The organism is Pseudomonas sp. NPDC087639 (assembly GCF_044743385.1).
Classification (GTDB): domain Bacteria; phylum Pseudomonadota; class Gammaproteobacteria; order Pseudomonadales; family Pseudomonadaceae; genus Aquipseudomonas.
Genome location: NZ_JBIUWI010000011.1, coordinates 10,712 through 68,382 on the forward strand (window position 1 = coordinate 10,712; position 57,671 = coordinate 68,382).

General features: G+C 56.3%; 49 protein-coding genes and 1 pseudogene (1 of these 50 cut by a window edge). 28 read left to right on the top strand and 22 right to left on the bottom strand.

Annotation, left to right across the window (positions count from 1 at the left end; translation table 11 throughout):
- Positions 1-379 (top strand): anti-anti-sigma factor (locus ACIOVB_RS07270; RefSeq protein WP_401266209.1); only part of this gene is annotated, 379 nt, incomplete at its 5' end.
- A gap of 199 nt (positions 380-578) precedes the next feature.
- On the opposite strand, the gene tal is transcribed toward ACIOVB_RS07270, so the two are convergent.
- A complete protein-coding gene (tal, locus tag ACIOVB_RS07275) occupies positions 579-1,505 on the bottom strand; it encodes a transaldolase (protein WP_201237474.1) in 927 nt (308 codons plus the stop codon).
- Positions 1,506-1,707: 202 nt separating this feature from the next.
- Positions 1,708-2,670, bottom strand: coding sequence for a glycosyl hydrolase family 5 (locus tag ACIOVB_RS07280; protein WP_401266212.1), 963 nt, complete (start codon positions 2,668-2,670; stop codon positions 1,708-1,710).
- A 289-nt stretch (positions 2,671-2,959) separates the two neighbouring features.
- Here ACIOVB_RS07280 and ACIOVB_RS07285 point away from each other — a divergent pair, with 289 nt between their 5' ends.
- The 8 genes from ACIOVB_RS07285 (at position 2,960) to ACIOVB_RS07320 (ending at position 12,544) form a co-directional block, all read left to right on the top strand.
- Positions 2,960-3,400, top strand: coding sequence for a low molecular weight protein-tyrosine-phosphatase (locus ACIOVB_RS07285; RefSeq protein WP_187677546.1), 441 nt, complete (start codon positions 2,960-2,962; stop codon positions 3,398-3,400).
- A gap of 39 nt (positions 3,401-3,439) precedes the next feature.
- A complete protein-coding gene (locus tag ACIOVB_RS07290; RefSeq protein WP_401266215.1) occupies positions 3,440-5,668 on the top strand; it encodes a polysaccharide biosynthesis tyrosine autokinase in 2,229 nt (742 codons plus the stop codon).
- A gap of 38 nt (positions 5,669-5,706) precedes the next feature.
- On the top strand, positions 5,707-6,789 hold the full coding sequence (locus ACIOVB_RS07295) for a glycosyltransferase (RefSeq protein WP_187677548.1): 1,083 nt from the start codon (positions 5,707-5,709) through the stop codon (positions 6,787-6,789).
- A 15-nt stretch (positions 6,790-6,804) separates the two neighbouring features.
- Positions 6,805-7,917, top strand: coding sequence for a polysaccharide pyruvyl transferase family protein (locus ACIOVB_RS07300; protein WP_401266219.1), 1,113 nt, complete (start codon positions 6,805-6,807; stop codon positions 7,915-7,917).
- Positions 7,914-9,146 (top strand): polysaccharide biosynthesis C-terminal domain-containing protein, encoded by a 1,233-nt coding sequence (locus ACIOVB_RS07305; protein ID WP_401266221.1) that lies wholly within the window; start codon positions 7,914-7,916, stop codon positions 9,144-9,146. The genes ACIOVB_RS07300 and ACIOVB_RS07305 overlap by 4 nt, the downstream gene beginning before the upstream one ends.
- Entirely contained in the window at positions 9,137-10,240 is a 1,104-nt protein-coding gene (locus ACIOVB_RS07310) for a hypothetical protein (protein WP_187677551.1), read from the top strand. Before ACIOVB_RS07305 ends, ACIOVB_RS07310 begins: the two co-directional genes overlap by 10 nt.
- A 12-nt stretch (positions 10,241-10,252) precedes the next feature.
- On the top strand, positions 10,253-11,290 hold the full coding sequence (locus ACIOVB_RS07315) for an acyltransferase family protein (RefSeq protein ID WP_401266224.1): 1,038 nt from the start codon (positions 10,253-10,255) through the stop codon (positions 11,288-11,290).
- 117 nt (positions 11,291-11,407) lie between these two features.
- Complete coding sequence (locus ACIOVB_RS07320) at positions 11,408-12,544, top strand: SGNH/GDSL hydrolase family protein (RefSeq protein ID WP_401266226.1); 1,137 nt, start codon at positions 11,408-11,410, stop codon at positions 12,542-12,544.
- A 41-nt stretch (positions 12,545-12,585) separates the two neighbouring features.
- Here ACIOVB_RS07320 and ACIOVB_RS07325 read toward each other — a convergent pair whose 3' ends face one another.
- Positions 12,586-12,990, bottom strand: coding sequence for a mannose-1-phosphate guanylyltransferase (locus ACIOVB_RS07325; RefSeq protein WP_401266229.1), 405 nt, complete (start codon positions 12,988-12,990; stop codon positions 12,586-12,588).
- A 47-nt stretch (positions 12,991-13,037) separates the two neighbouring features.
- Positions 13,038-13,871, bottom strand: coding sequence for a UTP--glucose-1-phosphate uridylyltransferase GalU (gene galU, locus ACIOVB_RS07330; RefSeq protein ID WP_187677555.1), 834 nt, complete (start codon positions 13,869-13,871; stop codon positions 13,038-13,040).
- Between the two features lie 391 nt (positions 13,872-14,262).
- On the opposite strand from galU, the gene galE reads away from it, so the two are divergent.
- From galE to ACIOVB_RS07360, 6 genes are all read left to right on the top strand, one after another.
- A complete protein-coding gene (gene galE / locus ACIOVB_RS07335; RefSeq protein ID WP_401266232.1) occupies positions 14,263-15,279 on the top strand; it encodes a UDP-glucose 4-epimerase GalE in 1,017 nt (338 codons plus the stop codon).
- Between the two features lie 231 nt (positions 15,280-15,510).
- Complete coding sequence (locus ACIOVB_RS07340; RefSeq protein ID WP_016775457.1) at positions 15,511-15,747, top strand: hypothetical protein; 237 nt, start codon at positions 15,511-15,513, stop codon at positions 15,745-15,747.
- Positions 15,748-15,889: 142 nt separating this feature from the next.
- Positions 15,890-16,951: a polysaccharide biosynthesis/export family protein gene (locus ACIOVB_RS07345; RefSeq protein WP_401266234.1), complete on the top strand. Its 1,062-nt coding sequence runs from the start codon at positions 15,890-15,892 to the stop codon at positions 16,949-16,951.
- Between the two features lie 11 nt (positions 16,952-16,962).
- On the top strand, positions 16,963-17,628 hold the full coding sequence (locus ACIOVB_RS07350; RefSeq protein ID WP_401266236.1) for a YjbF family lipoprotein: 666 nt from the start codon (positions 16,963-16,965) through the stop codon (positions 17,626-17,628).
- Positions 17,625-18,386 carry a capsule biosynthesis GfcC family protein gene (locus ACIOVB_RS07355; protein ID WP_401266238.1) on the top strand — a complete coding sequence of 254 codons (762 nt, stop codon included), beginning with the start codon at positions 17,625-17,627 and terminating at the stop codon, positions 18,384-18,386. Before ACIOVB_RS07350 ends, ACIOVB_RS07355 begins: the two co-directional genes overlap by 4 nt.
- Positions 18,383-20,461 carry a YjbH domain-containing protein gene (locus ACIOVB_RS07360; RefSeq protein WP_187677560.1) on the top strand — a complete coding sequence of 693 codons (2,079 nt, stop codon included), beginning with the start codon at positions 18,383-18,385 and terminating at the stop codon, positions 20,459-20,461. The genes ACIOVB_RS07355 and ACIOVB_RS07360 overlap by 4 nt, the downstream gene beginning before the upstream one ends.
- A 467-nt stretch (positions 20,462-20,928) precedes the next feature.
- Here ACIOVB_RS07360 and ACIOVB_RS07365 read toward each other — a convergent pair whose 3' ends face one another.
- From ACIOVB_RS07365 to ACIOVB_RS07375, 3 genes are all read right to left on the bottom strand, one after another.
- Complete coding sequence (locus ACIOVB_RS07365) at positions 20,929-22,323, bottom strand: undecaprenyl-phosphate glucose phosphotransferase (RefSeq protein ID WP_401266241.1); 1,395 nt, start codon at positions 22,321-22,323, stop codon at positions 20,929-20,931.
- A 388-nt stretch (positions 22,324-22,711) separates the two neighbouring features.
- A complete protein-coding gene (locus ACIOVB_RS07370) occupies positions 22,712-23,371 on the bottom strand; it encodes a helix-turn-helix domain-containing protein (RefSeq protein ID WP_401266243.1) in 660 nt (219 codons plus the stop codon).
- A gap of 271 nt (positions 23,372-23,642) precedes the next feature.
- Positions 23,643-24,383: a winged helix-turn-helix domain-containing protein gene (locus ACIOVB_RS07375; RefSeq protein ID WP_401266245.1), complete on the bottom strand. Its 741-nt coding sequence runs from the start codon at positions 24,381-24,383 to the stop codon at positions 23,643-23,645.
- A 506-nt stretch (positions 24,384-24,889) separates the two neighbouring features.
- Here ACIOVB_RS07375 and ACIOVB_RS07380 point away from each other — a divergent pair.
- Positions 24,890-25,723 (top strand): undecaprenyl-diphosphate phosphatase, encoded by an 834-nt coding sequence (locus ACIOVB_RS07380; RefSeq protein ID WP_187677564.1) that lies wholly within the window; start codon positions 24,890-24,892, stop codon positions 25,721-25,723.
- Here ACIOVB_RS07380 and ACIOVB_RS07385 read toward each other — a convergent pair whose 3' ends face one another.
- The 7 genes from ACIOVB_RS07385 to ACIOVB_RS07415 all read right to left on the bottom strand — a co-directional run bounded on the left by ACIOVB_RS07385 (position 25,724) and on the right by ACIOVB_RS07415 (position 30,724).
- Positions 25,724-26,104, bottom strand: a complete 381-nt coding sequence (locus tag ACIOVB_RS07385) for a DUF2388 domain-containing protein (protein WP_401266248.1) — start codon at positions 26,102-26,104, stop codon at positions 25,724-25,726.
- Between the two features lie 75 nt (positions 26,105-26,179).
- Entirely contained in the window at positions 26,180-27,166 is a 987-nt protein-coding gene (gene dusA, locus ACIOVB_RS07390; protein WP_401266250.1) for a tRNA dihydrouridine(20/20a) synthase DusA, read from the bottom strand.
- Between the two features lie 149 nt (positions 27,167-27,315).
- The gene (locus ACIOVB_RS07395; protein ID WP_401266252.1) at positions 27,316-28,347 is read right to left on the bottom strand and encodes a DUF4062 domain-containing protein; all 1,032 of its coding nucleotides are present in this window, start codon (positions 28,345-28,347) and stop codon (positions 27,316-27,318) included.
- A 106-nt stretch (positions 28,348-28,453) separates the two neighbouring features.
- Positions 28,454-28,777, bottom strand: coding sequence for a hypothetical protein (locus ACIOVB_RS07400; RefSeq protein WP_401266254.1), 324 nt, complete (start codon positions 28,775-28,777; stop codon positions 28,454-28,456).
- Between the two features lie 252 nt (positions 28,778-29,029).
- Positions 29,030-29,401, bottom strand: a complete 372-nt coding sequence (locus ACIOVB_RS07405; RefSeq protein WP_401266257.1) for a hypothetical protein — start codon at positions 29,399-29,401, stop codon at positions 29,030-29,032.
- Positions 29,386-30,168, bottom strand: coding sequence for a hypothetical protein (locus ACIOVB_RS07410; RefSeq protein WP_401266259.1), 783 nt, complete (start codon positions 30,166-30,168; stop codon positions 29,386-29,388). Before ACIOVB_RS07410 ends, ACIOVB_RS07405 begins: the two co-directional genes overlap by 16 nt.
- A 10-nt stretch (positions 30,169-30,178) precedes the next feature.
- Complete coding sequence (locus tag ACIOVB_RS07415; RefSeq protein ID WP_401266260.1) at positions 30,179-30,724, bottom strand: PAAR domain-containing protein; 546 nt, start codon at positions 30,722-30,724, stop codon at positions 30,179-30,181.
- Positions 30,725-31,188: 464 nt separating this feature from the next.
- On the opposite strand from ACIOVB_RS07415, the gene ACIOVB_RS07420 reads away from it, so the two are divergent.
- The 4 genes and pseudogenes from ACIOVB_RS07420 to ACIOVB_RS07435 all read left to right on the top strand — a co-directional run bounded on the left by ACIOVB_RS07420 (position 31,189) and on the right by ACIOVB_RS07435 (position 34,856).
- The gene (locus ACIOVB_RS07420) at positions 31,189-31,551 is read left to right on the top strand and encodes a DUF6124 family protein (RefSeq protein ID WP_401266262.1); all 363 of its coding nucleotides are present in this window, start codon (positions 31,189-31,191) and stop codon (positions 31,549-31,551) included.
- A gap of 455 nt (positions 31,552-32,006) precedes the next feature.
- Positions 32,007-33,083: pseudogene (locus ACIOVB_RS07425) on the top strand (methyl-accepting chemotaxis protein); the annotation flags it as partial.
- A gap of 78 nt (positions 33,084-33,161) precedes the next feature.
- On the top strand, positions 33,162-33,941 hold the full coding sequence (locus tag ACIOVB_RS07430) for a methyl-accepting chemotaxis protein (protein WP_401266345.1): 780 nt from the start codon (positions 33,162-33,164) through the stop codon (positions 33,939-33,941).
- Between the two features lie 135 nt (positions 33,942-34,076).
- Positions 34,077-34,856: an EAL domain-containing protein gene (locus ACIOVB_RS07435; RefSeq protein WP_187677668.1), complete on the top strand. Its 780-nt coding sequence runs from the start codon at positions 34,077-34,079 to the stop codon at positions 34,854-34,856.
- 6 nt (positions 34,857-34,862) lie between these two features.
- On the opposite strand, the gene pseH is transcribed toward ACIOVB_RS07435, so the two are convergent.
- The gene (gene pseH, locus ACIOVB_RS07440; RefSeq protein WP_187677570.1) at positions 34,863-35,414 is read right to left on the bottom strand and encodes a UDP-4-amino-4,6-dideoxy-N-acetyl-beta-L-altrosamine N-acetyltransferase; all 552 of its coding nucleotides are present in this window, start codon (positions 35,412-35,414) and stop codon (positions 34,863-34,865) included.
- A gap of 415 nt (positions 35,415-35,829) precedes the next feature.
- On the opposite strand from pseH, the gene ACIOVB_RS07445 reads away from it, so the two are divergent.
- Positions 35,830-37,806, top strand: coding sequence for an acyltransferase family protein (locus ACIOVB_RS07445; RefSeq protein ID WP_401266264.1), 1,977 nt, complete (start codon positions 35,830-35,832; stop codon positions 37,804-37,806).
- A 135-nt stretch (positions 37,807-37,941) separates the two neighbouring features.
- On the opposite strand, the gene ACIOVB_RS07450 is transcribed toward ACIOVB_RS07445, so the two are convergent.
- The 4 genes from ACIOVB_RS07450 to ACIOVB_RS07465 form a co-directional block, all read right to left on the bottom strand.
- A complete protein-coding gene (locus ACIOVB_RS07450) occupies positions 37,942-38,727 on the bottom strand; it encodes a transporter substrate-binding domain-containing protein (protein ID WP_401266266.1) in 786 nt (261 codons plus the stop codon).
- A gap of 90 nt (positions 38,728-38,817) precedes the next feature.
- Positions 38,818-39,867, bottom strand: a complete 1,050-nt coding sequence (locus tag ACIOVB_RS07455) for an acyltransferase family protein (protein WP_401266268.1) — start codon at positions 39,865-39,867, stop codon at positions 38,818-38,820.
- Positions 39,868-40,021: 154 nt separating this feature from the next.
- Positions 40,022-41,968 (bottom strand): acyltransferase family protein, encoded by a 1,947-nt coding sequence (locus ACIOVB_RS07460; protein ID WP_401266270.1) that lies wholly within the window; start codon positions 41,966-41,968, stop codon positions 40,022-40,024.
- A gap of 169 nt (positions 41,969-42,137) precedes the next feature.
- The gene (locus ACIOVB_RS07465; protein ID WP_401266273.1) at positions 42,138-42,620 is read right to left on the bottom strand and encodes a hypothetical protein; all 483 of its coding nucleotides are present in this window, start codon (positions 42,618-42,620) and stop codon (positions 42,138-42,140) included.
- 165 nt (positions 42,621-42,785) lie between these two features.
- Here ACIOVB_RS07465 and ACIOVB_RS07470 point away from each other — a divergent pair, with 165 nt between their 5' ends.
- Both ACIOVB_RS07470 and ACIOVB_RS07475 read left to right on the top strand, forming a co-directional pair.
- A complete protein-coding gene (locus tag ACIOVB_RS07470) occupies positions 42,786-43,451 on the top strand; it encodes a ribonuclease T2 (RefSeq protein WP_401266276.1) in 666 nt (221 codons plus the stop codon).
- Positions 43,452-43,828: 377 nt separating this feature from the next.
- Positions 43,829-45,397, top strand: a complete 1,569-nt coding sequence (locus ACIOVB_RS07475) for a sensor domain-containing diguanylate cyclase (protein ID WP_401266279.1) — start codon at positions 43,829-43,831, stop codon at positions 45,395-45,397.
- 113 nt (positions 45,398-45,510) lie between these two features.
- Here ACIOVB_RS07475 and ACIOVB_RS07480 read toward each other — a convergent pair whose 3' ends face one another.
- Positions 45,511-45,810, bottom strand: coding sequence for a hypothetical protein (locus tag ACIOVB_RS07480; RefSeq protein WP_401266282.1), 300 nt, complete (start codon positions 45,808-45,810; stop codon positions 45,511-45,513).
- 177 nt (positions 45,811-45,987) lie between these two features.
- Here ACIOVB_RS07480 and ACIOVB_RS07485 point away from each other — a divergent pair, with 177 nt between their 5' ends.
- A complete protein-coding gene (locus ACIOVB_RS07485; protein WP_401266284.1) occupies positions 45,988-46,428 on the top strand; it encodes a carboxymuconolactone decarboxylase family protein in 441 nt (146 codons plus the stop codon).
- Positions 46,429-46,442: 14 nt separating this feature from the next.
- Here ACIOVB_RS07485 and ACIOVB_RS07490 read toward each other — a convergent pair whose 3' ends face one another.
- Both ACIOVB_RS07490 and ACIOVB_RS07495 read right to left on the bottom strand, forming a co-directional pair.
- The gene (locus ACIOVB_RS07490) at positions 46,443-48,035 is read right to left on the bottom strand and encodes a DHA2 family efflux MFS transporter permease subunit (RefSeq protein ID WP_401266287.1); all 1,593 of its coding nucleotides are present in this window, start codon (positions 48,033-48,035) and stop codon (positions 46,443-46,445) included.
- A complete protein-coding gene (locus tag ACIOVB_RS07495; protein WP_401266290.1) occupies positions 48,032-49,150 on the bottom strand; it encodes an HlyD family secretion protein in 1,119 nt (372 codons plus the stop codon). The genes ACIOVB_RS07490 and ACIOVB_RS07495 overlap by 4 nt, the downstream gene beginning before the upstream one ends.
- 278 nt (positions 49,151-49,428) lie before the next feature.
- On the opposite strand from ACIOVB_RS07495, the gene ACIOVB_RS07500 reads away from it, so the two are divergent.
- From ACIOVB_RS07500 to ACIOVB_RS07515, 4 genes are all read left to right on the top strand, one after another.
- Complete coding sequence (locus tag ACIOVB_RS07500) at positions 49,429-51,156, top strand: ShlB/FhaC/HecB family hemolysin secretion/activation protein (protein ID WP_401266292.1); 1,728 nt, start codon at positions 49,429-49,431, stop codon at positions 51,154-51,156.
- A 112-nt stretch (positions 51,157-51,268) separates the two neighbouring features.
- Positions 51,269-55,735 carry a hemagglutinin repeat-containing protein gene (locus tag ACIOVB_RS07505; RefSeq protein ID WP_401266295.1) on the top strand — a complete coding sequence of 1,489 codons (4,467 nt, stop codon included), beginning with the start codon at positions 51,269-51,271 and terminating at the stop codon, positions 55,733-55,735.
- A gap of 417 nt (positions 55,736-56,152) precedes the next feature.
- Positions 56,153-57,097: a hypothetical protein gene (locus ACIOVB_RS07510; RefSeq protein WP_401266298.1), complete on the top strand. Its 945-nt coding sequence runs from the start codon at positions 56,153-56,155 to the stop codon at positions 57,095-57,097.
- Positions 57,066-57,671: the 5' portion of a trypsin-like serine peptidase gene (locus tag ACIOVB_RS07515; protein WP_401266299.1), read on the top strand. It continues 501 nt past the right edge of the window; 606 of the gene's 1,107 nt are visible here — the first part of the coding sequence; its start codon is at positions 57,066-57,068; its stop codon lies beyond the right edge, outside the window. Before ACIOVB_RS07510 ends, ACIOVB_RS07515 begins: the two co-directional genes overlap by 32 nt.

The window sequence follows — 57,671 nt, forward strand, 5'->3', positions numbered from 1 at the left end:
CGCCACCCGCGTCCCCGCGCAGCACTTCACCGCGCTCGTGCCCGCAGTGACCGAAACCCGCAGCATCGACAGCACCACATTGGGCCTGTTGGCCAAATTGTCGATCCTGTCGCGGCAGAAGGTCGGCCTGCTGCCGACCGTCGTCACCACCCACGATGACATCACCCGTCTGCTGCAATCGATGGGTTTCGAGCAGGTGTTCAACATCGTCAACCACCCAGTGCCATGCCCGGAGTGCCTGGACGACCTGCCGGATCAGGATCAGTCGGAAGAGGTTGTGCGGATCAAGGTGCTGGAAGCGCACAAGATCCTCATGGGGTTGAACGATTCCAATCGTGAAGCCTTCCATGATCTGGTGAATGCCCTCGAGCGGCACTGATCCTCTGAAGTGATGTTGTCTGGGCCGGCCTCTTCGCGAGCAGGCTCGCTCCCACACTGATGCGGCGTCGATCACACATCCCCCTGTGGGAGCGAGCCTGCTCGCGAAAGCGGCCGCAAGATCACCAAGAATTTCCCAGCAGCCACAAAAAAGGGCGAACCTATCAAGGTTCGCCCTTTTTGCATTCCAGCGACTCAGATCACAGCTTGGCTTGCAGCAATGCCTCAAGCTTTTCCTGATCACGGGCAAACTGACGGATGCCTTCAGCCAGTTTCTCGGTGGCCATCGCGTCTTCGTTGGACAACCAGCGGAACTGCGCTTCGTTCAGGCTCAGACGCGCTTCACCGGCATGACCCGGCGCCAGTTTGCGCTCCAGCTTGCCGGTGTCTGCCGCCAGCTTGTCGATCAGGTCCGGGCTGATGGTCAGGCGGTCGCAGCCGGCCAGTTGTTCAATCTGGTTCAGGTTACGGAAGCTCGCACCCATCACCACGGTCTTGTAGTCATTGGCCTTGTAGTAGTTGTAGATGCGCGTAACCGACTGCACGCCCGGATCATCGGCACCGGTGTAGTCGTTGCCGTTGGCCTTTTTGTACCAGTCGTAGATGCGGCCCACGAACGGCGAGATCAGGAACACGCCAGCATCGGCGCACGCAGCAGCTTGTGCGAAGGAGAACAGCAGGGTCAGGTTGGTCTGAATGCCTTCCTTCTCCAGCACTTCGGCCGCGCGGATACCTTCCCAGGTCGAGGCGATCTTGATCAGTACGCGGTCGCGGCCAATGCCGGCCTTGTCATACAACTCGATCAGACGGTGCGCGCGTTTCAGCACGGCGTCTTTATCGAACGACAGGCGCGCATCCACTTCAGTGGAGATACGGCCTGGAATCACTTTGAGGATTTCCTGACCCACCGCGACGCCAAAACGGTCGCTGGCCAGGCCCACATCGCCCTTGCAGTCGCTGACGCAGGCATTCAGCAGCTCGGCGTAAGCAGGAATGGCCGCTGCCTTGAGCAGCAGGGAAGGGTTGGTGGTGGCGTCGACCGGCTTGACCCGGGCAATCGCTTCGAAGTCGCCGGTGTCGGCAACCACGGTGGTCATTTGTTTGAGTTGTTCCAGCTTGGAAGTCATGTGTGTGCTCTGTCCTGTGGGTTTGACGACATTACCCGAGCGCTGACAGCCACTCAAGGGCGGGTGCGTGTATCGACGGCCCATGCGGCAACAACCTGAAAACGATTGTTTGAAAGGTAGGGCGCGGTATCGATGAATACGATGCCAAAACCGCTCACAGGTTCAACGCAACTGACCTGCGTACAGATCAGTCGCGCATGGCCTACTGCGCGTTCAATTGAGTGGCGGCGGCCATTTTTGCCGGTTTCGGTTGCCCGCCCGAGGTCAGCAGGCCGAAGTTTTTCTCGCGATCGTTACTGCCCGAGTCACTGTTCTTCCATTCGTATATCGATGTCAGCGGGATGTTGAGTCTTTTTACATCGACGATGAATGCGCTGATTTTGTTGGCTTGTCCGTCATTGCCACCGTTGGAGGTGAGCGCCGAGATGCCCCATTCACTGATGACGCCGGGCAGGTGGAAGTTCTGCTGGATGAAGGCCTGCGCATTGCTGATCTGCGTGGCGGTCATGCCGTAGGGGTGATAGGAGATCGCGTTCAGGCATTTCGGGTATTCACTGACGATGCGGCTCAGCGCCACGGTTGAGGCAGAGCCTGCCGTCGGTGGCCGGGCGAAACCGTAGCCGACCCGTGGCGTCGATTGCGGTTTGTCCTGCAGCGACTTGCACACCGCGCTCATGAACGGCACGAACGTCGTGTCGAAATTACGAGTCGGCCAATAGGTTTCAAGGTCCGGCTCATTCCAGATTTCAATCGCCGCCAATTGAGCGCTGTAGGTTGTCTCCAGACCGGTCAGCACGTTGGCGAAGGATTCGCCAGCCGTTGCCAGTTCAGCGCTATTGCCTGACGCCGAGGTCAGCGGCTTGATGGCGCGCACGGTCAGCAAAACTGGCAGGCCAGCGGATTTGGCCGTTGCAAAGGCATCACTCACCTGCTTCTGATAGGCCTTGGCGCTCAGGCTATCGCTCCACACGCCGAAGCGCACAAAGCTGAATCCTGCTTCTTTGATGTGTGCGGCATCTTCGGCGGTGAAGTTCTGGATCTTCACCTGAACACCGATGGTTCTGGCGGGGAGGTTGGGGAACAGTTCACTGGCGTGAACCTGCGTCGCGGCACTGAGCGCCAGTAACACTGAAGCGCTGAGCCGTTTGAGATGGGCTGATTTCATGTCGGTTCTCCCGATGGGAATGACAACGGCGAATAGTTATCTTGTTACATGAGTTACGAAACTAACAACGACGCTTAGTGCGCGAATGTTATTAATTGTCAGGAAGTCATTATCCGAAAATCACAGTTATTTTTAGTCCGGTAATTCTGGTTGGGGCGCTTTTGGGCCTGTGGTACTTAATACGCTGTAGTAACAGGGCGAATCTATTTCTGAGTGCATGAAGATCTAGTGGGTTCATTAAAGTTCGCTCTAGATGTTGGCAGTTTGATATTACACAGGAAAGTAAACCTTGTTCAAAAAGATCCTTGTCGTCTGCGTGGGCAATATATGCCGAAGTCCGACAGCAGAACTTCTGCTGCGTAACGCGCTGGCGCCTTCAACGATCTCGGTGACCTCCGCAGGCCTCGCCGCACGTGTCGGCGAAGGCGTTGAAGCCTCGGCGCGGCAGGTGCTGGAGGATCACGGGCACAGTGCCCAGGGGTTTCAGGCGCGGCAACTGACAGCCGACATCGTCAATGAATCAGACCTGATTCTGGTCATGGAAAAACAACACGTAAATCAAGTATTGAAAATTGCCTCTCACGCGAGAGGCAAAGTGTTTTTGCTCGGCAAGTGGCAGAGCGAGCGCGAAATACAAGATCCCTATCGTCAAGGCAAGGCCGCTTTTATTCATGCCCATGCATTGATTGAAGATGCTGTCAGCTCATGGGCACAACGTCTCGCACGTTGATGAATATTCTTCAGATCAGTGAATGGTAAGAACAGACTTATGCAGTTACCGTCAGTAATCGCCAGCCGTGATAACGATCAAGACAGTATTGATCTGCTCGGCATATTCGGCAGTTTGATTGACCAGAAGTGGTTGATCGGCGCGTTCACCGGCGCCTTCATGGCCGCCGGTGTTGCCTATGCAGTGTTGGCCACGCCCGTGTACCTGGCGAACGCGCTGGTGCAGGTCGAACCGAAAAAGAACGACATGCTCGGGTTTTCCGACCTCAACAGCATGCTCGGTGGGCAATCGCCGTCGGTGACCGAAATCGGCATCATCAAGTCCCGCGCAGTGATCGGCAAAACCGTCGATGACCTGCGTCTGGATATTGATGTCACTCCCAACCGGTTCCCGGTTATTGGCGGTTTTCTCGCCCGCCGTTATCGCGGCGAAACCGAGTTAAGCGTCGCGCCGCCGCGTTTCGGCTTCAATAGCTACGCGTGGGGCGGTGAGCGTGTGGACATCGCCCGGCTCAACCTGCCGAAAGAGCTGTTGGGCAAGAAGCTTACGCTGATCGCCGGTGAGCAAAATCACTTTCAGTTGTTCGATGAGAACGACAATTTGCTGGTCGACGGCGTCACCGGCGAAGCCTTCGCTCAAGACGGCGTTGAAGGCTTGATCGCGCAGCTATCGGCCAACCCCGGCACGCGTTTCGAAGTGGTGCGTAATCCACGGATCGTGACCATCCAGAGCTACCAGGATGCGTTGGATATCACTGAACAGGGCAAAGAGTCGGGAATTATTCGTCTGGCGCTGGCCAGCTCCGATGCGCCCGAGGCGGTGAAGATCCTCAACAAGATTGCTGCACTCTACGTTGAACAGAACGTGCGACGCACCTCAGCTGAAGCGGCACAAAGCCTGGCTTTTCTGCAAAGCCAGTTACCGCAGGTCAAACGCGATCTGGCCAAGGCCAGCGATGCGCTCAACGCCTACCAGACTCACGGCAAAACCGTGAACATCTCCCTGGAAACCCAATCGGTGCTCGGTCAGTCCGTGGCGCTCGAAACGCGAATTTCCGAGCTGAAAATGCAGCAGGCGGAGATGGATCGCAAGTTCACCAAACAGCATCCGGCCTATCGCGCGTTGATGAGCCAGATCGGTGAATTGACCCAACTACAGAAGTCACTGGAAGGCAAGGTTCAGGACTTGCCGGCCACGCAACAGGAATTGCTCAATCTGACCCGCGATGTTGAAGTTGCCTCGCAGATCTACACGCAACTGTTGAACAAATCCCAAGAGCTGGACATCGTCCGGGCTGGCGCTGTCGGCAACGTACGTTTGGTGGATGCGGCGGATGTCGACCTGACCAGTCCGGTCAAACCGAAAAAACCTTTGATCGTGCTCATCGCCACGTTCCTCGGCGCCTTCCTCGGCGTGGCGCTGGTGCTGCTGCGCAAATCCCTGAGCCGTGGTCTGGAAGGGCCAGAGGCCATCGAGCAACTCGGCCTGCCGGTCTATGCGTCGATTCCCTATAGCGCACTGCAACAGGAAGAGGACGGGAAAAAAGGTCGCGCTCGCGACGGCGCCGACAAACCGGCGTACCTGTTGGCATTGCGCAACCCGACGGATCTGTCCATCGAATCGATCCGCAGCCTGCGCACCTGTCTGCACTTCGCCGGCCTGGACTCGACCAACAACCGCATCATGATTTCCGGGCCGAGCCCGCAGGTCGGCAAGACCTTCGTGTCCTCCAACCTTGCCGCCGTCATGGCGCAGAGCGGCCAGCGTGTGGTGCTGATCGATGCCGACATGCGCAAAGGGCATCTGCACAAGACCCTGAACGTACCGATCGAAAATGGTCTGTCGGACCTACTGGTCAAACGCTGCAGCGTCGAACAGGCGATCAATAAAATCGAAGGCGCCGACCTGCACTTCATCAGTCGTGGCCAGGTACCGCCCAATCCTTCCGAGCTGTTGATGCACGCCAATTTTCGCGAGCTGCTGGCGCAACTCAGCGACATGTACGACGTGGTGATCATCGATACACCGCCGCTGCTGGCCGTGACCGACGCGGCGATTGTCGGCCGTGATGCGGGCATCAGCCTGATCGTCACGCGCTTCGGGGTGAACCCGGCCAAAGAGATCGAGTTGACCATTCGCCGCTTTGCCCAGAACGGCATCGAGCTCAAAGGCGCGGTATTCAACGGCGTCGAGAAGCGCGCGTCCAGCTATTACGGCAACGGCGGCTACGGCTATTACAACTACGAATACGCGTCCGACAAGTCCTGAGTTTCAGCGGTTGTCCTTACTTTTGAAGTGGGTGAATTGTGAAGAAAATACTGCACGTGGCTGAAACGATAAAAGGTGGCGTCGCGACGGTGATCCGCACGATTTCAACGTCCCCCGAAGACGACGCTGCCAACTATCAGCTGGTCTATCTGGTCCCGCAGGATCAGGAAAAAGAACTGCACGGCATCGCACCGCAGCAGATACGTACTTTCGCCCGTACCGGGCGCAATGTGCCGTCGCTGCTACGTTTCGCCTGGCGTCTGGCCCAGGTGATGCTCAAGGAGAAACCGGACGTGGTGCATTTGCACAGCACCTTTTCCGGGGTAATCGGTCGTTGCGTGTGTGTGCTGTTGCGACCGTGGCGCAAGCCGAAAATCGTCTACTGCCCACACGCCTTTTCGTTCCTGATGGAAAGCTCGCCGACCAAGCAGAAAGTCTATGCGTGGATCGAGCGCGTGTTGCAGAAGGTCACCGACGTGATCATTTGCGTCAGCCAGTACGAACTGGATAAAGCCGCACGGTTTGGCATTGATCGCAAGCGCATGAAGCTGATCTACAACGGCATTCATCACCGCGACGATGCGGCGAAAACCCACAATCCCGAGCCTATTCACCTGCTGTTTGTTGGCCGTCTCGACTACCAGAAAGGCTTCGACGTGTTGCTCAAGGCTTACGCCAAGGTGCAGCGCAACGATCTGAAACTGACGGTGGTGGGTAGCGCTGTCAACGAGGATGCGGTCGAGTGCCCACCCATGGACTCGGTTGAATACTTGCCGTGGGTTACGCCGAGCGAAGTGCACGCGCTGTATCAAAAAGCCGATGCGCTGATCGTCCCGAGCCGTTGGGAAGGCTTTGCCATGGTGCCGCTGGAAGGCATGGCCATGGGGCTGCCGGTGATTGCCAGCAATTGCACGTCGTTACCCGAGTTGGTCACTGACGAAGTGTCCGGTTACGTCTTTCCCTCAGGTGACCATCAGGCACTCGCCGACGTGCTTTCGAAAATCCAGAAGCCACGGTTACTCGACCTCGGCAACGAAGGTCGCAGCATCGTCCGCGAGCGTTTCAGCGCTGCGTTGATGATTCGCCAGACCTACGATCTGTATCGCGCTCCCTCTTATTAAGTAGAACTCAAGCTTATGAACGTAACGATTTTGCATGGCTACAGTGCGTCCAACTCCGGTGACGGCCTGCTCGTCGATCTGGCCATTGCCCTGGTGCAGCGCAACTTTGGTGAGGACACCGCGATCAGCGTCGTGGCGTCCGATCCCGAGTCCTTCAGCTATTTGCCGCACCCGCGTTTTGACGCGCCGGTGATGGCGGCCAAAGGTTTGGGCCGGGTCAAGCAAGCCGTGTTTCTCAATCAGTCCTACGCGGGGCTTGCCGATCTGTTGAAGAAAACCGATCTGATCGTCGGCGTCGGTGGCGGCTACATGCGCTCGAAAAGCGCTTTTGAACACATCAAACTGAAACTGGGCCACGCCAAGCAACTGGAAACCGCGATCCTCAGCAAAGTGCCTTCGGTGTACCTGCCGCAGAGCATCGGCCCGTTCCACGGCGAGAGCAGCAAGATCGTCGAGCATTACGCCAGCGCCGATGCGGTGTTCGTGCGCGACAATCGCTCTTCGGCGATCTTCGATGCCTGTGAAAACGTCTACCGCGCGCCGGATCTGGCGGTGCAGTCATTGGCGAGCAAAATCCTTCTGCAACCCAAGTTCACCCGCTGCGCCTCATCGCCGGCAACGGTCTGTGTGGTGCTGCGCAAGCCGCCAGAGTGGAGCAAGGAAAAGAAAGTCGCCTACGTTGCCAACCTGAAGTTGCTGCTGCAGCGCCTGAAGAACAAAAGCAAAGTCGTCTGCGCCGTACAAAGCGCTGTGCGTGGCAACGATGACGGTGCGTTCTATCGCGAACTGGGCATCACCGAAGACCTGCTGTCGTTGAAGGCCACCATTGCTAAATATCAACCGGACCTGGTGATCTCCGTGCGCCTGCACGGGGCCATCGAGTCCTTGCTCTCCGGCGTGCCGGCGTACCACATCAGCTACGAGCGCAAAGGCTTTGGCGCCTATCAGGACATGGGTGTCGAGGACTGGGTCATCAACGGCGGCGACATCGATGTCGACACCATCATCAACACGGTTTACGCACCGAATGCACTGTCGAATTTCGGCAAGCGCCTGACCGATACCTGCCGCGAGATCGAGGCGAAAACCGTGGCCATGGACGACATCATCAAAGGGATCGTTCGATGATATTTCGGCTACTGCTTCGCGGCGGTGCGTTGGGCGCGAAGTTTTTGCTGGTGCTGGCCATCACCCATTTCCTCGGTTATGAGGCCCTGGGTTTTTACGGCGTGGTGGTCGCGGCGTCGTTGATCGCGTCGAAGTTCTACAGCGTCGGTTTCAGTTCCGAGATCAATCGGTTGATCAGTGTTGGCGGCAGTTCGCGCCGGGTTGTCGACAAGGTTCTGCTGCTGTACCTGGCGGTGGGGCTGGTGTTGTCGCTGGTGACCGTGGGGATTTATTCACTGTTCCAGCAGGTTGATGCGCCGATCGCGCTGATCGCTTGTGTGACGCTGGTGTTGCTCACCGAGCACCTGTCGTTCGAAATCAACTCGTTCGTGTTTTCCGCACAGAAAGCCACGGCGGGTGCGTTGCTGTTTTTCATCAAGACCGGCCTGTGGGCGTTGTTGGCCGTGGGCGGGATGATGCTCGGCTGGGTGTCGGGCGTCGCCAGTGTGTTGTGGCTGTGGGTCGCCGCCAACGTGCTGGTGATCATCGCGGGTTACTTGATTGTGGTGAGAGTTCATCACGGGCGAGAAGCCGGGACGCTGGCTACGGGCGCCGTGTGGAAGGCCGGGTTGCCGTTCTATCTCGGCACCGGGTTGATAGCGTTGAGTCAGTACGCCGAGCGCTTTCTGATCATCGACCTTGAACCCTACGCCAGCCTCGGTAAATACGTGTATGCGTGGTCGGCAGCCAACACCTTGCAGGCGTTGTCTTACGCGGTGGTGGCGGTGGTCGGGATTCCGGTGCTGGCCAAGCGTTTTCAGGCGGATCAACAGGCGTTCACGGTCAAGCAACTGTTCGTGAACAAGTGGGTTGCACGTTCGCTGGTGGTCTCCGCTGCCGTGGCGGTGGCGATTTATCTGTTCTTCAACATCGTGCTCGATTATGTCGCCACCAGCGTGCCGCGTCCGGATAACGCGCTGCTTGCCGTGCTGATTTTCTCCTTCGCCCTGCGTGCGATTGGCGACATCGTCTGGGGCGGGTTGATCGCTTCGAAAAACAGTCGGGTATCACTCGCCAGTGCGGCGATCTGCTTGCTGGTTTCGGTGCCGGTCAGTTACGTGCTGATCAAGCACTATTCGATCTATGGCGCGGCCTGGGGCAACGTCTTCGCGATCATTGTGCAACTCGGCGTGATTGCTCTGTTGACCCGCGTGACCGGCACGAAAAAGGCTGCCGTGTCATGGGCCTGAAGCTGCCGTGCATCGAGTTTCGTGGCAAGAAACTTGATTCGTACGTCTCGTTCCTGATCCTCTTCACCGGGTTGTTTCTGTCGGTGGCCATGCCACTGCTGATTCCCCGTGATCCCGGCCCGGATGCCATGACGTTGTGGTCGTCTTACGCCCGCGCCGACAACTGCAATTTCTGGAACCCGTTCTCGCCGGATCGCTCGTCCTACGAGTGCTCGGCATTCCTGCTGCGGCCCACCGGGATCAACCTGACCAATGCCTGGGCCTACGGCATGTTCTGCAACTTTTTCCTCACGGCGATTCCGGTGGTGGTGTTCCGGCGCATGCCGCTGGCGATCTTCGGCACCCTGTGTCTGTGGGGCATCGTGCGCTCGTTTTTCCTGGAAAACCTGACCAAGGAAATCATTGTGTCGGTGGCGGTGTTGAGCATTTTGCTCAGCTCGTTGACACGCAAATATCGCGGCGGATTTTTCCTCTCGGCGGTGATCTACGGCGTACTGATCCGGCCGTACTGGATTCTGTTTTCGCTGTCCTGGGTCGGCGTCTGCGTGATGAAGAAGTACGTGTCGCGTTTCACCTTCTTCCTGATGCTGTTCCTGTTTTACCTGGCGGTGGCCATGGCGATCCAGGTGGCGCTCGGGTTTCCGGTGTCGTCGATTCGCGCCAGCAACAACGAGTTGCGCACGGCGGGGGAGGAGGGCTCGAAGTCGTTGATCGTGTCCTGGCTCAGCGGCAGTGACTTCGTCTCGCAAGCGCTGGACTCGATGATCATCTTCTTCCGGCTGTCGTTCCCGGTGGAGCTGATTCTGCTATCGGGGCCGGGCCAGGTGATCTTTGTGGCGTTGATGATCATGACCGCGCTGTTGCTGTTCAAAGTCATCACCTCGACCGATTACAAAGGCGCGCCGATCCAGACCAAACCCAAGGAACTGATCGCGATTCCGCTGGCGTTTTTGCTGGTGCAAGGCTTGTTCGAGCCGGACTTCGGCTCTTTCGCCCGGCACTTCTCGATGGTGGTGCCGGTGCTGTTTGTCGGCCTGGGATTGATGCTGCGCGCGAACAAACCGGTGCAGGTTGAATCAAGAATTCTGAATTGAGGCAGGTGCTTTATGTCGAGCAAGAAAAAGTCCCTGGAGATCGAAACCCTGCGTGGCCTGGCGTGCCTGCTGCTGGTGCTCTATCACGTCATCGGCCCGTTGGGCGGTGGTTTGAAGATTGATCTGGGCTCGCCGTTCCGGGTGCTCGCCGACTCGATGGTGTACGTGCGCATGCCGCTGTTCACCTTCATTTCCGGCTACATCTATTCCATCTACAAAATCCGCGGTAATGACTTTTCGACGTTCTTTTCCGGCAAGGTGCGGCGGTTGATCGTGCCGCTGTTTTGCGTGGGCGTGCCGTTCTCGGTGTTGCAAGCTGTAGGGCCGGGGGTGAACAAGGATGTCGGCGTGATGGATGCGTTGTTGTCGTTCTGGGTGCCGATCAATCACTTCTGGTTCTTGCAGGCGGTGTTCATCATTTTCATGTTCGTCGGCCTGTTGGAGTGGCGCGGTCTGCTGCGCTCGGCGACCCGCTTGTATCTGCTGTTCGCGTTTGCCGCCGTGGTATTTCTGCTGCCGCCGTTCAAGTTCGACGCGTTCGGCATCAACGGCGCAATCTACCTGCTGCCGTTTTTCGTGGCGGGGATGATTGGCCAGGAAAACGTCAGCCAGTTGAAGCAGACGTTCAAGGTGATCGGCCCGTTGGTGTTTGTGTTGATCTCGCTGACGCTGTTGTATGTGGCGGCGGTGGATCGCGAGTTGATTGTTGATCGCCGCAGTCTGATCGGTCTGACCGTGGGCTGCGTGTCCTGCTTCGCGCTGCTGTCCAGTGACATGCGCTCGAAGTGGCTGACCTGGCTGGGCGGTTATTCCTATGCGATTTTCCTGTTCCATGTCTTGTTCGCGGCCACGTCGCGGTTTGTACTGGGGCGCCTGGGCGTGAAGGATGAGAGCCTGCTGGTGTTCGGTGGTGTGGCGTGCGGTTTGCTCGGGCCGGTGGTGTTGTCGATGATTTTCAGTCGGTTCAACTTTACGTCCGTGCTGTTTTTGGGGGAGCGTGCGGCGAGTAAAAAACCGCCGGCGACCATCACTCCGGTGGTGCAGGCCTGAGAATGCTAAAAGCTTCGCGAGCAGGCTCGCTCCCACACTGGATCTGTGTCTACACACGATCACTGTGGGAGCAAGCCTGCTCGCGAAGGGGCCACTACGGACTAAAGGAAATTTTGCATGTTGGTAGTTGATGACACCCGGCCAGTTGCGGCCGCGGTGGTTGAGGTGGGCGATGCGCGCGAGCGCTTTGCCCAGTGGCGCGAAGGCAAGGCCGGCAAGGTTTTGTCCGTCTCGGTAATCGGCGACAGCTACAGCGCCGGGCAGGATTTCTATCTGAACAAACTGGTGCAGCGTGTGGCCGGCGAGGTGGGTTTTGCCGGCCCCGGTTACGTCGGCTTCAACCATGGCGCGGCACTGGGCGGCACCCATTTCAAATACACCCGCAGCAGCGAAAAGTACTTTGGTGGTGGCTGGGATGTGTCCAGCCTCGGCCAGGCCAGCCCCGACAGCCGCACGGTGACGGGGCGTCCCGGCGCCTGGTTGCAGATCGATGCCAACCCGACACCCAGGATCAGCACGGCGGTCACTCAGGCGAAATTGCTCTATCTGGGCAATGGCGAGTCCAGTGAACTGCGCTATCGCTGGACGCCATCGGAAGACTGGAAGCCGTTGACGCTGGCCGGTTCCGGCGTTCAGGAAGTGCCATTGCCGGGCACGCCGACAGCGGCGGATTGGGCGTTCAAACTGGAAGTGGTGAAAGGTGCGCCGACGCTGTTCGGCGTGTGGATGAGCAATGATCAGAACGGTGTGCGGGTGTCGAAACTCGCGGCGTCCGGCGCGGCATCTGCTGACTTTTATCACAAGGATCCGCACTGGCAGACGCAGTGGAAAGCCGCCGTGTCGAAGATTCCCGCCGACGTTTACCTGATCATGCTCGGTGGCAACGATCAGGGTTTCGGGGTGAAACCCGAGGCGTATCTGCAGAACGTTCAGGGGCTGGTGGGGATGATCCGCGAGATCCAGCCGAAGGCGAGCATCAACCTGATCATGCGGCAGGACACCACGCGCTCCAGTGCGTATCCGATGTCGGCGTATGCGCAGGTTCTGCAGCCTTGGGCACACGAGCAGCATCTGGGTTACGCCAACCTGCAATGCGCCTTTGGCCCCGACGTCAAACGCTATGCTGCCGAGATGATTGGTCCGGACAAGATTCATCCGGTGCCGGCCACAGGCGGAAAGGTGATTGCCGATTATTTCTATGGCTGGATCGTGGGTGGCCACACAGGCAATTGCAGCGAAACACCTACCCGTTGATCGTTCCCACGCAGAGCGTGGGAACGATCAGGCCGCGTCAACTATTCGAAGGCCTCGACCTGATCGAGCAATTCCGTGAGCTTCTGCGGCATCAACCGCGTATCACAACGGGTTTCCACGTTGATGATGATCGCCGGGTCGTTACAGCAAATGCGCACGCGAAAGCGCCAGTCGCTAAAAATCACTTTCAGGCCATCGCGGTCGTCGATTTCCAGCGCCTGTTCGCCGTAAAGCATTTTCAGATGGGCGAGCAGGGGATAGGGATCGGCCATCGTCCGGCGAATATCGCCGGACGATGGAAACATGCCGATGCGCTCCACCAACAGGATGGTGCCCAGCCAGGACTCGTTGGCGCTGGGCAACGGCTGATGGCGTGACAGCCAACTCACCACCCCGAGGTTGCCCACCTCGCGTTCAATCTCTACGGAATGTTGTGCAATGTTCATGGTGACCTGCCTGAAGTGAAGAGTGGGCGTCGAGTGTCGGAGCCGTCTCAGCGGCCCTTGAGGTACACGTTTTCGTAGCAGAAGTTGGTCGCTTGCAGATAACCCTCGGCATCGCCGCAGTCGAAGCGCAGGCCCTTGAACTTGTAGGCCAGCACGCAACCGTTCTGCGCCTGTTTCATCAGCGCGTCGGTGATCTGGATTTCGCCGCCCTTGCCCGGCTGGGTATCGGCGATCAGGTCGAAAATGTCCGGGGTCAGGATGTAGCGGCCGATGATCGCAAGGTTCGACGGGGCGTCCTGTGGCGCCGGTTTTTCCACCATGTTGTTGACCCGGTAGATGCCGTCGGAAATCAGCTCGCCAGCGATCACACCGTACTTGTGCGTTTGATCAGCCGGGACTTCCTGGATGGCGACGATCGAGCAGCGGAATTTCTTGTACAGCTGGATCATCTGCGCGAGGACACCGTCGCCTTCCAGGTTCAGGCACAGGTCGTCGGCCAGTACTACGGCGAAGGGTTCGTCGCCGATCAATGGGCGACCGCTGAGAATGGCGTGGCCCAGGCCTTTCATTTCTACCTGACGGGTGTAGGAGAACGTGCAGGTGTCGATCAGCTCACGGGTGCCGGCGAGAAACTTCTCTTTCTCGGTGCCGCGAATCTGGTGTTCCAGTTCATAGCTGATGTCGAAATGGTCTTCCAGCGCACGCTTGCCCCGGCCTGTGACGATTGCCATGTGTTGCAGGCCGGCGTCCCGAGCTTCTTCAACGGCGTACTCGATCAACGGTTTGTTGACGATCGGCAGCATCTCTTTCGGCATTGCTTTGGTGGCCGGCAAGAAACGCGTGCCGTAGCCGGCAGCGGGGAACAAACATTTACGAATCATAAAAGTATCCTGGACAGTCATGGAACACAGCCAACGGGTGCATGCACTAACGAAGGAGTGCAAGTTTCAATAGTTATTGAACGAATGCTTTAATACCTGAGTCAGGTTGTTAATGGCAAATAGCGGAGGCGGTAAAACACGACAATGTTATGCGATGTCGGTTAGAGCGTTATTAGTTATTTTTAGTCGGTATCTGTTGATAGTGATGAGTGCACTTGCAGTGCTAATAAGTACCGGGCAATACAGTGTGACCTGCAAAAATAAATATTGCCAGTCATTGAACTAGTTTTGTTTTCGGTTGTTGTCGCCTTGTTTGTGTGGATTGCGACACATCTCCACAACAAGAGGCTTGACACGCTACTTGGCACTTATCCAATTACGGACCCGCGCTATGAACATTCTGGTAACCGGTGGCGCCGGCTATATCGGCTCGCACACCACACTTGCTTTGCTTGAAGCAGGTTATGAAGTTGTCGTGCTGGATAATCTCTGCAACAGCAGCGACGCGGCATTGCATGCGGTGGAAGCCATCTGTGGCAAGAGTGCGCTGATGATTCGCGGTGATGTCTGTGACCGGGCGCTGCTCGACCGGATTTTCCAGGAGCATGCCATTGGAGCGGTGCTGCATTTCGCCGGGCTCAAAGCCGTCGGCGAGAGTGTGCGCAAGCCGCTGGCCTACTACGAAACCAACGTCAGCGGCAGCATCACGCTGTGTCAGGCGATGGCAGCGGCGGGGGTGTTCCGGCTGGTGTTCAGCTCCTCGGCGACGGTGTATGGCGAGCCTGAGCAAATGCCGATCCGCGAGGATTTCCCGACCGGCAATCCGACCAATCCCTACGGCCAATCCAAACTGATTGTCGAAAACGTCCTGCGCGACCTGAGCCAGTCGGAGCCGCGCTGGAGCATCGCCTTGCTGCGGTACTTCAACCCGATCGGCGCGCATCACAGCGGTCAGATGGGCGAAGACCCGAACGGCATCCCCAATAATCTGGTGCCTTATATCAGCCAGGTCGCGGTGGGCAGCCTGCAAGAACTGTCGATCTTCGGCAACGATTACCCGACCGTCGACGGCACCGGCGTGCGTGACTACATCCACGTTGTGGATCTGGCGGACGGCCACCTCAAGGCTTTGCAGTCGATCACTGACCGCACCGGCATTCACACCTGGAACCTCGGCACCGGCGATGGCTACAGCGTATTGCAAGTACTGCGCGCCTTCGAGCAGGCTTGCGGGCAGCCCGTGCCGTATCGAATGATGCCGCGTCGTTCGGGGGATATTGCCGAGAGTTGGGCTGACGCTTCCAAAGCAGAGCAAGAGTTGGGCTGGAAAGCCACGCGTAGTTTGCAGGACATGGTCACCGATACTTGGCGCTGGCAATCGAACCATCCCAAGGGTTATCTCGGCTGATGTCGTTTTGATGCGAAATGTTAGTTTCGGTCAGGTGTTAGATATCGTCGGGAAAATACGCTGGAAATGCCTTTTGCAAGTCCGTAGATATAAACCTGCCGTTCGACTTTTATCAGTTGGGTAAGACTGTGAAAGAACAACGGATCTTGTTCGCATTTTTCGCGGACTTGAACTCTACCACCTCTAACACCAGTCGGTTTTTAACAGATTGAATGTTAGAAAGGAGTTGATATGAAAAAAGTGATGGCAGTTGCCCTGTTGACGATGTTGAGCAACTGGGCTGCCGCAGCTGAAGCACCGCTGACGGCGGTGACCAATGTAGGTGGCAGTGTGGCGGCTTCTCAAGCGCCTGCAGCCAGTACTGCAATGGTTGCCAGTGCAGTAGCGGCGTCCAACAGCGGTGGCAGTGCCAACGGCGGTACCACCGGCACCACAGGTACCACCGGTACAACCGGCACGCATAACTAACAGAAGTTTTGTTAGTGCAGTACAGGGTCGCCCGACGCAAGTCGGGTGACTTCTTTTTAGATTCGCCCTTGAATAGCGTAGTGCCATTATGACTCGTAGTTTTTCTCTTTTGATGTTGGCAAGTTTCGCTTTACAAGGTTGCATGTTTTCCCCGGGCCAATACCTGAGTACCAGTGACATCACCCGCCAAGGGGCCAGTGAAAGCAGCCGGGTCGAGCTGATCCCGATCACCCCCAAGCTGATTTCCACCACCCGCGCCACGTACAAGCGTGAGCCAGTGCCGGCGGAGCTGTTGGCGACCCCGGCCGAGTACCGCATCGGCAACAATGATGTCTTGTACATCACGGTCTGGGATCACCCTGAGCTGACAGCCCCGTCCGGCGCGCAACAACAGATCGATGCCAACGGTCGACTGGTGCGCTCCGACGGCACGCTGTATTACCCGTTCATCAAGGAGGTCCAGGCCGCCGGCCGGACCATCCAGCAACTGCGCGCTGACATCGAACAACGGCTGTCGGCGTTCATCGCCGAACCGCAGGTGGATGTCGCGGTGCTGCGTTTCGCCAGTCAGAAAGTCGTGGTCACCGGCGCGGTGGCCAAGGGCGGCCCGCAAGCGATTTCGACCAATCCGCTGAGCGTGGTCGAAGCCCTCGGTTCCGCCGGTATCGATACCAACAATGCTGACTTGTCGGGCCTGACGCTGACGCGCAACGGCCGGGTTTATCCGCTGAATCTCGACTCGCTCAATCAGCAGGATTCCGAGTTGCAGGGCGTCTACCTCAAGGGGGGCGACCAGCTGTATCTGCCGTACAACGACAACAAGCGCATTTACGTCATGGGCGAGGTCAACCAGCCGCGCGCATTGAGCTTCAAGACCGCCACCATGAACCTGTCGGATGTGCTCGGCTCGGTCGGCGGCTTGAGCCAGACCACCTCCAACGGCAACGCGGTGTACGTCATCCGTGGCGTGGAAAACCTCGACGTCGAGCCGGCGAAGATCTACCAGTTGAACGCCGAATCGCCGACCGCCATGGCCCTCGCCACGCACTTCGAAGTCCGTCCCCAGGACGTGGTCTACGTCGGGCCTGCCAACGTGACGCGCTGGAACCGCTTCATCAGCCAATTGGTGCCGTCGGCGTCGATTGTCGGGACCGGGGCTTCCGCTGCGAAGAACTGGAGCGAATACAGTAACAACAGCAAATAAGGCCGCCGACTGTGAACACGTTGAAAGTTGGCGTCTGCCTGAGTGCGGCCCTGTTGTTGTGTGGCTGCAACCCGCTGATGAGCGCTTCGTTGAACAACCTCAAGTCGGCGGTGATCGGGCCGGACGAGGTGGACGTGACCGCGGCCCAGGTGGCCGAGGTCAACTATCCGCAAATCAAACTGACCACGCCGTCCGGCTCCGGGGTGTTGGCGCTGGTGCGCGAGCGTGAAGACCTGCAGTTCTGGGTCGCCTCCGGCAAACAAGTGTTGCTGCTGCGTGATGGCCTCGCCGTGCGCAGTATCGGTCTGGGCCTGGAAGGTGATCTGGACGGCACGCGTCTGGCGGATAACTCACCGTTCAAGCAAGGCCTGCATCAAGTCGCCGATGGTTACACCACTCGGCGCTGGATCGATCTCTACAAGGGCCAGGAAGTCGGGGTGATCGTCAACAGTCGCTTCTCCCGCAAGTCCATGGACACCCTGACCATTCTCAACAAGGACTACAGCGTGCTGCGTGTCGATGAGCAGATTGACGCCCCGGCCATTGGCCTGAGTGCGACCAATCGATATTGGGTCGATCCCGTCGACGGTTTCATTGTGCAGAGCGAGCAACAGCTGACGTCGCAGTTGCGCGTGAAGATCGTGCAACTGACGCCCGCGCGCAGGCATGTCCCGTGAAGCGCTTCAGAACACTATCGGCGTGTTTGCTGTTGCTCACCAGCGTCAGCCAGGCCGCAGTCACCGTCAGCGGTGACGTCGCCAACCCCGGGCCGGTCAAGCTACCGGCGGGCGGGCGCCTGCTCGACGTGATCAACGAGGCTGTACCGAATGCCGAAGGTTATTGGCTGGCGGGTGTTTTGTTGCGGCAGTCATTGCTGGAAGAACAGGCGCGGCTCAAGGCTGGCGTGCTGTTCGATCTGGACGTGTTGCAGCGCATGGCGTTGCTCTTCGACAAACCGAGCCGTGCAGCGCTGGCACTGCGTTTGACCGAGCAAGTGCGGCAGATGCAGGTGACGGGGCGGCAGGTTGCCGATCTCGATCCGGTCGCGGTGGAAGTCGGTTTCGCGCGCAACATTCGTCTCGACGATGGCGATCGCCTGATCTACCCCAAACGCGTCGATGAGGTCGAAGTACTCGGTGCTGTCGCCGAGACCTGCCATTTGCCTTATCAGCCGCTGCTTGAAGCGCGTGAATACCTTGAAGGCTGCACGCCGCTGGACGATGCCGAGGCCGATTACCTGTGGCTGATCCAGCCCAATGGCGTGGTTCGGCGCGTCGGCATCGCACACTGGAATCGCGAGAGCGGGCACTTCCCCGTAGCCGGCAGCAAGATTCTGGTGCCGGTAAAAAATGATGATCTTGATCCGCCTGTCCCTGAGCTGAATCAGCAGTTGGCCGAATTGATTGCCACGCAGCTGGCCGAGGTGGTTCGTTGAATTTACGTTTTGCAGCTGTGTTGTTATTGCCGTGTGGTCTGGCGTATGCCGAGCCGCGCATCACTCAAAATGACTTCGGTGGCACCGGCCTGTTGCAGACACCGACCGCACGCATGGCGCCGGCCGGCGAACTGAGCGTCAACGCCAACCGCACCGAGCCTTACAGCCGCTACAGCGTGTCGCTGCAACCGCTGGACTGGCTCGAAGGTTCCTTTCGTTACACCGCGATCACCAACCGGCCGTACGGCTCCGAGGCCCTCAGCGGCAGCCAAAGCTATAAGGATAAGGCGGTCGACGCCAAAGTCCGGCTGTGGCAGGAGAGCCACTGGCTGCCCGATGTAGCCCTGGGCTTCCGAGATATCGGTGGTACGGGTTTGTTCTCCAGTGAATTCTTTGTCGCCAACAAGCGCTTCGACAATTTTGATTTCAGCGCCGGCATTGCCTGGGGTTATCTGGGCAATCGCGGCGACATCGACAACCCGTTGGGCTATGCCAGCGATCGCTTCGATACCCGGCCCGCCCTCGAAGGCACCGGTGACGTCAACTCGGGTTCGTACTTTCGCGGCAAGCCTTCGTTTTTCGGTGGCGTGAGTTACCAGACGCCCTGGGATCGGCTCAGCCTGAAACTCGAATACGAAGGCAACGACTACAAGCACGAGCCGAAGGACAACATCATCAACCAGGACTCGCCGATCAACTTCGGCGCGGTGTTCAAAGTGGCGGACTCCGTCGATGTCAGCGCAGCGTGGGAGCGCGGCAATACGGCGATGTTCGGCATCACGTTCCACACCAATTTCGCCACCCGCAAGGCACCCGCCAAGACCTACGACCCAACCCCCGAACCGTTGCCGGCGAAGATGCCGACCACGTCGATGGAGCAGGTCGACTGGGCCAACGTCTCCCAGCGTTTGCAGCAGAACGCCGGCTACAAGGTCGAGCGCATCACCCAGCGTGATTCCGAGTTGATCGTGTATGGCGAGCAGCAGCGTTACTTCCATTCGTCCAAAGCTGTCGGCCGTGCGAGCCGGATTCTGGATAACAGCGTCAACGACGACATTAACTGGTTCACCATGGTCAACAAGCGCTACGACTTGCCACTGGAAGAAACCAGCGTGCCGCGTCAGACCTTCCGCGAAGTGATCAACAACGAGGAACCGCTGCTGTCGCTGCACCGCACCACCGAGATCAATCCGGCGATGCCGCACAACGAGAAAACCCTCTACACCGAAGCGCCGCAGCACTTCAGTTATGGCGTCGGCCTGGGCTTCAAACAGAACGTCGGCGGCCCGGATGGCTTTCTCTATCAATTGAGTGCCGACGCGGACGCCGAATATCGCTTCAACCGCAACACCTGGTGGAGCGGCTTGCTCAGCGCCAACCTGATCAACAACTTCGACAAGTTCACCTACGATGCACCCAGCGGCTTGCCGCGCGTGCGTACGGATTTGCGTCAGTACCTGACCGAATCCGAGGTGACCATGCCGATGTTCCAGCTCAGCCATACCGAGCAACTGGATAAAGACTGGTACGGCATGGTTTATGGCGGTTATCTGGAGTCGATGTTTGCCGGGGTAGGGGGCGAGGTGCTGTTTCGTCCGACCGGTGAGCGCTGGTCGGTGGGCGCGGATCTGAATTACGTGCGTCAGCGTGAGTTTGATCAGGGCTTTGGTCTGCGTGATTACTCTGTGGTCACCGGGCACATCACTGGCTACACGGATTTGCCTTACGACACGCTCGCGGCCATTAGCGTCGGCCGGTATCTGGCCGGTGACTGGGGCGGCACGCTGGATATTTCCCGCGAGTTCTCCAACGGCGTGCGCTTCGGCGCCTGGGCCACCATCACCACAGCCAGCAGTGCCGAGTACGGGGAAGGTAGCTTCGACAAAGGTCTCTATCTGTCGATCCCGTTCGACGAGATGATGAGCATGTCGACCATGCGCCGCGCCAACCTGGTGTGGGCGCCACTGACCCGTGACGGTGGTGCGCGGCTCAATCGCGGTTACCAACTGCACTCGATGACCGATAGCCGCGATGACGACATGTTCTACCGCAACTTCGAGAAGATCACCGAGTAACGGCTGATCGATCGACGCTCAACCCAGTGCTATCTCTGTAGGCGCTGCGGCACGCTGCGATCTTTTGATCCTGATCCTTGAAGATCAAAAGATCGCAGCGTGCCGCAGCTCCTACATGGGTCATGTGACGAACCCCAGATCCTGGCCAACACGCGATCCCCTGTGGGAGCGAGCCTGCTCGCGATAGCGTCGGCACATTCGAAATCATCATTGACTGACTCACCGCTATCGCGAGCAGGCTCACTCCCACAGGGATATGTGTCAAACCCCAAACCCCGGCCCACCACAAATCCCTGTGGGAGCTGGCTTGCCAGCGATGACGGCGGCATATTCAACATCGATGCTGACTGGCCCACCGCTTTCGTGAGCAAGCTCACTCCCACAGGGATCTTTGGCGGCCCCAAATCCCGCGCACAAAAAAGGGGACTTTCGTCCCCTTGCGGTGTTGCCTTGCGTAATGCTGAACCTCAGTAAATATCCTTCGACAGCAACGTAAACGGTGTCTTCACCAGGATCTTCAAGTCCAGCCACAGCGACCAGCTGTTGATGTACTGCAGGTCAATCTCGACACGCTTCTGCATCTTGTCGAGGGTGTCCGTCTCACCACGGCAGCCACTGATTTGAGCCAGGCCGGTAATGCCCGGTTTAATCCGGTGACGCGCCATGTAAGCGAGGATTTTGCCCGAGTAGAAATGGTTGTGCGCGACAGCATGCGGACGTGGGCCAACCAGTGCCATGTGCCCTTGCAGCACGTTGAACAGTTGCGGCAACTCATCCAGCGAAGTGCGGCGGATGAAGCGGCCAACGGGGGTGATGCGCGAGTCGTTGCGGCTGGCCTGTTTGACGTCTTTGTCATCGTGCACACGCATCGAGCGGAACTTCCAGACCTGAATCACCTTGCCGTTCCAGCCGTGGCGATCCTGCTTGAAGAACACCGGGCCTGGCGAGTTGATCTTCACCGCCAGGGCAATGATCGCCAACACCGGACTCAACACAATGATCGCCAGCAGCGCCACGGCTTTCTCCACCAGGCTTTTGCTCAGGGCAGCGGTCGGGCGACTGGTCAGCGGGCTTTCATTCAGGTAGATCGCCGGCAGGCCGTCCACGACTTTAACCGAGTGATTGAGCAGCGTCAGGCTGTTCAAGTCCGGCACCCACACCACATCGACGTTGGCACCGAGCAAATCGACATACATCGCTTCGATTTTCGCCGCTTCCGACAGCGGCAGGGTGATGTACAAACGGCGGATGTCGTGGGCCTTGATCAGCTCAAGCAACTGTTCCTGAGCACCGACGATGCGCGGGGCATCCGACTCCAGCGAAGGCACGGTACCGTTACTGATCAAACCTACCAGTGGCAGGTTCTCGATCTGGCTCAGCTTCTTCGCCAGACCCAGCGCCAGCTCACCCGTACCAACGATCAGGGTCTTGTGCTCGCTTTTGCGTGAACGCTGATAGAACTTCGAAAACGCATGCAACGGTGCATACAACAGCGCCTGTCCGAGGAAGCCATACACCGCCCAGCTGAGAATCACCTGTCGGGAAAACAGCTCATCGGCCTTGCAGATAAACGCGATGCACGCCAGCGCCGCCATGGTCATGGACCAGCCCATGAACAGGCGACCCAACCCCGTCAGATAGTTATCGCGTTTGCGATACACACCACTGAACGTATAAGCCGGCACCGAAGCCAGTACCGCCAGCGTTGCGCACATTCGGTAGTAGAACGCGACCGTACCGGTGTGCTGCTCGGCCAGTACAAACAACAGAGCAACGATAAATCCCTGTGCCAGCGCCCATTGGCCCCAAAAGGTCAGTCCCTTGAGGCCCGTGCTTCGATTGATACTGAGAGAAAGATCCATACGATATCCCCAAAAGACGTCCATTCAGGTTTCAACAGTTGAAAGCCGAGTTGTTAGTCAGAGTTATTATTTTTGTTTTAACGAGTGTCCTGAGGTAACAACGCCGATATGCCGAACTGTCGTCAGTCAATAGACTAAATTATTGCCGGGAATGGTGTCTGACGAGTTCTAACAAGATGGCACAATGCCAACTTTTTAATAATTAAATATAAGGGTGTTAGAAAAGGTCGCAGAGAAGGGGGTGAATAATCGAAAGGGTATTTGTTACTGTTTGAGGGGTGGAGGCAGGGATTTTATTCATCAAGGGAGGTGAAGCCAAACAGAGTGCTCTTGTTGTTTTTGTAGTCGCACTGTTTTCTGTTTGATGTGTTCGCAGATATCGCTGTCTTTAAGCCACGATTTCTTGAATGAGGCAGTAGCCGCGGTTTCTTACAGCGCGGAACAGTCGCTCACCCTTACTGGCGCTTTTGAATTTTTCTTGCAGGCGACTCAGGCACATCTCCAGCCCACGATATTGCTCCGGCTCTCGGCCGATACTGAGGATCAGTTCATCGCGGCTGACTACGCGCTCTTCGTGGTGCAGCATTTTTCTGACCAGTGCAGTTTCGAGCCCGGTGAGACTGATCTCTACGTCTTCTTTGATCAATGCGCCTTGATCATTGTCGAGGTGCCAGGTCTCAGTGTAAGGAGCAGCACTGTCGAGAGCGGGAGGCGGGTTGCCGGCTTCAGCGGTTATTGCCGGAGTACTGTGAAATGGATTCGCCGATTGAGCGGCCAGCCATTCAGATTCAAGCGTGGCCAATATGCGCTGGGTGTCATGCTCAATTGCACGAGCGACATTTTTACGGGTGCCGCCTGGGTAAGTGAACTCCATCAGCACGGGGGCGGAAGAGGGCGAAGTAGCACCTTCAATAAACATTTGCGCCTGAGACGTACCAAACGAGTTGAATCGTTCGCTGGACAGAATGCTCTCAAGCTCACGCTGCGATGTTGTACTGTGAGTCACGACGACAAAATATTTTCTGGGGAGGGTTGTACTAGTTTCCATGTCTCTCTCCTTAACTGCGTACCAAAATTGGCTAAAAGGTAAATCGGCAGGCGAGCAATGACTTCCTCGGAAGTAATCGACAGGCAGGGTCTGGGCCCGAAAATGGCCCTCGATAAGTTCCACTCGTTCTGCTGCTATGTTGTTAAGTTTATTGTTATGTTGGCGCGCTCATTCAATCGCTTTGTTATTAGTAGGCGTGAAGTACAACTAGAGCTATATGGCTGCATCAGACGATCCTTCGTAAGCATGCAAAAGGGTGGCTGCCCTTGAATCAGGCAGTCGATATCAGGCCGCGCATCAGGCGATAGCCATAGCCGCGGATACTCTGAATCGCGTTTGTACCATACATGTCCTTGATTTTTCCACGCAAGCGGCTGATTGATTTCTCCAGCGCCCTTGGGTCGTAGAAATTGGTATTGAGCCCCATGATGTTGGCAATTTCATCATGGCTGAGGATGTGGTTGCCGGTTTGCGCAAACGCTTCCAGGATCTTCATTTCAGCGAAAGAGATATCCAGTTTCTTGCTGGTGCTCATCAGACAGATACGAGTAGGGTCGAGCGTCAGATTGATATCTCTTTGCCATTCTTCACTGTTGAAGAACTCGGCAAGCAACTCGGCACCTTCGTCGGAAAGGGTATTGAGCTTGATACAGAGGTCCGCCCCGGCAAGAAAATACTTGATCTTGTTGAAGGCGCCGCGACCAGTGATGACCGCACAAATGATGGGCTTCAAGTTATCGGTGCGCAGGTTCTCCACCAGCGCAAGATTGTCTTCAAGGGCTTGCGGGCTGTCGATGACAATGAAGATGGCTCGATATGAACCAGAGAGTTCATTCTGCTTATATGAGCTAGTGTACGAATTGGCATCAAGCGCCATGTCGGTGCGGACGTGCTTGGCGAGTAGCGCTCTAAAATGTTCAGCCACGCCACGGGTACGGCCCAGAGTAAGAACACCGGGTTCGTCGTTTGTCGGGCGCGGACTTCTAGTCGCCAAGTTCCCTGAGAGCATCATGCATTGACTCGAATTAGGTGCTGACATCGGGATGTTAAAGCACCGGTTCTCATCTGTGACTGACAATTGGTAACATTCGACCAGTTTTTAGACGTGGCTCCCGAGTTTTCTAACAATAATTAAGCTTTTCAGGCTTTTAGTTGATTTTTTCAGGAGTGTGAACTAGTCGTTAGATGGTGGCAATATGGAATTGTGCCACTATTTTGAACTCAATGCGACAGCTTTGTTTATGTCCTTTGGCCACTGTCTGGCCATCCAAGAGAATGTGATATTGATCACACTTTATTGGGCGCGCAACTTTTTTCTATATGAAGGCCTAAATATTTCCCGAGTAGTTCGTAGGCGGACGATTACTAACATGGCTTGAGTGTGTCTTTTGATAAGACATATTCTGCGTCGCCTAGTCAGGCAACGGGTGTCGATATACCGATTGTTTCACTTCAGATACTCAATTCCTGAGTGCAGTTTAACGGGCCGCTCGCGATGAGCGCTCTGACGGAGGATTAATGGATTTCTGGACTTTTTTCCAGGTGTTGATTTTAGGTGCGGTAGAAGGCCTGACCGAGTTCCTGCCCATCTCAAGTACGGGCCACCAGATTATCGTCGCCGACTTGCTGGAATTCGGCGGTGAACGCGCCATGGCGTTCAACATCATTATTCAGCTCGGCGCCATTCTTGCCGTGGTCTGGGAGTTCCGGCCGAAAATCTTCGAAATCGTCAAAGGCCTGCCCACCGAACGCAACGCACAACGCTTCACCCTCAACCTGTTGATCGCCTTTCTTCCGGCGGTGGTTTTGGGCGTGCTGTTCGCTGATGCGATCCATGAATACCTGTTCAACCCGATCACCGTGGCCGTCGCACTGGTCGTCGGTGGCATCGTCATGTTGTGGGCGGAACAGCGCAGCCACGTAGTGAGCGTCGATCATGTCGACGACATGCGCTGGTCTGACGCGTTGAAGATCGGTTTCGTACAATGCCTGGCGATGATTCCGGGCACTTCGCGCTCCGGCTCGACCATCATCGGTGGCCTGCTGTTCGGCCTCTCGCGCAAAGCCGCTACCGAGTTCTCGTTCTTCCTCGCCATGCCGACCATGGTCGGCGCCGCCGTGTACTCAGGCTACAAATACCGAGACCTGTTCGAACAAAGCGACCTGCCAGTCTTTGCTCTTGGTTTCGTTACGGCGTTCATCTTCGCCATGATCGCCGTGCGCGGCCTGCTCAAGTTCATCGCCAACCACAGCTACGCCGCGTTCGCCTGGTATCGGATCGCGTTTGGCTTGCTGATTCTGGCAACGTGGCAGTTTGGCTGGGTCAACTGGACGGCAGCGGCGGCAGGCTGATTACTGACTGCTGATCAACGCGGCGACGGCGAGGTCGTTTAACTCGCTGTCGGGGGATTCCTGGCGGAAGCGCTGCAAGGCCGAAGTGAAATACGCAGCTTGCAGCATGCCGTCGCTGGCGAGGTAATAACGCGCTGCTTCGATTTCTTCTACCGAATAAACACGTTTGTTCAGTCCGGAAACGTTCGACGTCCCATCAAACGAAACCAGCGTCCCGGTGAAAACCAGAAAGCCAGACATCTGCGTAGATTGAAAAGGGCCATCTTCTCCATCACCGCAGCCCTTCGCAAAATCGCAGGATGCGTAGGCGTTGGCATAAAGAGTCGAGAGTAAAGCGAGGAGGGTGAATCGCTTGAATAAAACACGGCTAAACGCGGGCATAACCTGAAGACGTCCTGTCAGTACAACAACACTCCGGGCAACGCTCATTCGTTGCCCGCATATCCAGCGCATCGATCAACGCCCCGCCAACAACTCCGCCGCCTGATCCAGCAACGCCAGCGGATCCTTGGCCTTGTGAATATCCACCGACAACAACTGGCGGAATTTACGCGCCCCCGGAAACCCGGTGCCCAAGCCCAGCACATGCCGCGTGATGTGATGCATCGACCCACCGGCCAGCAAATGCTCGGCAATATAAGGCCGCAACTGCGCCAACGCCTCGGCCCGACTGATCACCGGCGCCGAACCGCCGAACAACTGCTGATCCACCTCCGCCAGCAAATACGGATTGTGATAAGCCTCACGCCCCAACATCACACCGTCGAACGTCTGCAAATGCTCATGGCAGGCCTCCATCGTCTTGATCCCACCGTTCAGCACAATCTCCAACGCCGGAAAATCTGCTTTCAGCTGCGCAGCAACGTCATAGCGCAATGGCGGAATGTCGCGATTCTCCTTCGGCGACAACCCCTCCAGAATCGCAATCCGCGCATGCACCGTAAAACTCGTACACCCGGCATCCCGCACAGTCCCGACGAAATCACACAACTGCTCGTAACTGTCCCGCCCATTAATCCCGATCCGATGCTTCACCGTCACCGGAATCGACACCGCATCCCGCATCGCCTTCACACAATCCGCCACCAACTGCGGATGACCCATCAGGCACGCGCCGATCATATTGTTCTGCACACGATCGCTCGGGCAGCCGACATTCAGGTTCACCTCGTCGTAACCGTGCTCCTGAGCCATGCGGGCGCAAGCGGCCAGATCCAGCGGAACACTACCGCCCAACTGCAAAGCCAGCGGATGCTCGGCTTCGTTGTGACGGAGGAAACGCTCGTGATCGCCATTGAGCAGCGCGCCGGTGGTGACCATTTCGGTGTAGAGCAGGGCGTTCTTCGACAGGAGGCGTAGGAAGAAACGGCAATGGCGGTCAGTCCAATCCATCATTGGGGCGACGGAGAAGCGGCGGGAGAGTGGGGCGGGAATAGGGGACATTGGCGGTTCTGGATTTGGGTGGGGCTGGGAGGTGGGGAGTTTATCAGGGTCAGAGCGAATCTGGCATTGGAGGAATGCTAGGCAGTGAAGGTATGGTCGGTTAGAAGTTAAGCCGATCGCATTTAACTGTGGCCGGCTCAAGCTGCTTGTTAAACTTCCTCAGTTATTGTCCTTGATGCTTGAATGCCTTCCTCGAGTAGAACTCGACGGAACTCTTTAAGTACTTGCTTGCCAAGTTTTGTAAGGGACCAATAGCTTGCTGTATCGCTTACTGAATGTTTTTTCTTCGAAGGCTCTACTAGGTCTAAAGCGGCAAAATCGGCAAGTATGTCGGTTACGACATTTTTTCCGATTGGATAATGTTCGAGGTATTTTGTTCCCTCAAGATGTAATGCAATGTTCTTGCCAACGTCCTCGCTTGAGTTTTCGACGATCAAACCTTTCGCTACCCAGTGAAACACATCAGCTAAAGTGATTTTTTTATATGTAACATCTGCCCAAGTCGGCTTTTCTCTAGTTCTAGCTCCGAGGCTTCGTTGATTGGCGTTAAGAATTAGTATGGCTGAGCGAATTTCGTCAAGTTGAGAATCTTCTTTTTTCTTTGTTTTCTCGATCTCTTCTCTGAGGGATGCATTTTCACTACTCAGGCGAGTCAACTCCTTTGTAACTTCGACTCCGGTAACTTGGTCGGCTCTGATCCAGCCAGTACGTGGGTTGCCAGTTATGGATTTCATTAGCGAGATCGAAAATTTTCCGTGTAAGTCATCTTTAGTCGACCAAAAATTAACTAGGCGTGATTTAACTTTAGTCTTGAATTTAGAGAGGCGTTGCTGGGACTTGGTGTCACTCTCACATCTGTCTCTAGGCCATGGTGCCGAATCGTCTATAACAAAGCCTAGTATAGGTATTCCTTTTTCGACCGCGTAGTCATATTCTTTTTCCGTATAGCCAGTTCCATCTGCCGTCACTGAGCCATAGCGGTGGGCGACGATAAGGGCGTAATAGTCAATTTCGTCAATCTGCCTGGCGATAATTTTCCATTGTTCTTCATCTGCTGCGCTGAACATCTCCATTCCAACCGGGATATGTCCCATCTCTAGAACTGCTTTTATTACCTGCTCACGCTCCTCCACAAGATCCTGAAAGGTTGAGCTAACGAAGATTTGATATTTTTTTGTCATTACTATCCCTAGAAGGTAAAGGTTAAGTGGTGAACATTCGATTTTAAGAGGAAAAAGCTGGCAAATTTATTATTGTAATTGCTGTGTAGATGACAAGTTCGTCCTCCTAAGGTTTATAGCTTTTCATGAGTTCGTTGTGGTAGTCGCGCATTGCCAGCTTTTTAGCTTTAAGTTGTTGATAAAAAAACCTGGTTGCTATAAGTAAAATAGAAGGCAGCGCTAAGTATACCAAGCCAAAGCCAAGACCAATGATTTGGCGGTATGCAAAAACATTCTCTTTTTTTAAGTCCAAAGGGATTTCTGCGAAATAGTTTCCATAAAAACATCCAGCGATGATGGAGGTTAATATTGCGACTCCACCATTTAAAAATAGTTTGTGAACGGATGGGGCATATTTGTAATAGTATGTCATTGGGTCTGGTGTTGGCATAATTATCTATCTCAATAATGACAGTTAGTGGGTGTAGGTTGTCTCTGTGGGCAAATGGTTGTGTTAATGGTGTCGAGCTATTTACTGAGCATTTATGGAAAGTCCTGAGTTGTATGTGTGAAGTAAATGGTGGGTCACTGATTTCCTATGATTTTGCTTCTAGTGAAAAAAGTGCAAATGGATAACTCCTTTTCGATATTTTTTCAAAACTCTCATCTTTTTCGGTAGAAAGCTTTTGGATGATAATTTTTATTATCTGTTTAAGATTTGATACTGTTTTTCAAGTTCGATCCATATATATTTGTATCTGTGTTTTAACAGATTTACCAGAAGCTCATCGAATTTCCTTCTTAGCCAGCTTTGGTTTTGGGTTTGCAGCATTTTCTCTATGTCACTTTCCAGTTCTTCTCTGTTGAAGCAAAGCCAAATGCTAGGAAGTGTGCTCTCAAGATTAGAGTGGCAAACAGGCGCCACTTCTTCAAAGAGGATGCGTTTTATTTCGTCTTTATCAAATTCTACTGTTTGTCTTGCAATCGCGGCATAGTCGACTTCGTTATCAACGAATGCATCTGATAGTGCCCATCGAACGTCCGCTCTTTCTTTTTTTGTCATTGAACGTCCCATTTGGAAAATTCCTCCAGCTCTTCGTCAAAACTATCGGCGACTGCGCTGCCAGCAATTCCTCCCACAATACTTCCTGCCAAAACGATTGCCACAGCACACGCAAGAGCACCGGGGCCGCAGAATGCGGAGACTCCTAAGCCTGCTAAACTCCCGCCAGCTGCGCCGCCACCTATAATAATGCCTTGACGGGCCGTTTCCTTGACTTTGTTATCAGCGTTCATGATTTCATAAACAGCGAAGGTCGCAGTGACCAATAGTCCTACTTTCCCCATTATTCGTAATTGCTTTGTTCCTCTGGTTACGGGTGCGTTGTCACGACCCGCTGCATCCAGGATCTCATAATAGACTTTGCTTTTTTGTTCCGGAGTAAGTTGTGCGTATTCAACTTGCGCTGTTCTTAAGGCATATTTGTCAAGGGTTTCCTGTAATGTCGGTGGGAGTTTCTTTTTACGCTCAGCATAAGCCACACCTTGTGCTGAGGTAAATTTCCTGTGTTCCTCCAAAATTCTATTTCGCATCTCTTGGCAAAACTCTGCACCCTCGCGGGCGGTTAGTTTTCCTGCCGCGACTTCCTCTTTTGTCTGAATCGACATTCGCTTGATATTATTCATGTAGCTGGTGCGCGTTTTCGCATCCGATATCGCATCTATGGAGAACCTGGTAGCAGCTCCCTCCATTCCAGCAATCGCCATATCCAAAGGCGAATTTTCAAGCTCGTGTGCTTTCTGAACAACGTAGCTTCCAGTGACGAGTAGTGGTTCAGCCATGAAATATTCCTTATTTCAATGATGCATTGAACAATGTGTCGAAGAACGAATCTGGTGTCGACTCTTCTTGGGCGCCGAACTCCAGTTTTTGGCAGATTTTTCCGGTGATGTTTAAAAACTTGACAGTGTTGGTGCTATCAAACATTCCGGATTGAGTTGATCCATCTTCAAAGTGCGCAGTACAACCCATGCCTAAATAAGACTCTGCACCGGGTATGTAGAAACTTATCCAGCCCGGATGCATGATCAGTGGAGTTGGTGGAGTAAAGGGTGCAGGCGAATGTGAGTCACCAATGATCACTGTTCCAGACCCACCGATCACAACGTCACCGTGGGTACCGACAGTGTCGACAAGAGCGGCATTTTTGCCATTGATAAATACTGTGCCGGATACAGCGGAGGCTAGGGCGCTGCCGCAAGTGCAGGTGTCGCCTTTTCGCGCGGCTGCGAGCCCATCAAAAAAAACGTCGGGGGAACCGGATGCGATGGCTTTGGGGCCGTGTCCAGGCATGGGGCAGGAGGTGGGATCGGTGATACGTGCGGCTGGCTTCGCCATGTTTGACTCCCTGTCATCGAATTAACCGCTGCCGACTGTATCAGACTTGCTTTGGTCAGTGACTGGCGACGATGCACTCGACGTTTTTCGTCAATCTAAACAGCAATGCTCGCGCTTGTTTAAATGAATCACGCTGGCACAACCCTAGCCCTACACAACCTTGCGCCACCCCCTACACGTAAGACAGAATCCGCCGGCTTGTGCGTCTAAACCGCAGGTTCTATCGTCCTCTGGTCACTGAAATCCAGTGATCGGGTTTGGTAGCCCGGTTCGTGTCTAGATGCATGCGTCACCTTGTTCAGTCGCTTTCCCAGGACTCGGATTTCATGGTGGTCATGCGTGGGGCCCATTCGTGGGCGCCGGGTTCTAGTGCGACCGGTCTACCAACCCGCGTATGGCCGCCACCCATCGTTTGGTAGCGTGGGTGATGGCTTCTTTTAGTAATCGCGCTAGAGGTTCCATCTATGTTCAAACCAACACCCAACCCGCCAGAAACCGATCCCGCATCCCCCTACGAATCCCCCCATTCCAAAAAGCTCCACGAAGCCGCCGAGCGCGCGCTTGATCACTATCTCCTTCCCGCCAGCCAGATCATGGTCAGCACCAACGAGCCCGAACGCATGTACTTCGCCAATCCGAAGTACGACACGGAATCCCTGCTGGCCAACGCCAGTGAAACGCTGAGTTCCGCGTCCGAGTTGCTCAACAACTTCGCCGCGCTGCTTGATCCCTCGAACCGCAAAACCGCGCTAGGCATTGCGCAGGTGGTGATGTTGGGTGAGTTGGCGGTGAATCAGGCGTTGGATCACGTCGAAATCAAGCCGTAAAACCCGTGTCCCTCTGCGGCGTGCGGCAGGCCGTTGCCGCAGAGGGGCGGGCATCTGAATCGGCTTTTCCATCGTCTTTTTGCGCCAGTAGCGATGTGCCACAAAGCGTGATGGCAATGCGTCATCACGCGACTCTAAAAGTTCAACCATTGTACAAAAATAAAAAGTTGTACAAGTTTTCCTAAAGTTTATAGCATCCCTTCCAGATACCTTTTGCTGAATCGATAAATCTTGCGTCCAGACGCCCTGTTTGCGACGTGATGGTTTTGTCTGCCGATGCTTGTGTCGGGTTTTCTTGACGCATCAACCGCATCGCATTTTGCATTTCCGGGACAGCTGGAGCGTCCCGTAACACGCCTTGGATGACGACCCCCGAATGTCTGGACGGTGACTGCGGTTGCCGAAGATCTATTTTTTGTGCCTGGCGTTTCGCGTCAGGGCGTTTGAGGCTGAATATGGCAGTTGCATCGAATTTCCTGGGTGACATCAAAGTTTCCCGCAAGCTGGGAACCGGTTTCGGCATTCTTTTGCTGGCTGTTTTGGCGGTTGCCTTCATTGGCTATAACAGCAACAGCGTGCTGGTTGATCGCTTGAGTACGACGCGGCTGATCGGCACGTTGAATGACGCGACGCAAAATATGCGTCTGTCCGAGAAACAGTACGAAGCCGCTGCTGATGCTGCCTTCGTCGATTCTTATCACGCTCAGTTGAATGTCTTGCAGGGCCTTGTGAGCAAGGCGCTGGAAACGTTGACGCGCGCTGAAAACCAGCAAGCCTTGAAGGCGTTGCAAGCCACGATTGTTGCCTACGATCAGAAGGTAAAGCGGCTGATTGATGCCGATAAGTCGACGACGGATGCCCTGAAACCGCTGGGTGCGCTGTCGGACAAGTACGCGCAGACCTTTGCCGGCATGCTTGAAAGCACCACAACCAATGCCCTGGCGTCCGCCGATGGCGAGCGCGTTCGGGAGTTGCGCACGGTGGCTGACTTGCGCAACGGCATGACCACGTTTCGCCTGATGTTGCGTCGTTACATTGCGGTACCCGACGACGCGAACAAAAAAGTGCTGATGGAGACCATCGACACGTTCCTGAGTGATATCACCAAGGCGCGTACCAGCCTGCCGGCGACCCTGTCGAGTCAACTGGAAGAAGCGCACGCCGGGATGCGTCGTTATCGCGAAGTCTTGGTGGAAGTGGCCGGGCTGTTTGAGCAGAAGCAGAGCATGCGCCAGCAGGTCGACCAGGAAAGCAAGGCGATGGACAGCATCATGAACGGCCTGATGGACACCCAGCAGCGCCTGGCGCGTGAAGATCAGCGCTCAGCCTTTATTCAGATGGCGGTGTTGACCGTGTTGGCGCTGGTGGTCGGGCTGTTTGCTTCGGTGGTCATCTCGCGGCAGATCACTTTACCGCTGGCGCTGACGGTTGATCTGGCTCGTCGTATTGCCAAAGGCGATCTGACGGTTCAGGCCAAATCGGCGCGCAAAGATGAGTTGGGCGATCTGCAAAACGCGATGCAGGACATGGCGCAGAACCTGAATACGCTGGTGCAAGGCATCGGCAACGGCGTCACGCATATTTCCACCTCAGCGGAAAAACTCTCGGCCATGAGCGAGCAGACCAGTGCGGGTGTTCGTCAGCAGAAAAGTGAAGTGGATCAAGTCGCCACGGCGATGCACGAAATGGCTTCGACGGTGCAGGAAGTTGCCCGTAACACGACCGACGCCTCGGCTGCCGCGACCTTGGCCGATCAGCAGGCGCGTCACGGCAGTACGGTGGTGAAGCAGGCGACGGTGCAGATCAGCGAGCTCGCGGTGGCCATTGAAGAGTTGGGTGGTGCGATGAACGTGCTGTCTCAGGACAGTGAGCAGATTGGCAAAGTGATCGATGTGATCAAAGCCGTCGCGGAGCAGACCAATTTGCTCGCGTTGAACGCCGCTATCGAAGCGGCGCGGGCAGGCGAGCAGGGCCGTGGTTTCGCCGTGGTGGCAGACGAAGTACGTTCGCTGGCCCAGCGCACGCAGGACTCGACCAAGGAAATCGAAGCGCTGATCGTCACCCTGCAGCAGGGCACGCAAGCGGCTTCTACGCTGATGGCTTCCAGCCGCGAGCGAACCCTCGATACGGTGGTGTTGGCGCAGAAGGCCGAGCTGGCGATTACCGAGATCAATCAGTCCATCGGCACGATCCAGGAAATGAGCCTGCAGATCTCGGCCGCGGCCGAGCAGCAAAGTGCCGTGGCCGACGAGATCAATCGCAGCATCGTCAGTGTGCGTGATGTGGCCGACCAATCGGCGGTTGCCAGCGAAGAGAGTGCGGCGGCGACGATTGAGTTGGCGTCGCTGGGGCAGGACTTACAGCGAATGACCGCGCATTTCCGCACTTGATTTTGTGAACGATGAGCCCACGGAGCCTTCAAAATATTCAGGCGCCGTTGGGCTACAGTTATGGCTGGGTAGCACATAACCGAACAGCTGCTTATTGATCACATGGACGTTTACAACCCGTTATCAGGGGGCTTCATGACCGAATTTCCAAAATCATCCGCCTCTCCCGGAGGCTGCCAGGGCTGTAAAAACAAAGGCGCGCCGGATCTGGATTTCGCCTTCGCGTTTCAGCCGATTGTGGATCTGCGCGATCAAACGACCTTTGCCCATGAGGCCTTGGTTCGCGGCGTGAATGGCGAAGGTGCGTTGTCAGTCCTGGAGCAGGTGGACGATCAAAACCGATATCGATTTGATCAACTGTGTCGTGTGCGGGCGATTTCCACGGCGGCTCAGTTAGGTATGACCGAGTACCTCTCGATCAACTTTTTGCCGAATGCCGTTTACCGTCCGGAATTGTGCATTCGCAGCACGCTTGAAGCAGCGCGCGCTCACGGGTTCCCGCTGGATCGCCTGATCTTCGAGGCGGTTGAGGGCGAGCACGTTGAAAAGAACAGCCATCTGACGAACATCTTGCGTGAGTACCGTGAGTTCGGTTTCAAGACGGCTATTGACGACTTTGGCGCAGGCTATTCCGGCCTTAACCTGTTGGCGGATTTCCAGCCGGATTTGATCAAGCTGGACATGGCGCTGGTCCGGGATATTCACCTTGATCGTGTGCGCCAGACCATCGTGCGTAACGTCGTGAACATGTGCAGAGAGTTGGGCGTTGAGGTGATCGCCGAGGGCATTGAAGATGCCCAGGAAAGAGACTTTCTCGCCGATTGCGGCATTTATCTGATGCAAGGTTTCTGGTTCGCAAAGCCTGCTTTCAAATCGCTGGCGCAGATCCCCAAAGGTGCGTGGCTGGAGAGATGATCTCGTTCAGCTCGCACTGATCCGCTCGATAACGGCGGCCAGCGCAGGTCGCTTGTTCTGCCACTCAGCCTTGGTTATTCCCAACAAAACCACGTCGACCCGAACCCCATTTTTCACCACGTTCTGCCGGCGAACTCCTTCAATCTCAAACCCGAACTTCTGGTGCATCTTCACTACCGCTGAATTCATCGCCAGTACTTCGCAATTCAGCTTTTCCAGCCCCGCCACATCAAACGCGTAATCGAGCATCCAGAACTCGACCACGCTGCCCAAGCCCTTGCCCTGCAAGCCAACGTCCAGATAAAACGCCCAATCTGCGGTTTTCTGCGCAGCGTTGATCGCGTTCAACGAGACGATCCCGACCGCTTGCTGATCCTTGATCACCACAAACACTTGTTGCCGAGGGTTGTCCTGCAAAGAGGCCAGCCAGTTAGCGTGTTCCTGTTCGGTGATTTCATGAGAGGTGTACATGAATTTGCGCACGTCCTCTTGATTGCGCAGGGTGCGGACATGGGCCTGGAGGGCGGGGTCGGCTTCGGTGAGCGGGAGGAATTGCATGGTGATGTCCTTATCTGGCGGGAAGGTGATTCTGAACCGGCGCTGTCGATCGGGAAAGTCTCATGTTGCGGTGTACGGGGCTGGAGGTAAAAAACAGGGGTGAGTGTGAAAAGTGGCAATTTAGGCGGCCGGGAAGGTGGAGGCAGCGTGTTCCAAGATTGATAGAGGAGGTTTCCGACGGAGGCCTTTTGTTTTATCCCATGGTAAAGTCGCGCGGGGATCTGGCGCGATGACGCTGGATTGAGGGGAGCTGATCGCAGAATCGATGGACGTATTCGTGGGTTTTCCTTGGGAAATACAGCACTGATGCGGTTCCATATTCAGCAAAGCACATATAGTTGTTTATATAAGCAGAGCGTTTGAATGGCCCTGTCAGCCTTCTGTGTTTTGCTACAAAAAATAAGGTGTTGCAGTAATGTCTGGCAAGGGTGCATACAGTTCCAATCATGTGGGATACCGTCCTGATATAGATGGGTTGAGGGCGATCGCTGTTCTTGGTGTCTTGTTTTATCATGCATTTCCCGATGTTTTAACTGGAGGCTTTATCGGGGTTGATGTTTTTTTTGTTATCTCCGGTTTTATTATCTCCAGTAATCTTTATAAAGGCCTGGAGAGTAATAGTTTCAGTTTTCTGGACTTCTATATTCGCCGCGTAAAGCGAATTTTCCCCGCCCTCATTCTGGTGCTCTCGAGCGTTCTGCTCTTCGGTTGGTTTGCTCTGTTTCCAACCGAATATGCTGCGGTCGGTAAGCATGCTGCATTCGGCGCTGGGTTTGGCGCAAACTTTGGCTATTTGGGAGAAAGCGGATATTTCGATGTCAGCGCAATAACCAAACCTTTGCTGCATCTTTGGTCTCTAGGTATCGAGGAGCAATTTTATCTGGTCTGGCCTGTCGTTCTGATTCTGGCATGGCGAATCGGATTGAACCTTTTTATTGGTTTGGCTGTGTTGATAGTCTTGTCTTTTGCCACCTCTATTTGTTTAATCGATTCCGATCAGATGTCGGCGTTCTATTTGCCATACTCGCGATTCTGGGAATTGATGATCGGCGCGCTAATAGCGGCATGGGCACACTTTCATCCTAAGAAATTGGCCAGTTTCAGCAGTCGAAAAGTCATGGGTGTGCTCATGGCGGACTTGTTGTCCGTGCTCGGGCTTGCCTGTATCACGCTAGGGTACATATACGCGAAGGAAGATATCAATTTTCCTGGATATTGGGCGCTTTTGCCTACTGTCGGGTGTGGCCTGGTTATTGTTGCTGGCGTTGTTTCTTCGGTAAATAGAAACATTCTGGCCAATAGAGTTCTCGTCGTAATAGGTTTGATCAGCTTCCCCCTGTATCTATGGCATTGGCCGTTGCTGTCCTATGCACATGTGATACAGGGTGGAACAACTCCTGCTTCGCTCAGAGCCATCTTGGCGGTCACCGCAATCGTAATGGCTTGGCTGACTTTCCGTTTCGTTGAGCGTCCACTGCGTTACGGCGCTGGAAATTACAAGACCTGGGGCCTGATAGTCGCCATGATCTGCGTTGGTGGATTCGGTTGGGTAATATTCCAATCTAATGGGTTTGCGAATCGTGCAGCAGTGGTCATTCAGCAGGAAACCAATGCTTTGCTGGTCGGACCAACATGGAAGTACACCAAAAATGATCTTTGCGTTTCACTCTATCCAGGCACCTTTCGTTATTTCTGCTCGCAAGAGAAAAACGAACCGCCAACGCTGATTCTTATCGGCAACAGTTATGCTAATCACCTCTATGGAGGACTGGTCGAGGACAAGCGCTTCGCACGCCATAACGTATTGTCATACGGGTCATGTCAGCCAGGTGGTTACATGATTGACTGTGATATGCAGGAAAAAATTGTTGCGGATCATCCTTCGATTAAATATGCAATTATCAGCGCGCTATGGCCTAGGTTCGATGAGCAGGGGCGTGAAATTGATATGGTGACAGGGCAGGGGCCAACTTATCAGTTGAATATGGCCGCAGCATATGAAAAATTTCTAAATGACAAAGTTGCCTTCCTGAGATCCCATGGAGTGCAGACAATAATCTTCGGCCCAAAACCCGAAGTGATGTATGACCCACGCACTTGCTTCACCCGTCCATTCGCTTCCGCTGCCAACGATTGCATAGTCACCAAGTCTCAAGCAGACAAGCAGCAAGCGGGTATTAATGAGGTGATTCAGCGCGTTAAAGCGAAAAATCCGGATGTTCAGATATTCGATCAGAACGATTTATTTTGCAGTGGCTCAGAGTGCAGTTTGATTGAAGACGGGCTGCCCCTGCTGAGGGATTATCGACATTATTCGGAATTCGGAAGCCGTCAGATCATCAGTCGGTTTGCCGATTGGGCGAAAACCAATGCTCCCGGAATTCTTGAATAGTATTTTTCGAGATTAGATGTGCAAAAAGCCCGGCTCATTAGTCGGGCTTTTTCATGGTTTCAATAAGCGCAAATGGAGCGCGACAGCACATGGACGCGTCGCTTTATCCAGTGCCGGCGAAGCTCCTGTAGGCACTCACTGTGGAACTGCCAACCACTCGCTAATCACTCTCTGATATTTACCGGTAACTTTGCTCAGATGCAGCCACTGATCGACGTAGAGTTTCCAGCTGATGTCGTCACGCGGCAGCAGATAGGCCTTCTCGCCGTACTGCATGAATTGCTGCGGATTCACTGCGCATAAACCGGGTTTGAGTTTCTGCTGATACAGCGCTTCCGAGGCGTCGGTGATCATCACGTCAGCCTTTTTGTCGAGTAGTTGCTGGAAGATCGTCACGTTGTCGTGCAGAGCCAGTTGCGCCTTTGGCAGGAAGGCATGGACGAAGGCTTCGTTGGTACCGCCGGCGGGTTCCACCAGGCGCACGCCGGGCTGGTTGATCTGTTCGACGGTCTGGTATTTGGCTTGATCGGCGCAGCGCACCAGCGGGATTTTGCCGTCGACGTCGAGGGTGTTGCTGAAGTAGGCCTTTTTCTGCCGATCCAGCGTGACCGAAATCCCGCCCATGCCGATGTCGCACTTGCCGGCCTGCATGTCCGGCATCAGGGTTTTCCAGGTCGTTGGCACCCACTCGACCTTGACCCCGAGGCTGTCTGCCAGCGAGCGGGCCATGCTGATGTCGATGCCTTCGAAGTCGCCGTCGGTGCGTTGGAAGGTGTAGGGCTTGTAGTCGCCGGTGGTGCAGACGCGCAGTTGGCCTTGTTGCTGGATGGTATCGAGGTGCGAGGGGTTTTGTTCGGCGTGAACGCCAGCGGCCAAGGCTAGCAGGCCGCAGAAGATCGAACTATTTTTTAGATTTATCATGGGTGTCTGAAGGTTGTGAAAGGGCGCGGTTCAGAGTAACGCGTCTTGCAGCCCGCGCAAACGGCGGGCTTTTTCACGGGCGGGAAAAGTTCAGGCTGCTGATGCCGGGCGTAATTTGCTCTTGCGCTCGATGGCGATTCGAAGTTTTCCCATCGAAGGTTTCTCGATCAGAACATAGGATATATAAGAGAACAGCACGCAGATCGAGACAAGAACAGTACCACTGACCATTCCATATTGTGACCAGCCAGGAATGTTGCGATTGAAGAACGGATAGTAGTACTCAACCACATAAATTATCTGATAGTGCCAGATATAGATGCTGTAGGAGATAACGCCGAGAAACACCAGAGGCGACATAAGCACGTAAACGAGTTTGTTGCATTCCTTGCCTTTGGTCAGGCAGATACAGGTCATCGCGAAAGCTGTACCCGCAATGCGTCCGGCATATGCGTGAAGGCTATCACCCAAGCATGCGTAGAGTGCCAATGATACGGCGATCAGGCAGATAGCCACTTTTTCCTTGTTATCCGCATCAGCAATGAATATTCCCAATGCAAAAGCATAGAAGATCTGGGAGAACTTGAGGTACTCGATCCAGCCATTCAGCAAAAACACGCCGTATAGGGCGAGTGATGCCAGAAGAATGACGATCTTGTTGCGAATCCCCGCCATAAGCATGAGCGGAGCCAGTATATAAAACGTAGCTTCGTGAGTGAGTGTCCACAGCACGGGGTTGATATCGCGGGAGACGGATGGATAGAAATCCTGGGAAAAAATCAGGTGCCTGAATATTATCCAGCTGTCATAGGTAGGCGTCCAACGACTGCCTATGTAGCTTATAGCAGCAACGACAATGAACAGGTTGACCAGATATAGCGGTACCAGCCTCGTGACCCGATGGATGGCGAACAGTCTTATTCCTCCAGGAGAACCGATCAGGCGCGTTCCGGATTGCCAGATCAAATATCCGCTCAGACAGAAAAATACATAAACACCAAAGTCGCCCAGGAAACTTTTATTGGCCGAAAACCAGGCATTGGTGGCGAGACCGGAAGTATCGGAATGCGAAAAGAAAACCGCGGCCGCAGCTAAACCTCGAAGAGCATCGATCGCTTTCGAATGTAGATTATATTTCATGACCGAATGCTACAAAATTTGATAGGGGTCGGATGATGCCACAATCCGGAAATCCAATCTATCCACGTTTTTGTGTCCCGCTGTCTGCGGCGATCAGGCTGGACGGCGCGAAGGTCTAAAGGAAAACGAGCCCCTGCAAGGGGGCCCGTTTTTGTCATTTGGTTACGGTTTTACCCTTGGCTGCAGCCAGCTCCAAGGTTGCTTCGTCGAGGAGTTTGGCGACGCCAGGGCCATAAAGAATGGCACCTTCTCTGGAGAGGTGTGTAGCGTTGAAAAACGCCGGCTTGTTGTCTGCATCAGCCACCACGCAGCTATCGTCAGTGGGGCATGTTGCCCGCATCATGTCTATGTATTTGACGCCTTTGAGCTGTGCCAGGGGCTGATTGATCTTTTCTGTTTCCGGACTCTTGTAGTTGATTGCGTAATGACTCAGACCCGCAGCTCGGCCAAGGCTGTTGGCAATGAACGTACTGTCCTTGAGCAAATCCTTACGGCCAAACACGTAAACATCGGCTTGGGTTTGCGCCACAATTTTCTTGATGGCATCCAGGTAGTAGGGTTCACCGAAATCGCGCCAGTAGAAAACGATGAAAACTTTGTCGGCACTTTTGATCAGGTCCGGGTTATTGGCTCTTTTCAGGCTTTTCTCACATCGCTCCACGTAAACAGGCTGCTGGATGACAATCGGATTGACGCGCGTCATGTAGTCCTTTTCTTTATCTGGATCCAGACCAATGGTTCCGCAGGCGCTGTCGATCAGGCGGGAGACGATATCGAACCGGTTTGCGTATCCCTGCTCCTTGAGAATATTGAGTAGATCGCCAGCCTGCGAATCGCCGATGACCAGCAGTTTTTCTTTCTTCGATGAAGGATCGAAGTTTTCCTTCTGATTGAGTTGTTTGATGAAATCAAAAACGTAGATCGATGCCGCTCGCTCATCGATTTTGCCCATCTCCCTGATTTCGGCCGGAATTCTCCAGTTCCATCCGTCCTGAGCCCAACTGCTCGCTGCCGGAACCATGACAATGACTGAGGCGAGGGTGGTTACAAGTGAGAACTCTGCGCCGCTCAGACGGGATTCGCGCTGGTGACGGAAGGGCTTCTCGATCAGGTAGTACAACGCTAATGCAAGAACCACGGTCGCCAAGAGCAGTCCGACCGTGAGCAGTTTGCGGATGTTGTCGAGGTAGATATAGCTGGCAAAAACGAACAGAGGCCAATGCACCAGATAAAGCGAATAACTGATTTCGCCGGTTTTGACGGCCAGCCCGGACGAGAAGGGTCTGGCGAAAAAAGCATGCTGCCCACCAAGAATCATTAACGCAGCACCCGCAGTCGGAACCAGAGCGGCGAGGCCCGGAAACAAAGTGGTTGTGCTGCTGAAGGTGAAGATTGCATAGGTGATCAGGATAAGGCCGATCAAGTACGCAGCATTCGCTACAAGCTTGCTGATTCTGTAGCGCTCAAGGAATACGACGAGGCCACCGAAGAGGAACTCATGTATCCGGAAAGGCGTGAGAAAGAAAGCGCCGGAAGCATCCTTCTTCAAATAGAAGAACGCTGCTGTCGCACCGATGACAACAATCGCGAGCACCGGCAGAAAAGGTTTTCGGGTAAATCGGGTGATAGCTAGAAGTGCAATAGGCCAAAGGATATAGAACTGTATTTCGACACCCAACGACCAAGTGTGCAGCAAAGGTTTTACCGATGAGGCTGCATCGAAATAGCCACTCTCCAGCCAGAAATAGATATTGGAGATACCGGTCAGTGCATAGACCGTGGAACCTGACATTTGCTTGAAGTCAGTCGGAGAGAAGAGGCTGAACGCTGCCAGATAGGAACCGGCAATTGTTACCAGCAAGGCCGGGATCAGACGTCTGACACGTCGTAAGTAAAAGTCCGCGAAGTCGAATCGGCTTTGATCACGGCGCTCCACGATTACTTTCGTGATCAGGTAGCCACTGATGACAAAGAAGATATCTACCCCTACGAAGCCACCTGTAATGAAGGCAACCTTAAAGTGGTACAGAATCACTGCGATTACCGCGATAGCTCTAAGACCGTCGATATCGGGTCTGTAGCCGGCCTTCTTGCTCTGCATTACTGCTCCATGATCGAACTGTTCGAAAAAGACGCGGCAGTATAGTGGCCAGCAGCCCGGCGCAGCTAGACTCATTCATCCGGGTCGGAAAACGCGTATATCGCGCTGACAGGCGTAATCGGAAATCTGCCTAGGTGAACTCCACCTCGGCTTTTCGACAGAGTCATATCTAAAGCCCCAGCCCCTCCTGAACCACCTGCAACAGGTTGTTCTCGGTCAACGCAATGGCATCCAGCTCCTGCCCGGTTTCAACGGTCTGCAGCCACCAGTGGCTTTCGTGGTGTTCATCGACGGTGCGCAACAGATAAGTGTTTCGCTCCGGCAGGGTGATTTGTACCCGTCCAGAACCATCTTCGGTAAAGCGTGCGATGGGATCAAATGTCAGGGTTTGGTCATTCGCCTCGATCACCAGTTGGTCGATGGCGTAATCGTGGGATTCGCCATCCGGGGAGGTTTCGCAAATGTGCGTTGGATTGCGCCGAATCTTCAGGCCGACTTCTGTCACCGGTTGCAGCCACGCCTCGATGCGGTGGTACAGGTCGTAGACCTGCGCGGGCCAGCAATCGATCTCCAGTTCCGCGCAGGTGATGTCGGCCGCGTGGTTGTGCCGGGTTTGCTTGAGCTTCGCGGCGAGTTCGTCTGCTTTACTCATTTCGGTTCCCTGTATTTGATGGCTGCTTATTAATCGTAGACCTTTCAACGGGGTACGGCCTTGCCTTGCGTCATGCGCTTGCAACACTGGCGTGTCCAAATCAGCCCTGACCACGTCTGGTCAGGAACGAAAACCACGGACGCAGGCGTCCCAAGGAGCGGGTACATGAAAAAGCTGTTTACAATTTTGGCGGTGATTGCGCTGACGGCCGGTAGCATCGGTCTGAGTTCGGCGCGCCAATCCCAGTCCGGCAAGGTGCAGGCTGAATCGGTGGCGGGGGTATTCGATTACTACCTGTTGGCGCTGTCCTGGTCGCCGACGTTTTGCCTTACGCACAAGGATGACGTGCAGTGTTCGGGCAAAGGTTACGGCTTTGTCCTGCACGGTCTGTGGCCGCAATACGCCAAGGGCGGCTGGCCGGAGTCCTGCCCGCCACTGACCACGTTGTCGGCGGCGGAAAGCAACAAAGGCATGACGCTGTTCCCGACCAAGAAGTTGCTTGATCACGAATGGTCGAAACATGGCACGTGCAGTGGTCTCGGCGCGATGGGCTATCTGGATGCGGCGGATAAGGCTGTTGGCGCGGTAAAAATCCCGCAAGCGCTGCAACCGTTCAGCACCTCCTATTACTTTGAGGCGCAAGAAATCGCCGACTTGTTCCGCAAAGCTAACCCGGGGATTCCAGCGGATGGCATCGCGGTGATTTGCAGCGGCCCGGAATTGTCCGAGGTGCGCGTGTGCATGGGTAAAGACTTGCAGCCTGGCGCTTGTGGCAAGGGTGTGAAAACTCAGTGCCGGGCGGGGGATATCCGGGTGCCGCCGTCGCGCTGAGGTGATTTGAATCAGAATTGCTGAGCGCTGAGCGCTGAGCGCTGAGCATTGAACAGAGAGCACTGAGCACTGAGCTCTGAACCTGTGGTGAGGGGATTTATCCCCGATGGACTGCGCAGCAGTCCGGTTTCTTGGGGCCGCTGCCCGACCCATCGGGGATAAATCCCCTCGCCACAGGGGCCTCGTGTCCACGCTGCTTATCTACTGCAAAACCGATCGTAAAAATAAATCGACCTGTGGCGATCATCCAAATCCACCGCACGCCGATACAACGGGGCGAGAGCGGGGTGTTTGCCCCCTGCATCCGTGTGAACTACGCTCACAAAACATAAGGGTTTCGGGCTCGCGCCCCTGTCGTACCTGCCCAGGACATGCTTTTGCCTATCCCCATTCACGATCTGCAACAGGCCCCCGGCGCGCTTAAACGCCTGCCGCTGCGTAAAGCGGCAGCGTTTTTTGTCGTTGCGGTGAGCTTGTGCCTGTTTGGTTTGCTGTACCTGCAACTGGAGCAGTCGCGGCGTCAGGATCTGGCGGTGGCGCAAATGGCCTCGAGCAACCTGACCCGGGCGATGGCGCAGCAGGCAGAAGACACGTTTCTCGCGGCGGATCTGGTGATGACCAGCCTGGTCGACTGGATTCAGGATGATGGCTACGGCGCGGCGCAGAAGCCGCGCCTGCAAAGAACTTTCGCCCGCCGGGTGCAGCAACTAAGTCAGTTACACGGCATGTTCCTGTTCGACCAGCAGGGCCAGTGGGTGCTTACCTCTTTCAACGATCTGCCCCATGACATCAACGTGGCTGACCGTGAGTACTTCAAGTTCCATCAGCAGAACGCCTCGACCGTGGCGCACATCGGCCCGGCGATTCGCAACCGCGAGGATGGTGAGTGGATCATCCCGATCTCCAAGCGCGTCAATGACCGCGCCGGCAATTTTCAGGGTGTGTTGCTGGCCGGAATCAAGATGGCGTACTTCGACCAATTCTTCAAAAGCTTCAGCCTCGACGACAACGGCATCATGTTCCTCGGCCTGACTGACGGCACCTTGCTCGCTCGTCGTCCGTTTGACGAATCGCTGATCGGTACGTCACTGGCCCAGGGCGAGATCTATCAAAAGCTGTTGCCCAACGCCGCGGCCGGTACGGCGATGTTCAATTCGGTGGTCGACGGCGTCACCCGTTTGTACGGCTATCGACAACTCGCGTCGTATCCGTTGGTGGTGTCTGCCGCGACCTCGCGGGACACAATCCTCAAGGGTTGGTATGAACGTGCTTTCCAGTCCAGCGTGATTGTGGCGCTGGTGATCCTGGGCATTGGGCTGTTTGGCTGGGTGTTCATCCATCAGGTGCGCGACGGTGAGCGGATCGAGAAGAACCTGCGCAAGGCACAACGCTCGCTGGAGCAGATCGCCACCCACGACAGCCTCACCGGACTGGCCAACCGGCGACTGTTTGAACGGTCACTTGAAATCGAGTTTGCCCGAGGTGCGCGGCAGGTCAGCCCGGTCAGCCTGATCATGCTCGATATCGATTTTTTCAAGCGTTACAACGATGCTTATGGCCACGTGGCCGGCGATCATTGTCTGACGCAAGTGGCGCAGGTGCTGAAGAACTGCTGCCAGCGCAAGTCGGATCTGGCAGTGCGCTACGGGGGCGAGGAGTTCGCGGTGCTGTTGCCCGATACCGACATCAACGGCGCATTGGCGATTGCCGGGCAGATTCGCCGCAGCGTGATCGACAAACGCATTACCCACAGTGGATCACCCACCGAATATCTCACCGTGAGTCTGGGCTGTTATTCATTTATTCCCAATGGCAATGACAGCCCGGAAGTGTTTATCCAACGGGCGGATGCGGCGCTGTATCAGGCGAAAAATGCCGGGCGCAACCGGGCGGCGGTGCTGTCGCCGGAGGACGGTTTAGCGGAACTCATGCGCTCCGATCGCTAAGCCACAACCTGCACAAAAACCTGTGGGAGCTGGCTTGCCACAGGGATTTTCATTGAGTGAGGATTGTGAAAACGCTCATAGGAGCGTTCTCACCAAGGGTGGCTCTTGTTCGTTCAGCCGCCCGTGCCACCGCCTGCGCCGCCCGTTCCGCCGCCGGCCGAACCCGTGCCGCCACCGGCACCCGAGCCCGAACCGCTGGCGCCGCCATTGGTGCCGGTACCGGAACCGGCGCCATTGGCACCGCTACCGCCAGAAGGCGCGCCCGGCGTGTTGTCTGGCGGCATGGTCGAGCCGCTGGTGGCGCCGGATTTGGTGCCGGTAGCATCAGCGCCATCGTTGGCCGCGAAGCTGGCGGCCGAAGCCGTGGCCAGCAGGCCGGCAAGCAATAACGAGGTGAGTTTGCGCTTCATCATGGTAGGTCTCCAAAAAGGGGATTTACCTGATATTGGTCTGACGCGCCGAACGCTTGGTGCCGGTAGAGTGACGAGCGGTCAATCAAGTGGCCTCCTGATCTTCGCGAATATTGGCTATTTGTCGAACCACGCGCCGGGACTAACGTAGCCACACATTCACTCGCCCCGGAATCCACCATGAAAGCCCGTACCGATTTCTACACCGCTTCCCCCGACGCTCTGAAAGCGATGATCGCCCTGGAAACGGCCGTCTCCAAACTGCCGCTGGAAAAAAACCTGATCGAACTGGTCAAGCTGCGCGCCTCGCAAATCAACGGCTGCGCGTTCTGCATCGACATGCACACCGCTGATGCGATCGAGGGCGGTGAAACGCCACGTCGTCTGTTCGCCGTGACCGCATGGCGTGAAGCGCCGTTCTTCAGCGACCGTGAACGCGCCGCGCTGCTGTGGACCGAATCGCTGACCCAACTGAGCCTGACCCACGCCCCGGACGAAGATTACGACGTCGTCGCCGCGCAGTTCACGCCGAAAGAAATGGTCGACCTGACTGTCGCGATCAGCACCATCAATAGCTGGAATCGTCTGGCAGTGGGCTTCCGTAAAACGCCGCAAGCCTGAGGTCACACCGCAGATCAATGTGCATCGGCACTCGGCGCGGCCGGTGGTTGTACCTTGCGCATCAAGGCCACCATGGCGGTGGCGATGACGAAGCAAACCATGATCATCAGGAACGTGTCGCCGTAGGTTTGCGTTTGCGCCTCGCGGTAGGTCAGCAGCCATAGCTGGCGCAGGCTGGCGGTGACGCCGATGTCGCCGCTCTGGCCCAGGGTGGCGAGGTTGCCGCCGACCTGGGACAGCCACTGATTCATCGCCTCGTTGCTGCTGTTCAGATGCTCGGCCAGTCGGGTGAAGTGCAGGTTGGTGCGGTCATTGAGAATGGTTGCGCAGGCAGCAATGCCAATCGCGCCACCCAGATTACGCATCAGGTTGAACAGGCCCGACGCATGCTTGAGCCGCGCCGGCGCCAGCCCGCCGAGGGTCAGCGTCACCGCCGGCGGCACCGCCAGTTGCTGGGCAATCCCGCGCAGGGCTTGCGGCAGCATCAACTCTCCGGCGCCCCAGTCGTGGGTGATCGGGCTGAACTCCCACATCGACACCGCGAACAAACCCAACCCGATCATCATGATCCAGCGCAAATCCATCCGGTTGGCCAGAAAGGCGTACAGCGGAATCGCCATGATCTGGAACACCCCGGTGGAGAAAACCGCCAGACCGATGTCCAGCGCGCTATAGCCACGCACCCGGCCTAGGAACAGCGGCGTCAGGTAAATCGTCGCGAACAGACCAATCCCGGTGACGAACGAAAAAAAGCAGCCGAACGCGAAGTTGCGATCCTTGAGTGCGCGCAGATCGACGATCGGATTGGCCACGTGCAACGTGCGGCCGATGAAGGCCAATCCCGCCAACCCGCTGATCCACGCGGTGGTCAGAATCGTCTGATCGCTGAACCAGTTCCAGCGCGGGCCCTCTTCGAGGGTGTATTGCAGGCAGCCGAGAAACAGCGCCAGAAACACCATGCTCAGATAATCCGCGCCTTTGAGCAGTGACAGTTCCGGTTGATCGATCTTCACCAGCATCGGCACCGCCACGGCAACGAAAATCCCAGGTACCAGGTTGATATAGAACAGCCAGTGCCACGACGAAATATCGGTAATCCAGCCACCGATCACCGGCCCCAATGTCGGCGCCAGTGAAGCGACCGCGCCGATGGTTGCGGCGGCAATCACTCGTTGTTTGCCGGTGAAGAAAAAGAACGCGGTGGTGAATACCAGCGGGATCATCGAGCCGCCGAGAAAGCCTTGCAGCGCGCGAAAGGCAATCATGCTCTGGATGTTCCAAGCCATGCCGCAGAGCAGGCTGGCGAAGGTGAAGCCGACCGCCGAGGCGCAGAACAGCCAGCGCGTGGAGAACACTCGCGATAACCAGCCCGACAGCGGGATCACGATGATTTCTGCGATCAGGTAACTGGTCTGCACCCACGCGGTTTCATCGGTGCCGGCGGCCAGTCCGCCACCGATATCGCGCAACGACGCCGAGACGATCTGAATATCCAGCAGCGCAATGAACATGCCGATGCACATCGTCGCGAAGGCGAAGACTTTGGTAGCGGTCGCCATGTCTGCCGCGTTGAACGGTTGCGCCGGGGCGGCGAGGGTGGTGCTCATGGCGCGGCTGCCACGGCGCTGTTTTCAGGTTGCGCGCGGGTGTCGACTTCAGCGGTCACTGACAGGCCAGGACGCAAATGGCCGAGCACGCCATCAGCCGGGTCGAGCAGAATTCGCACCGGTACGCGCTGGACGATTTTGGTGAAGTTGCCGGTGGCGTTTTCCGGCGGCAGTACGCTGAATTGCGAACCGGTAGCGGGGGCGAGGCTGTCGAGGCGTCCGTGGAATTGCTGACCTGATAACACGTCGGCACGAATGCTCACGCGTTGGCCGGGTTTCATCCGCGCCAATTGGTCTTCCTTGAAATTGGCATCGACCCACAAGCCGCTCGCCGGGACCACTGACAGTTGCTGCGAACCGGCCTGTGCGTAGGCGCCGACCCGCGCGCGGCGGTTGCCGATGACGCCATCGACCGGGGCGCGTAATTCGGTGTAGCCGAGGTTGAGTTGCGCCAGATCACGTTCGGCCCGCGCCTGCTGGAGAGCGGCGCGGGCTTGCTGTTTCTGCGTATCGATCACCGCCAGTTGACGTTGCGCGGCGAGCAGTTCGGCTTGCGCGCGGGCACTCAGGGCCTGGGCGGTTTTGAAGGTGGCGTCGGCGCGCTGGGCGCTTTCCACCGAGACGGCATTGGTGGTCACCAGACGTTTGTAGCGCGCGTTGTCATCCCGCGAGCGCGCGGTTTCGGCACCCGCCGCATCAATGCCGGCACGGGCCTGACCGATCACCGCGTGTTGCAGTTGCTCGGTGGCGTCGAGGTTGGCCAAAAGTGCTTGTTCGGCCGCCACCGCGCCTTCGGCTTTGGCCAGGTTGGCGCGGTAATCGCGCGCATCGAGGCGGATCAACACGTCACCCGCCTTAACCGGTTGGTTGTCGCTGACCAGCACTTCTTCGATGTATCCGGCGACCTTTGGCCCGATCACCGTGACGTCGCCTCCGATATAGGCATCGTCGGTTTCCTCGAGAAAGCGCCCGGTGCCCCACCAGTGCACGGCATACAAACAGGCGAACACCAGCGCGATCAAACCGGCGCCGGGAATCAACAGGCGTTTAAGCAGGGGAGGCCTGGCGCTGACCGGGGTGACGAGGGCGGGTTCGAGGGGAGGCATGCTGGTCATGGAGGGATACCTGCGGAAACGGGTCGTTATTACGGACGTAATATGACGTATGTAATATTTGGTGGCAATTGAAATCTTCGACCGATCGTCAGTTGTCCCTCCAAGGGATATATGCGGGTTCCAGGCGGGCCCTAGGGGAAACCCTGATGTCTGGCAAATCAATTGTTTAAGAAATGTAAGCGCTGTAGGAAGCGTCTTGCATTTGTGTAGGAGGGCTCCGACTATCACGATCATTGATAGTGTGGCATTACGCCATTTGATGATTGCAAGGATGTTGCGTGCCGTATTCGCTTCAAGCTGTGTTTCGTCGTTGTGCCACGCGTTGCCCGCTGTTGTCGGCCTTTGTGTTGAGTGTGTGTGCCTCCTCGCTTGAAGCGGCCGAACCTGTCGCGCCGGGCCAGGAAGTGCTGCGCCAGCAGCAACAGCAACAGCGCGATCTGCAACAACTTCAGCTTCAGCAAAGAAAGCGCCAACTGGAGCGCGGCGCGTTCGGCCCGGCAGCGGTCACTCCGGCGATTCCCCAGACCGTAACCCCCGATGAGCGTTGCTGGCCGTTAAGCGGCACGCGCATCGGCGGCGTCACGTTGATCGACAGCGACAAACTCAACGCCCGGATCAAACCGCTGCTGGCACCGTGCATGGGCGTCGTCCAGATCAATCATCTGCTGGCGACCATCACCGCGATCTATGTCGAGAAGGGCTACATCGCCAGCCGCCCGTACCTGAGCAGCGCACCGGCGGCGGGGCAGTCGCTCGACGTCATGGTCGACGAAGGCTATATCGAGTCCATCGAACTGGCCGATCAGAGCCTGCCGGTTTCCCTCGGCGGCGCCTTCCCGGGGATGCTCGGTGGGCCGCTGAACCTGCGTGACCTGGAGCAAGGTCTGGATCAGTTGAACCGCTTGCGCTCGGTCGATCTCACCGCCGATATCGCCCCCGGCAGCCAGCCCGGCGCCTCACGAATCATCCTGCGTTCGCGCACCTCCGGGCAGTCACGCTGGGCCTTGAATGCGGGAATCGACAACCTCGGCAGTGCCAGCACCGGGCGCGACCGCGACACGCTCAGCCTGAGTCTCGACAGCCCGCTGGAGCTCAACGACCTGTTAAGTCTCAGTGCCAGCGACACGCTCAATCAGGGCGACCGCTACAGTCGCAACGCCAGCCTGTATTACGCGATCCCTTACGGTTATTGGACCTACAGCGCATTCGCCAGCCACGCCGAATATCGCGCGCCGTTCAAATTGCCCAGCACCACTTTTCACAGCACCGGCATCACCGATCAAGTGAGCCTGCGCGCCGACCGCGTGCTGTGGCGCGACCAGAGCCGCCAGCTCAGCGCCAACCTGCAACTGGCGCACAAGGACGTCGACAGCTATCTGGAAAACGTGCGCCTGGGGATTCAGAGCCCGACCCTGACCGTGGCCGAAGCCGGACTCAATCTGTTCTGGCTCGACCGCGCGGTGTGGAACCTCGATGTCAATTACGCCCAGGGCCTGCGTTGGTTTGGCGCCGATGACGACTCGCAGCATCCAGTCAAAAACCTGCCCAAGGCGCAATTCCACAAGTACCGCGCCGGCCTTAGCCAATGGCGCAACGGTCAGCTCGGCGCGCAAGCCTGGCAGTGGCAGAGCCAGCTCAATTTGCAGTACAGCCCCGATCCGCTGCCGGCCATTGAACAACTGCTCGGCACCGATGATTCGGCGGTGCGCGGTTATCGGGTCAGCAGTGCGTCCGGTGCCAGCGGCGCGATATGGCGCAACACCTTGCGCCTGCCGCTGCGCAGTGAATGGCCGATGCAGATCACCCCGCGCGTCGGCCTCGACCACGGCTGGATCAAGGCCGATCACGGTGCCCAGGGCCAACGCCTGAGCGGCGCCAGTGTCGGGCTGAATCTGGGCTGGAAAAACCTGCAAGTGGACGTCGACTACCAACGCGCCCTCAACACGGCCAACGGTCTGCAGCATGAGCCGCAGACCTGGCTGATGCGGGTCGGCTTACAAATATGAGCGCTACATAAACAAAGAATGCAGTGAACAAACAGCCGTCGGATCTGAGCGCGACAGCCACGGCCAGGAAAAATCGCGCGACGTGATGCCGTACTCACATGGAGACGTTTTTATGCCAGCACACACCTTTGCATTTCATCTTTCCCCACGGGGCAAATTGCGCTGGGCAATCGCCAGCCTGTTCTTCGCCGTGCACCTGCCCAGCGCTCTTGCCGGTGGTGTCGTCGTCGCACCGGGCCCCGGCGGTACCGCGCAACTGCAAACCCAGGGCGGTGTGCCCATCGTCAACATCGTCGCGCCCAACGGTTCGGGCCTGTCGCATAACCAGTTCCTCGACTACAACGTCGACCGTCAGGGACTGGTGCTGAACAACGCCTTGCAGGCCGGACAATCGCAGCTCGCCGGGCAACTGGCGGCCAACCCGCAATTGCAAGGGCAAGCCGCGAGCGTGATCCTCAACGAAGTGATCAGTCGCAATCCGTCGGCGATCAACGGCGCGCAGGAAATCTTCGGGCGCGCCGCCGATTACGTATTGGCCAACCCCAACGGCATCTCGGTCAACGGCGGCAGTTTCATCAACACGCCGAACGCCAATCTGGTGGTTGGTCGCCCTGAATTGAACGACGGCAAACTGCAATCGCTCAACACCCGCGACGCCAGCGGTCAGTTGCAGATTCAGAGCGGCGGCCTGCGTAACGCCGAGGGCTCGATCAACCTGATCGCCCCGCGTATCGACAGTCAGGGCGCGCTCACTGCCCGTGATCAACTCAACCTCACGGTCGGACGCAATCAGGTGGATTACGCCAGCGGCCAGGTGAAAACCGTGGACCCGGCGGGCAGCACCGCTGATCAACGCATCGACGCCAGCCTGTTCGGCGCGATGCAGGCCGGTCGCATCAACATCGTCAGTACCGCCGAAGGTGCCGGCGTGCGGGTCGGTGCGGTGCAGGTGGCCGGGCGTGACGGGGTGCAGATTCGTTCGGCCGGTGACCTCAGTGTCAGCGGTGAGGCCGTGACCAACAGCCTCGATGTGACCCGCGCGGGTATTCGCAGCAGTCAGGGCGATGTCGGCCTGCACAGTGGTAAAGACCTGACCCTGGCCGCGACCGATGTCAGCGGCCGTGATGTGACTGTCGACGCCAAACGCAACCTGACCCTGAGCACCGTGGAAAGCCGCAAACTCCAGGAAAATCGCGAAAACTGGAACAACAGCACCATCGGCATCACCTGGGAAACCTACGACCGCACCCAGACCGACAGCGAAACGCGTCAGCACGGCAGCCAAATCGTTGCCAGCCGTGACGTGAAACTGTTCTCCGGCAAAGACACCGAACTGAACGCGGCCAAGGTCGAAGCGGCGAAGAATCTGGATGTGAAAAGCGGCGGCGATCTGCGCCTGACCGCCGCCACCGAAAGCCACACCCAGACCGATCAGGGCAACCATCGCAAGCATCTGTGGAAAGCCAATTGGAACACCAGTAGCGAAGAGCAACGCAGCGTCACCACCCAGTTGAAGGCTGGCAACATCGCCCTGCAAACCGCTGCATTGTTGCGCTCCGAAGGCGCGGAACTGGACAGCACGGGCGACCTGCAACTGGCCGGCAATCAAGTGGAAATCGCTACCGCCACACGCAGCAATCGCAGCAGCGACAATAGCTACTCCGGCGATCTGGTCGGTGGCGGTTTCTTCGGCAAGACCGGCGATGCCGACAAGGGCCAGAGCCAGCATCAGGGCAGCAAAATCAACGCCGCCGGCAAGCTGATCGTCAAGGCTGACGACGTGCGTATCAGCGGCAGTCAGGTGCGTGGCGGCACCGACGCGAGCGTGATCAGTGACAAGGGTTCGCTGATTATCGACGGCGTACAAGACACCTCGCATAGCAACAACCACGACAAGGACAGCAAGTTCTTCGGCATCACCAAAAACGAGTCGCGCCAGAATGCCAAGGACAGCACCACGGTGCGCAGCGAACTGGTGTCCGACAGCAACCTCAAGCTCAAGAGTGCCAAGGACATCGAAGTCGCTGGCTCGACGGTGAAGGCGGGCGGCGCGCTGACGGCGGACGCGGCGGGGGATGTTAATGTGCATTCCTCGCAGAACACTCACGACAGCAGCACCACCACTGAAACCCGTGGCTTCGACGCTTATGCGAAAGAGCAAACGCCGGAGCAGTATCGCGCCGGGATTCATTACGAAGACAAGCAGCAAACGGTGACCAGCAACGACGTCACCCAGCAAGGTTCCAGCCTCAGCGGCGGTGCCGTGCAGGTGAGGGCTGGCGGCGATCTGACGGTCAAGGGCAGCGAGGTGAAATCCACTGCGGGCGATACCCGCCTGAGCGGCCAAAACGTGTCGTTGCTGGCCGAAGAAGACAGCCACAAAACCTCCACCGACAAGAGCAGCACCGGCGGCGGTTTCTACTACACCGGCGGCCTCGACCGCGCCGGCAATGGCGTCGATTTCGCCCACAGCACTTCGCAAGACACCACGAGCAAAACCACTGCGCAAACCAGCAGTGTGCAGAGCAGCGGCGGTTTGACGATCAATGCCGACAAGCTCGCCACCGAAGGTGCTCAGGTGAAGGCCGGTAATGGTCTGAACATCGCGGCCAACGAAGTCGACAACCGCGCGGCCAGCAATAACGAAAGCAGCACCCACACCGAGAGCAATTGGTCGGCGGATATCGGCGCCAACGTCGAGTACAAAGACATCGCCCGGCCAATAGCCGGTGCGGTTAAGGATGTCCTGAACGGCAAGGTGCCGGACAAGGACGCGCTGGCCAATCTCGGCCAGCCGAATGTTGGCATTGATGTCGCGGTCGGTCACGGCAGCGCCAATAAAACCGAGCAAAGCAGCAACGCTGTAGTCAGCCGCTTCGACGCTGGCAACGTCGACGTGAAAGTCGCTGGCACGCTGCACGACCAAGGCACCCAGTACAGCGCCGGCGCCGGCAAAGTGAACATCAGCGCCGACAAACTGGTCGCCGATGCCGCGAGCAACACCCACAGCAGTACTGATAACGCGGTAGATGCCAAGGTGGATGTGCGCGTCTACACCAAAACCGGTGAGGACGTGAATGTCGCCGGCAGCGGCGCGGGCGGCAGCAGCCAATCTAGCAAGAACAGCTCCACCGCCGTGGTCGGCGGTTATGCCGGCAGCCAAGGCGTGAACATCAAAACCGCAGGCGATGCCCAGTTCGAAGGCAGCCGTATCGACGGCGGGCAGGGCAACGTGAGCATCAAGACCGGCGGCGATCTGGCGCTCAATCAGGCCACCGACCGCCAGAGCAGCAGCGACACCAGCCTGCGCGGTAATGGTTCGCTGACGGTCGGCACCTTGCCGGGCACCGACGGCACCAACGTTGACCTCGGCGCCGGGTTCCAGCTCGATCACAGCGGCAAGCAGACCTCTGATACTCAGGCCCATGTGGCGAGCATCAGTGGCAACGGCGTGCAACTGAACAGCGGCGGCGATCAGGTCCAGCAAGGCACGAAAATCGACAGCGCGGGCGCCATCGATCTGAAGGCTGACGGCAAGCTCGATCTGCAAGCGGCCGCCGACACCCACAGCGCTACCGGCAGCAATCTCGGCGGTGGTTTGAAGGGCGGTGGCAGCAAAACCAGCAGCGAGAAGAGCCGCGATCAGGGGGGCAATCTCAGCGGTAACTTCAACATTGGTCGGGTCAACGAGAGCTCGCAGACCCTGACCGGTGGCCAACTCAACAGCCAGAGCGGTATCGCCCTGAGCGGTGACTCGGTTCACTTGCAAGGCACACAGGTCACGGCGCCAAACGTCAGCATCAATGCGCAGAAGGGCGGTTATGTGCAGGAGTCGGCGCAGTCCACTGAAAGCCGTAACAACTGGAACGTCGCACTGAATGCCGGCGGCAACCTGAGCAGCAAAACCCCAACGGCCGCCGAAGAAAAGGCCAGTAGCGATCACGGCTTCAATGCCGGCGCCAAAGTGGGCGTGGATTACCTGCAAGGCACCTCGCAGCAGAACAGCCAGATCAAGGCTGACACGGTGCTGCTGAACAGCGCGGGTGATGCAGAACTGGCGGGTGCGCGGATTGATGCGAAGTCCGTCAGCGGCAAGGTCGTGGGTGATCTGACAGTCGAGAGTCGTCAGGACTCAAAGACTCAAGCCAAAGTTGATGTCGATCTTGCCCTGACCGCGAAAAAGAATCCGCCAAGCGACAAGGAAAAACTCGCCGGTACTGACTACAAGCCAACGCTCAAGGCGCAGGGCGAATACGCGCACAAGGACAGTGTCCAGCAAGCCTCCGGCATCAGCGGCAGCCAAGGCGTCAACCTCAAGGTCGGCGGCGCCACGCAACTGACCGGTGCGCGGATCTCGGCGAGTGAAGGGAAAGTTGATCTGGGTGGTTCGAAGGTCAGCAGCACTGACCTGAGCAACCTCGATTACGGGGTAAAAGCCGGGCTGGATCTGCCGCAGAAGAAGGAAGAAAACGCGCCGACGGTGTCTTTCGAGAACGGCAACCTGAAAGTTGGCCCGGTCACGCTGACCGGCCACCTTGATACCCAAACCCTGCAAGGCGGAATCGACGAGAGGGGCTGAATCACTGTTTCAAATCCTGTGGGAGCGAGCTCGCTCGCGAAGGCGCCAGTTCAGTCAATTCCAGGTTGGCTGATCCAGCGTATTCGCGGGTGAACTCGCTCCCACTTTCGTTTTTTTTCGTACTTTGAATCGGAAAAAGTTACGGAGGTTGCCTTTGCACGTCCAGCGATTCCCATCGAGCAGATTTCATAGCTTGCAGGCGTGAAATTCGTGTGAAAAGCGACCAACCCCCAGACCCCCAGACCCCCAGACCCCCAGACCCCCAGACCCCAAGACCCCAAGACAGTGAAGACTGGACGATGGCAAATTAATAGCTAAAGTGGAGTGTGCTGACCAGCAGTCGCTCTTTTAATTCAAGTGCGTTGGCTCACTCTTTGAACGTCAAACAATGTGTCTGGCTGAAGGATGGTTAACGTTATGTTGAAATCAAATCTGCAAATTACAAGTACATTACTTTTAGGTGTTGCCACACTTTCTGGATGTTCAGTCAATCCCACCGTTCGCTATGTAGAGGCCTCTTCTGTGGGTGAGGCGGCTCGTCAGCCGAGGTTGATTGACAGCTTCTACAGACAAAAAAATGAATTGACCATCGAATTCAAACCCGTTGATGCCGCCGGGAAAAAAGCAGCTGCGCCTTTGACTGTCACCAATCGTAGGCTGGAGGATACAACACGCCGAATCATGATGATTGGTGCTGATCCTTTCTGGAGCAGAACTACCATTAATCTGACCAAGGTACCTGATACGGATTTGATTGCATCGGCAAGTTCTGAAGTCGTCGATCGGCGCGCCGAAATTGTTACTAGTGTGGGGAGCGTACTGAAGGTAATACTACCGGTGGCAATGGGTGTAACCGGTGGCCCTGGCAAGCCGAAATGCAACAGCCTCTTGTTAGAGCCATGCAGTTGGGCACTTGGTCCTGAAACAACCGAAAGAAAAGACCTGATAGAGGCGGCACCAGGACTAACTGTCAACTGGGGGGACGTCCCTGAAACGGCTGTCCCAGTGGAAGATCCAGCTTATAAAGAGTTTTTGAGCAAGCCTCAGAAAGGATTGTTTTACTCGGCCTGTCGCGAGGTCGCACTGAGTTACGTGATCGCCGACAGTGTAAATCGCACTATTTACTCTTGGCGCGGCAAAGTTGCTGATCCGAATTTTGTGGAGTTCGTTGCCTTTCCTAAATCTGGTCAACTTGAGTTTCATAATCAATGTGGAGTTTCGGTTAAAAGCGTGAAAGACACGACAGTCACAACTGATGTGTTGATAACGACTGCCGTTACCCAAGCCGTAGCTATCAAAGAGGCTCTCGACAAAGCGCAGGAGGCTAAAGATGCAGCGGACAAGAAAGCGGCAGGGAAATAGCCACATTACGCCGACTGCCGAGCGAGTAATCTTCAGGGCTCTGACTGGGTTTTTGGTGCTTTTCACCGCAGGTATTCCTGATCAATTTGCTCTGGCGCAAGAGGATAAAATCGGCCCGGTGGTAAAGCCCTCGGACTCCGAGTTGATCGCGCCCGTATGGGGCTTGGAAAAAGCGGCTGACGCGCCCGACGAACTTTCCTTTAAATCCCTGGATATCAAGCTTGGGGGTTCAAAGGTACAGCTGTCAGGGGGGGTCGTAGTCGTTGACCTAGCGGATTGGCGAGCTATCGCAGTTTCCGATAACTCTAAAGGTAATATGTGTTCTTTAACGCTGATCGGCCCGCGCACGGTTTTGCTCGCAGCACACTGTGTCGATGCCAATATCAAAACGCCTTCGAAAGAAGCGCCGGTCCTTGCTGCCAGCGTTCAATTCAGTACGTCTCCACATCCTTTCAAGATGAAGTGTGAGATCAGTTCAGAGTATTCGCGCTGGCCGCTGAATGAGTGGGGAACACCCCGTACGGCCGAAGACTACGCCCTTTGCGAACTGGATCGTCCGGTCAAGGATATCGAC

Coding starts and splice junctions, on each gene's coding strand:
- tal (WP_201237474.1), bottom strand. CDS start 1,505: ATGACTTCCAAGCTGGAACAACTCAAACAAATGACCACCGTGGTTGCC.
- ACIOVB_RS07280 (WP_401266212.1), bottom strand. CDS start 2,670: ATGAAATCAGCCCATCTCAAACGGCTCAGCGCTTCAGTGTTACTGGCG.
- ACIOVB_RS07290 (WP_401266215.1), top strand. CDS start 3,440: ATGCAGTTACCGTCAGTAATCGCCAGCCGTGATAACGATCAAGACAGT.
- ACIOVB_RS07300 (WP_401266219.1), top strand. CDS start 6,805: ATGAACGTAACGATTTTGCATGGCTACAGTGCGTCCAACTCCGGTGAC.
- ACIOVB_RS07305 (WP_401266221.1), top strand. CDS start 7,914: ATGATATTTCGGCTACTGCTTCGCGGCGGTGCGTTGGGCGCGAAGTTT.
- ACIOVB_RS07310 (WP_187677551.1), top strand. CDS start 9,137: ATGGGCCTGAAGCTGCCGTGCATCGAGTTTCGTGGCAAGAAACTTGAT.
- ACIOVB_RS07315 (WP_401266224.1), top strand. CDS start 10,253: ATGTCGAGCAAGAAAAAGTCCCTGGAGATCGAAACCCTGCGTGGCCTG.
- ACIOVB_RS07320 (WP_401266226.1), top strand. CDS start 11,408: ATGTTGGTAGTTGATGACACCCGGCCAGTTGCGGCCGCGGTGGTTGAG.
- ACIOVB_RS07325 (WP_401266229.1), bottom strand. CDS start 12,990: ATGAACATTGCACAACATTCCGTAGAGATTGAACGCGAGGTGGGCAAC.
- galU (WP_187677555.1), bottom strand. CDS start 13,871: ATGATTCGTAAATGTTTGTTCCCCGCTGCCGGCTACGGCACGCGTTTC.
- galE (WP_401266232.1), top strand. CDS start 14,263: ATGAACATTCTGGTAACCGGTGGCGCCGGCTATATCGGCTCGCACACC.
- ACIOVB_RS07340 (WP_016775457.1), top strand. CDS start 15,511: ATGAAAAAAGTGATGGCAGTTGCCCTGTTGACGATGTTGAGCAACTGG.
- ACIOVB_RS07345 (WP_401266234.1), top strand. CDS start 15,890: ATGTTTTCCCCGGGCCAATACCTGAGTACCAGTGACATCACCCGCCAA.
- ACIOVB_RS07365 (WP_401266241.1), bottom strand. CDS start 22,323: ATGGATCTTTCTCTCAGTATCAATCGAAGCACGGGCCTCAAGGGACTG.
- ACIOVB_RS07370 (WP_401266243.1), bottom strand. CDS start 23,371: ATGGAAACTAGTACAACCCTCCCCAGAAAATATTTTGTCGTCGTGACT.
- ACIOVB_RS07375 (WP_401266245.1), bottom strand. CDS start 24,383: ATGATGCTCTCAGGGAACTTGGCGACTAGAAGTCCGCGCCCGACAAAC.
- ACIOVB_RS07380 (WP_187677564.1), top strand. CDS start 24,890: ATGGATTTCTGGACTTTTTTCCAGGTGTTGATTTTAGGTGCGGTAGAA.
- ACIOVB_RS07385 (WP_401266248.1), bottom strand. CDS start 26,104: ATGCCCGCGTTTAGCCGTGTTTTATTCAAGCGATTCACCCTCCTCGCT.
- dusA (WP_401266250.1), bottom strand. CDS start 27,166: ATGTCCCCTATTCCCGCCCCACTCTCCCGCCGCTTCTCCGTCGCCCCA.
- ACIOVB_RS07395 (WP_401266252.1), bottom strand. CDS start 28,347: ATGACAAAAAAATATCAAATCTTCGTTAGCTCAACCTTTCAGGATCTT.
- ACIOVB_RS07400 (WP_401266254.1), bottom strand. CDS start 28,777: ATGCCAACACCAGACCCAATGACATACTATTACAAATATGCCCCATCC.
- ACIOVB_RS07405 (WP_401266257.1), bottom strand. CDS start 29,401: ATGGGACGTTCAATGACAAAAAAAGAAAGAGCGGACGTTCGATGGGCA.
- ACIOVB_RS07410 (WP_401266259.1), bottom strand. CDS start 30,168: ATGGCTGAACCACTACTCGTCACTGGAAGCTACGTTGTTCAGAAAGCA.
- ACIOVB_RS07415 (WP_401266260.1), bottom strand. CDS start 30,724: ATGGCGAAGCCAGCCGCACGTATCACCGATCCCACCTCCTGCCCCATG.
- ACIOVB_RS07420 (WP_401266262.1), top strand. CDS start 31,189: ATGTTCAAACCAACACCCAACCCGCCAGAAACCGATCCCGCATCCCCC.
- ACIOVB_RS07430 (WP_401266345.1), top strand. CDS start 33,162: ATGAGCGAGCAGACCAGTGCGGGTGTTCGTCAGCAGAAAAGTGAAGTG.
- ACIOVB_RS07435 (WP_187677668.1), top strand. CDS start 34,077: ATGACCGAATTTCCAAAATCATCCGCCTCTCCCGGAGGCTGCCAGGGC.
- pseH (WP_187677570.1), bottom strand. CDS start 35,414: ATGCAATTCCTCCCGCTCACCGAAGCCGACCCCGCCCTCCAGGCCCAT.
- ACIOVB_RS07445 (WP_401266264.1), top strand. CDS start 35,830: ATGTCTGGCAAGGGTGCATACAGTTCCAATCATGTGGGATACCGTCCT.
- ACIOVB_RS07450 (WP_401266266.1), bottom strand. CDS start 38,727: ATGATAAATCTAAAAAATAGTTCGATCTTCTGCGGCCTGCTAGCCTTG.
- ACIOVB_RS07455 (WP_401266268.1), bottom strand. CDS start 39,867: ATGAAATATAATCTACATTCGAAAGCGATCGATGCTCTTCGAGGTTTA.
- ACIOVB_RS07460 (WP_401266270.1), bottom strand. CDS start 41,968: ATGCAGAGCAAGAAGGCCGGCTACAGACCCGATATCGACGGTCTTAGA.
- ACIOVB_RS07465 (WP_401266273.1), bottom strand. CDS start 42,620: ATGAGTAAAGCAGACGAACTCGCCGCGAAGCTCAAGCAAACCCGGCAC.
- ACIOVB_RS07470 (WP_401266276.1), top strand. CDS start 42,786: ATGAAAAAGCTGTTTACAATTTTGGCGGTGATTGCGCTGACGGCCGGT.
- ACIOVB_RS07480 (WP_401266282.1), bottom strand. CDS start 45,810: ATGATGAAGCGCAAACTCACCTCGTTATTGCTTGCCGGCCTGCTGGCC.
- ACIOVB_RS07485 (WP_401266284.1), top strand. CDS start 45,988: ATGAAAGCCCGTACCGATTTCTACACCGCTTCCCCCGACGCTCTGAAA.
- ACIOVB_RS07490 (WP_401266287.1), bottom strand. CDS start 48,035: ATGAGCACCACCCTCGCCGCCCCGGCGCAACCGTTCAACGCGGCAGAC.
- ACIOVB_RS07495 (WP_401266290.1), bottom strand. CDS start 49,150: ATGACCAGCATGCCTCCCCTCGAACCCGCCCTCGTCACCCCGGTCAGC.
- ACIOVB_RS07505 (WP_401266295.1), top strand. CDS start 51,269: ATGCCAGCACACACCTTTGCATTTCATCTTTCCCCACGGGGCAAATTG.
- ACIOVB_RS07510 (WP_401266298.1), top strand. CDS start 56,153: ATGTTGAAATCAAATCTGCAAATTACAAGTACATTACTTTTAGGTGTT.